The 57,671-nt window shown below is 48.1% G+C and carries 57 protein-coding genes and 1 other RNA gene (1 of these 58 running past the window's edge); 32 read left to right on the forward strand and 26 right to left on the reverse strand.

All coding sequences use genetic code 11. The annotated features are described in order from the left end of the window. Nucleotides 1–57 precede the first annotated feature (57 nt). Complete coding sequence (locus CWB99_RS06715; protein WP_138550219.1) at nucleotides 58–1,140, reverse strand: hypothetical protein; 1,083 nt, start codon at nucleotides 1,138–1,140, stop codon at nucleotides 58–60. A 64-nt stretch (nucleotides 1,141–1,204) separates the two neighbouring features. Then, a complete protein-coding gene (gene uvrA / locus CWB99_RS06720) occupies nucleotides 1,205–4,024 on the reverse strand; it encodes an excinuclease ABC subunit UvrA (RefSeq protein ID WP_138550218.1) in 2,820 nt (939 codons plus the stop codon). 124 nt (nucleotides 4,025–4,148) lie between these two features. Between uvrA and CWB99_RS06725 the strand changes: the two genes are divergently transcribed. From CWB99_RS06725 to ssb, 3 genes are all read left to right on the forward strand, one after another. Continuing rightward, complete coding sequence (locus CWB99_RS06725) at nucleotides 4,149–4,901, forward strand: substrate-binding periplasmic protein (RefSeq protein ID WP_138550217.1); 753 nt, start codon at nucleotides 4,149–4,151, stop codon at nucleotides 4,899–4,901. 97 nt (nucleotides 4,902–4,998) lie between these two features. Continuing rightward, nucleotides 4,999–6,366 (forward strand): MFS transporter, encoded by a 1,368-nt coding sequence (locus CWB99_RS06730; RefSeq protein ID WP_138550216.1) that lies wholly within the window; start codon nucleotides 4,999–5,001, stop codon nucleotides 6,364–6,366. A gap of 27 nt (nucleotides 6,367–6,393) precedes the next feature. Next, a complete protein-coding gene (gene ssb, locus CWB99_RS06735) occupies nucleotides 6,394–7,089 on the forward strand; it encodes a single-stranded DNA-binding protein (protein ID WP_138550215.1) in 696 nt (231 codons plus the stop codon). Nucleotides 7,090–7,269: 180 nt separating this feature from the next. Here ssb and CWB99_RS06740 read toward each other — a convergent pair whose 3' ends face one another. From CWB99_RS06740 to CWB99_RS06750, 3 genes are read right to left on the reverse strand one after another with little or no spacing between them, the layout of a single operon-like run. Beyond that, a complete protein-coding gene (locus CWB99_RS06740) occupies nucleotides 7,270–8,547 on the reverse strand; it encodes a serine hydrolase domain-containing protein (protein ID WP_249331758.1) in 1,278 nt (425 codons plus the stop codon). Continuing rightward, a complete protein-coding gene (locus CWB99_RS06745) occupies nucleotides 8,531–9,313 on the reverse strand; it encodes a permease prefix domain 2-containing transporter (protein WP_138550214.1) in 783 nt (260 codons plus the stop codon). The genes CWB99_RS06740 and CWB99_RS06745 overlap by 17 nt, the downstream gene beginning before the upstream one ends. Continuing rightward, nucleotides 9,268–9,612 (reverse strand): PadR family transcriptional regulator, encoded by a 345-nt coding sequence (locus tag CWB99_RS06750; RefSeq protein WP_138550213.1) that lies wholly within the window; start codon nucleotides 9,610–9,612, stop codon nucleotides 9,268–9,270. Before CWB99_RS06750 ends, CWB99_RS06745 begins: the two co-directional genes overlap by 46 nt. Nucleotides 9,613–9,951: 339 nt before the next feature. On the opposite strand from CWB99_RS06750, the gene CWB99_RS06755 reads away from it, so the two are divergent. Next, nucleotides 9,952–11,595: an EAL domain-containing protein gene (locus CWB99_RS06755; protein ID WP_138550212.1), complete on the forward strand. Its 1,644-nt coding sequence runs from the start codon at nucleotides 9,952–9,954 to the stop codon at nucleotides 11,593–11,595. Nucleotides 11,596–11,623: 28 nt separating this feature from the next. On the opposite strand, the gene CWB99_RS06760 is transcribed toward CWB99_RS06755, so the two are convergent. Continuing rightward, complete coding sequence (locus tag CWB99_RS06760) at nucleotides 11,624–12,526, reverse strand: 1-aminocyclopropane-1-carboxylate deaminase/D-cysteine desulfhydrase (protein ID WP_138550211.1); 903 nt, start codon at nucleotides 12,524–12,526, stop codon at nucleotides 11,624–11,626. 211 nt (nucleotides 12,527–12,737) lie between these two features. On the opposite strand from CWB99_RS06760, the gene CWB99_RS06765 reads away from it, so the two are divergent. From CWB99_RS06765 to tldD, 9 genes are all read left to right on the forward strand, one after another. Further along, a complete protein-coding gene (locus CWB99_RS06765) occupies nucleotides 12,738–14,762 on the forward strand; it encodes an SUMF1/EgtB/PvdO family nonheme iron enzyme (protein ID WP_138550210.1) in 2,025 nt (674 codons plus the stop codon). 139 nt (nucleotides 14,763–14,901) lie between these two features. Continuing rightward, the gene (locus tag CWB99_RS06770) at nucleotides 14,902–15,945 is read left to right on the forward strand and encodes a rod shape-determining protein (protein ID WP_054014269.1); all 1,044 of its coding nucleotides are present in this window, start codon (nucleotides 14,902–14,904) and stop codon (nucleotides 15,943–15,945) included. Beyond that, complete coding sequence (mreC, locus tag CWB99_RS06775; protein ID WP_138550209.1) at nucleotides 15,945–16,778, forward strand: rod shape-determining protein MreC; 834 nt, start codon at nucleotides 15,945–15,947, stop codon at nucleotides 16,776–16,778. The genes CWB99_RS06770 and mreC overlap by 1 nt, the downstream gene beginning before the upstream one ends. A gap of 2 nt (nucleotides 16,779–16,780) precedes the next feature. Beyond that, a complete protein-coding gene (gene mreD / locus CWB99_RS06780; RefSeq protein WP_138550208.1) occupies nucleotides 16,781–17,257 on the forward strand; it encodes a rod shape-determining protein MreD in 477 nt (158 codons plus the stop codon). Continuing rightward, complete coding sequence (locus CWB99_RS06785) at nucleotides 17,257–17,835, forward strand: Maf family protein (protein ID WP_138550207.1); 579 nt, start codon at nucleotides 17,257–17,259, stop codon at nucleotides 17,833–17,835. Before mreD ends, CWB99_RS06785 begins: the two co-directional genes overlap by 1 nt. Then, complete coding sequence (rng, locus tag CWB99_RS06790) at nucleotides 17,828–19,300, forward strand: ribonuclease G (RefSeq protein WP_138550206.1); 1,473 nt, start codon at nucleotides 17,828–17,830, stop codon at nucleotides 19,298–19,300. Before CWB99_RS06785 ends, rng begins: the two co-directional genes overlap by 8 nt. Before the next feature lie 4 nt (nucleotides 19,301–19,304). Then, nucleotides 19,305–23,264, forward strand: a complete 3,960-nt coding sequence (locus tag CWB99_RS06795; protein ID WP_138550205.1) for a YhdP family protein — start codon at nucleotides 19,305–19,307, stop codon at nucleotides 23,262–23,264. Beyond that, on the forward strand, nucleotides 23,261–24,085 hold the full coding sequence (locus tag CWB99_RS06800; RefSeq protein WP_138550204.1) for a carbon-nitrogen hydrolase family protein: 825 nt from the start codon (nucleotides 23,261–23,263) through the stop codon (nucleotides 24,083–24,085). Before CWB99_RS06795 ends, CWB99_RS06800 begins: the two co-directional genes overlap by 4 nt. Further along, nucleotides 24,078–25,532, forward strand: a complete 1,455-nt coding sequence (gene tldD, locus CWB99_RS06805) for a metalloprotease TldD (RefSeq protein WP_138550203.1) — start codon at nucleotides 24,078–24,080, stop codon at nucleotides 25,530–25,532. Before CWB99_RS06800 ends, tldD begins: the two co-directional genes overlap by 8 nt. Before the next feature lie 59 nt (nucleotides 25,533–25,591). Here tldD and yjgA read toward each other — a convergent pair whose 3' ends face one another. Further along, a complete protein-coding gene (gene yjgA, locus CWB99_RS06810) occupies nucleotides 25,592–26,113 on the reverse strand; it encodes a ribosome biogenesis factor YjgA (RefSeq protein WP_138550202.1) in 522 nt (173 codons plus the stop codon). A gap of 193 nt (nucleotides 26,114–26,306) precedes the next feature. On the opposite strand from yjgA, the gene pmbA reads away from it, so the two are divergent. Next, complete coding sequence (gene pmbA / locus CWB99_RS06815) at nucleotides 26,307–27,653, forward strand: metalloprotease PmbA (protein ID WP_138550201.1); 1,347 nt, start codon at nucleotides 26,307–26,309, stop codon at nucleotides 27,651–27,653. 24 nt (nucleotides 27,654–27,677) lie between these two features. On the opposite strand, the gene mgtE is transcribed toward pmbA, so the two are convergent. From mgtE to CWB99_RS06875, 12 genes are all read right to left on the reverse strand, one after another. Next, nucleotides 27,678–29,036 (reverse strand): magnesium transporter, encoded by a 1,359-nt coding sequence (gene mgtE / locus CWB99_RS06820; protein ID WP_138546508.1) that lies wholly within the window; start codon nucleotides 29,034–29,036, stop codon nucleotides 27,678–27,680. Between the two features lie 181 nt (nucleotides 29,037–29,217). Continuing rightward, nucleotides 29,218–29,496 (reverse strand): HPr family phosphocarrier protein, encoded by a 279-nt coding sequence (locus CWB99_RS06825; RefSeq protein ID WP_138550200.1) that lies wholly within the window; start codon nucleotides 29,494–29,496, stop codon nucleotides 29,218–29,220. Beyond that, nucleotides 29,493–30,338 (reverse strand): RNase adapter RapZ, encoded by an 846-nt coding sequence (rapZ, locus tag CWB99_RS06830; protein ID WP_138546510.1) that lies wholly within the window; start codon nucleotides 30,336–30,338, stop codon nucleotides 29,493–29,495. Before rapZ ends, CWB99_RS06825 begins: the two co-directional genes overlap by 4 nt. A 12-nt stretch (nucleotides 30,339–30,350) precedes the next feature. After that, nucleotides 30,351–30,806, reverse strand: a complete 456-nt coding sequence (locus tag CWB99_RS06835; RefSeq protein WP_138546511.1) for a PTS sugar transporter subunit IIA — start codon at nucleotides 30,804–30,806, stop codon at nucleotides 30,351–30,353. A gap of 2 nt (nucleotides 30,807–30,808) precedes the next feature. Then, on the reverse strand, nucleotides 30,809–31,096 hold the full coding sequence (gene hpf / locus CWB99_RS06840; RefSeq protein WP_010386630.1) for a ribosome hibernation promoting factor: 288 nt from the start codon (nucleotides 31,094–31,096) through the stop codon (nucleotides 30,809–30,811). A 25-nt stretch (nucleotides 31,097–31,121) separates the two neighbouring features. Further along, nucleotides 31,122–32,630, reverse strand: a complete 1,509-nt coding sequence (locus tag CWB99_RS06845) for an RNA polymerase factor sigma-54 (protein WP_138550199.1) — start codon at nucleotides 32,628–32,630, stop codon at nucleotides 31,122–31,124. Between the two features lie 44 nt (nucleotides 32,631–32,674). After that, a complete protein-coding gene (lptB, locus tag CWB99_RS06850) occupies nucleotides 32,675–33,400 on the reverse strand; it encodes an LPS export ABC transporter ATP-binding protein (RefSeq protein WP_138546513.1) in 726 nt (241 codons plus the stop codon). Then, complete coding sequence (gene lptA, locus CWB99_RS06855) at nucleotides 33,397–33,936, reverse strand: lipopolysaccharide transport periplasmic protein LptA (RefSeq protein ID WP_138550198.1); 540 nt, start codon at nucleotides 33,934–33,936, stop codon at nucleotides 33,397–33,399. Before lptA ends, lptB begins: the two co-directional genes overlap by 4 nt. After that, entirely contained in the window at nucleotides 33,926–34,480 is a 555-nt protein-coding gene (lptC, locus tag CWB99_RS06860; RefSeq protein WP_138550197.1) for an LPS export ABC transporter periplasmic protein LptC, read from the reverse strand. The genes lptA and lptC overlap by 11 nt, the downstream gene beginning before the upstream one ends. Further along, a complete protein-coding gene (kdsC, locus tag CWB99_RS06865; protein ID WP_138550196.1) occupies nucleotides 34,477–35,028 on the reverse strand; it encodes a 3-deoxy-manno-octulosonate-8-phosphatase KdsC in 552 nt (183 codons plus the stop codon). Before kdsC ends, lptC begins: the two co-directional genes overlap by 4 nt. Beyond that, nucleotides 35,029–36,000, reverse strand: a complete 972-nt coding sequence (locus tag CWB99_RS06870; RefSeq protein WP_138550195.1) for a KpsF/GutQ family sugar-phosphate isomerase — start codon at nucleotides 35,998–36,000, stop codon at nucleotides 35,029–35,031. Between the two features lie 9 nt (nucleotides 36,001–36,009). Beyond that, complete coding sequence (locus CWB99_RS06875; RefSeq protein WP_138550194.1) at nucleotides 36,010–36,969, reverse strand: calcium/sodium antiporter; 960 nt, start codon at nucleotides 36,967–36,969, stop codon at nucleotides 36,010–36,012. Nucleotides 36,970–37,197: 228 nt separating this feature from the next. Between CWB99_RS06875 and CWB99_RS06880 the strand changes: the two genes are divergently transcribed. The 7 genes from CWB99_RS06880 to murA are packed head-to-tail and all read left to right on the forward strand — an operon-like array spanning nucleotide 37,198 to nucleotide 41,856. Next, nucleotides 37,198–38,004 (forward strand): ATP-binding cassette domain-containing protein, encoded by an 807-nt coding sequence (locus tag CWB99_RS06880; protein WP_138550193.1) that lies wholly within the window; start codon nucleotides 37,198–37,200, stop codon nucleotides 38,002–38,004. Beyond that, entirely contained in the window at nucleotides 38,004–38,780 is a 777-nt protein-coding gene (gene mlaE / locus CWB99_RS06885) for a lipid asymmetry maintenance ABC transporter permease subunit MlaE (RefSeq protein WP_138550192.1), read from the forward strand. The genes CWB99_RS06880 and mlaE overlap by 1 nt, the downstream gene beginning before the upstream one ends. A 14-nt stretch (nucleotides 38,781–38,794) precedes the next feature. Further along, nucleotides 38,795–39,340, forward strand: a complete 546-nt coding sequence (gene mlaD, locus CWB99_RS06890; RefSeq protein WP_138550191.1) for an outer membrane lipid asymmetry maintenance protein MlaD — start codon at nucleotides 38,795–38,797, stop codon at nucleotides 39,338–39,340. 5 nt (nucleotides 39,341–39,345) lie between these two features. Next, complete coding sequence (locus CWB99_RS06895; protein ID WP_138550190.1) at nucleotides 39,346–40,029, forward strand: MlaC/ttg2D family ABC transporter substrate-binding protein; 684 nt, start codon at nucleotides 39,346–39,348, stop codon at nucleotides 40,027–40,029. Beyond that, nucleotides 40,022–40,315: an STAS domain-containing protein gene (locus CWB99_RS06900; RefSeq protein WP_138550189.1), complete on the forward strand. Its 294-nt coding sequence runs from the start codon at nucleotides 40,022–40,024 to the stop codon at nucleotides 40,313–40,315. The genes CWB99_RS06895 and CWB99_RS06900 overlap by 8 nt, the downstream gene beginning before the upstream one ends. Nucleotides 40,316–40,320: 5 nt before the next feature. After that, nucleotides 40,321–40,578 carry a BolA family protein gene (locus CWB99_RS06905; protein ID WP_138550188.1) on the forward strand — a complete coding sequence of 86 codons (258 nt, stop codon included), beginning with the start codon at nucleotides 40,321–40,323 and terminating at the stop codon, nucleotides 40,576–40,578. Between the two features lie 12 nt (nucleotides 40,579–40,590). Then, nucleotides 40,591–41,856, forward strand: a complete 1,266-nt coding sequence (murA, locus tag CWB99_RS06910; RefSeq protein ID WP_138550187.1) for a UDP-N-acetylglucosamine 1-carboxyvinyltransferase — start codon at nucleotides 40,591–40,593, stop codon at nucleotides 41,854–41,856. A 65-nt stretch (nucleotides 41,857–41,921) separates the two neighbouring features. Here the strand turns inward: murA and CWB99_RS06915 are convergent, their stop codons facing one another. From CWB99_RS06915 to CWB99_RS06925, 3 genes are all read right to left on the reverse strand, one after another. Next, entirely contained in the window at nucleotides 41,922–43,004 is a 1,083-nt protein-coding gene (locus tag CWB99_RS06915; RefSeq protein ID WP_138550186.1) for a trypsin-like peptidase domain-containing protein, read from the reverse strand. A 161-nt stretch (nucleotides 43,005–43,165) separates the two neighbouring features. Further along, entirely contained in the window at nucleotides 43,166–44,518 is a 1,353-nt protein-coding gene (locus CWB99_RS06920) for a DegQ family serine endoprotease (protein ID WP_138546524.1), read from the reverse strand. Between the two features lie 110 nt (nucleotides 44,519–44,628). After that, nucleotides 44,629–45,081: a YhcB family protein gene (locus tag CWB99_RS06925; protein WP_138550185.1), complete on the reverse strand. Its 453-nt coding sequence runs from the start codon at nucleotides 45,079–45,081 to the stop codon at nucleotides 44,629–44,631. A gap of 143 nt (nucleotides 45,082–45,224) precedes the next feature. On the opposite strand from CWB99_RS06925, the gene zapE reads away from it, so the two are divergent. The 8 genes from zapE (at nucleotide 45,225) to CWB99_RS06965 (ending at nucleotide 51,733) form a co-directional block, all read left to right on the forward strand. Further along, nucleotides 45,225–46,319, forward strand: coding sequence for a cell division protein ZapE (gene zapE, locus CWB99_RS06930; RefSeq protein ID WP_138550222.1), 1,095 nt, complete (start codon nucleotides 45,225–45,227; stop codon nucleotides 46,317–46,319). 259 nt (nucleotides 46,320–46,578) lie between these two features. Further along, nucleotides 46,579–47,007, forward strand: a complete 429-nt coding sequence (gene rplM, locus CWB99_RS06935) for a 50S ribosomal protein L13 (RefSeq protein WP_010386604.1) — start codon at nucleotides 46,579–46,581, stop codon at nucleotides 47,005–47,007. A gap of 12 nt (nucleotides 47,008–47,019) precedes the next feature. After that, entirely contained in the window at nucleotides 47,020–47,409 is a 390-nt protein-coding gene (rpsI, locus tag CWB99_RS06940) for a 30S ribosomal protein S9 (RefSeq protein ID WP_010386602.1), read from the forward strand. 504 nt (nucleotides 47,410–47,913) lie between these two features. Beyond that, complete coding sequence (petA, locus tag CWB99_RS06945; RefSeq protein WP_138550184.1) at nucleotides 47,914–48,504, forward strand: ubiquinol-cytochrome c reductase iron-sulfur subunit; 591 nt, start codon at nucleotides 47,914–47,916, stop codon at nucleotides 48,502–48,504. Further along, a complete protein-coding gene (locus CWB99_RS06950) occupies nucleotides 48,504–49,796 on the forward strand; it encodes a cytochrome b (RefSeq protein ID WP_138546526.1) in 1,293 nt (430 codons plus the stop codon). The genes petA and CWB99_RS06950 overlap by 1 nt, the downstream gene beginning before the upstream one ends. Next, nucleotides 49,793–50,530 (forward strand): cytochrome c1, encoded by a 738-nt coding sequence (locus CWB99_RS06955; protein WP_138550183.1) that lies wholly within the window; start codon nucleotides 49,793–49,795, stop codon nucleotides 50,528–50,530. Before CWB99_RS06950 ends, CWB99_RS06955 begins: the two co-directional genes overlap by 4 nt. 127 nt (nucleotides 50,531–50,657) lie before the next feature. Then, complete coding sequence (gene sspA, locus CWB99_RS06960; RefSeq protein ID WP_010386598.1) at nucleotides 50,658–51,284, forward strand: stringent starvation protein SspA; 627 nt, start codon at nucleotides 50,658–50,660, stop codon at nucleotides 51,282–51,284. Beyond that, nucleotides 51,284–51,733, forward strand: a complete 450-nt coding sequence (locus CWB99_RS06965; RefSeq protein WP_138550182.1) for a ClpXP protease specificity-enhancing factor — start codon at nucleotides 51,284–51,286, stop codon at nucleotides 51,731–51,733. The genes sspA and CWB99_RS06965 overlap by 1 nt, the downstream gene beginning before the upstream one ends. Before the next feature lie 49 nt (nucleotides 51,734–51,782). On the opposite strand, the gene dolP is transcribed toward CWB99_RS06965, so the two are convergent. From dolP to CWB99_RS06985, 4 genes are read right to left on the reverse strand one after another with little or no spacing between them, the layout of a single operon-like run. Further along, nucleotides 51,783–52,349, reverse strand: a complete 567-nt coding sequence (dolP, locus tag CWB99_RS06970) for a division/outer membrane stress-associated lipid-binding lipoprotein (RefSeq protein WP_138550181.1) — start codon at nucleotides 52,347–52,349, stop codon at nucleotides 51,783–51,785. Between the two features lie 3 nt (nucleotides 52,350–52,352). After that, nucleotides 52,353–52,937 carry an SIS domain-containing protein gene (locus CWB99_RS06975; RefSeq protein ID WP_138550180.1) on the reverse strand — a complete coding sequence of 195 codons (585 nt, stop codon included), beginning with the start codon at nucleotides 52,935–52,937 and terminating at the stop codon, nucleotides 52,353–52,355. 1 nt (nucleotide 52,938) lies between these two features. Further along, complete coding sequence (locus CWB99_RS06980) at nucleotides 52,939–53,304, reverse strand: YraN family protein (RefSeq protein ID WP_138550179.1); 366 nt, start codon at nucleotides 53,302–53,304, stop codon at nucleotides 52,939–52,941. A gap of 3 nt (nucleotides 53,305–53,307) precedes the next feature. Next, nucleotides 53,308–55,200 (reverse strand): penicillin-binding protein activator, encoded by a 1,893-nt coding sequence (locus CWB99_RS06985; RefSeq protein WP_138550178.1) that lies wholly within the window; start codon nucleotides 55,198–55,200, stop codon nucleotides 53,308–53,310. 63 nt (nucleotides 55,201–55,263) lie between these two features. Between CWB99_RS06985 and rsmI the strand changes: the two genes are divergently transcribed. From rsmI to CWB99_RS07000, 3 genes are all read left to right on the forward strand, one after another. Continuing rightward, nucleotides 55,264–56,127 carry a 16S rRNA (cytidine(1402)-2'-O)-methyltransferase gene (rsmI, locus tag CWB99_RS06990; RefSeq protein ID WP_138550177.1) on the forward strand — a complete coding sequence of 288 codons (864 nt, stop codon included), beginning with the start codon at nucleotides 55,264–55,266 and terminating at the stop codon, nucleotides 56,125–56,127. Between the two features lie 50 nt (nucleotides 56,128–56,177). After that, nucleotides 56,178–56,548, forward strand: an RNA gene (gene rnpB, locus CWB99_RS06995) — RNase P RNA component class A. Nucleotides 56,549–56,839: 291 nt separating this feature from the next. Continuing rightward, nucleotides 56,840–57,671, forward strand: partial view of a LamG-like jellyroll fold domain-containing protein gene (locus CWB99_RS07000; protein WP_171045283.1) — the beginning only. It continues 6,341 nt past the right edge of the window; 832 of the gene's 7,173 nt are visible here — the first part of the coding sequence; it begins with the start codon at nucleotides 56,840–56,842; its stop codon lies off the right edge, out of view.

A 57,671-nucleotide genomic window follows, 5' to 3' on the forward strand; every position in this document is an offset into this window, starting at 1 on the left:
AGACATTGATGTCCAATAGCTGCAGAGGTGCTGGGGTTCACCACCAATTCATGTCAGCTACCGACTGTCTGGCGTTGCCCGAAACTGGTGTCCAATGGCTGCGGAGATGCAGGGTTTCACCACAAATTCGTAACGGGTAGGCTCACCTTCAATCTTAGTGATCTCCAGCAGCTCATAGTCGTTTAACTCGATAATACGGGTGCCTGGTGTTATTTCACATCTTGAGCGACTATCCGATTCATATTCATAGATAAAATATGTCAGCACATTTTGCAGATGGCGTTCATATTTATCGGCATTTTTTTCGAACGCTGACAACTGTATCTGAAGTTCTTGTAGCTCAGCCTGTTTTTCTGCGAGTTCGGCCTGGGCTACGTCATCCACTGCAGAGCCTGCTACGGCATCAATCGTGGTTCGTTCAGCCCCGTTCTCGGAGCCTTCTTGCATGGCAATGTTGACCTGAATTGACTGGCCAGTAAAGCCTTCAACAATATGCCGTAAAAAGCTGTTCACACCACGTGACATGCCGGTAGAGGAAATAAAAACGGCCATCTGGTAGAGCAAAAACAGTCCGAAGAAAAAGCGCACCAGTCCGGTGGTAACCGGGTATTGGTAGTCGGGGCTGTGCCACCACTTATGCAAACCAAAGGGTCTTAACAACATGAGCACAAACAAATAAATTGGCTGAATGAGCTGTAACAGGATCAGCAGCAGGATGCTGGTAGTGACAAACCAGGTTGGTACCGACAGCAACATGCTAAAATTATGCGAATAGGGCAGGTGATCGGCATTTACCCCGGTAATGTCATTGACCATACCAGCTGCCTGGGCCAGCGCATAGTTGGCAATAAACGCGTAGAACAATAAGATCACGGCTTTGCCAGGCAGGCTTTCCCAAAGATGAATAAACCTGGGCCAGAATTCTTTGGTCATGGCGATTAATGCTAATATAGAAGCGGCCATGTACAGTGAGTTGTCTTCAGGCAGTTCGTTGAAAATTGCAATCAGGCACAGCGTAGTTGCTGAAAAGTAGCAGCGTTGCGCTACATTAAGTGCGTGCCAGAATACTAACCATCTTTTTTGGATTTTGATAAGCGGACTTAATGCGGGTTGTAGCGCGTTTGGGAGAGCCAGTTTCATTATTATTGTTCCAATCCCTGACGAGTAAACAGAATGGGGGAGCAGCTCCCCCTTGCTCAGTCCGTTATAACATAGGCTTAAGGTATCGACCAGTGTGAGAGGCAGAGCACTGCGCTACGTCTTCCGGCGTTCCGGCAGTCAGGATTTGACCACCGCCAGCGCCACCTTCGGGGCCCAGATCGACGATCCAGTCCGCGGTCTTAATGACATCCAGGTTATGCTCAATGACCACCACAGTATTACCATGATCACGCAGACGGTGCAGCACCACAAGCAGTTGTTGAATATCATGGAAGTGTAGGCCTGTGGTGGGCTCATCCAGAATATACAGGGTTTTACCTGTGTCTCGCTTAGATAACTCACGGGCCAATTTAACCCGCTGCGCTTCACCTCCAGACAAGGTGGTTGCAGCCTGCCCGAGTCGAATATACGACAGGCCCACGTCCATCAGGGTCTGCAGTTTGCGTTTAATGGCCGGGATCTTATCAAAAAACTCGCGGGCATCTTCTACGGTCATTTCCAATACTTCATGAATATTTTTGCCTTTGTACAGGACTTCTAACGTTTCACGGTTGTACCGTTTTCCAGTACAGACGTCACAAGGAACATACACGTCGGGCAGGAAGTGCATTTCAACCTTGATCACACCATCGCCCTGACAGGCTTCACAACGGCCACCTTTCACGTTAAAGCTGAAACGACCAACTTTGTAGCCCCTGGAACGTGCTTCCTGCGTACCAGCGAATAACTCTCGGATCGCGGTAAAGATCCCGGTATAGGTTGCCGGGTTTGAACGTGGGGTCCTTCCTATTGGGCTTTGATCTATGTCGATCACTTTGTCAAAGTGTTCCAGGCCCTCAATCGACTGATAAGGTGATGGTTCAGCGACCGTGGCACCATTCAGCTCTCTGTGGGCTAGCTTGAACAATGTGTCGTTGATGAGTGTGGATTTGCCTGATCCTGATACACCTGTGACACACGTCATCAGGCCAAACGGGATTTTCAGGTTGACGTCCTTAAGGTTATTCCCACTTGCGCCATTGAGTGTCAGCCATTGGTCGCCGGGCTGGTGGCGTTGTGCAGGGACGGCAATGGCTTGCTTGCCACTGAGGTATTGGCCTGTCAGCGACTCAGAGTTGGCCATAATGTCCTCGCGACTACCTTCCGCAACCACATAGCCACCATGGACACCAGCTCCCGGGCCGATATCGATAATATGATCCGCAGAGCGGATGGCGTCTTCATCATGTTCAACAACAATTACGGTGTTACCCAGATCGCGCAGATGCGTCAGTGTGCTGAGCAGGCGATCATTGTCTCTTTGGTGCAGACCGATAGATGGCTCGTCCAGCACGTACATGACCCCAACCAGACCGGCACCAATCTGGCTGGCTAATCGGATCCTTTGCGCTTCACCACCGGAAAGGGTATCGGCACTGCGCTCCAGTGACAAATAGTTCAGGCCGACATTGATTAAAAAGGACAGGCGATCACGGATCTCTTTAAGCACCTTTTCTGCGATCTTGGCCTTCTGGCCACTGAGCGTTAAATCACCAAAAAAGTCACACGCTTCACCAATGCTCATAGTGGTAACTGCTGGCAAATTAGTGGCACCAATGAATACGTGGCGCGCTTCTTCTCTCAACCTGGAACCATCACATTTTGGACATGCCTGGCTGGTCTGATATTTAGCCAGTTCTTCGCGGACTGAAGCCGATTCGGTTTCCCGGTAGCGGCGATTCATATTGTTCAACACGCCCTCGAACTCATGATTCCGGGTGATCAAATCACCTCTGTCGTTACGATAATTGAAGGCAATTTTGGTTCGTCCTGAGCCTTCAAGTACCACTTTTTGCGCGTCTTGTGGTAAATCCTGAAACGGCACTTCCAGGTCAAAGTCATAATGTTCGGCCACTGAACTGAGCATCTGGTAATAGTAGAAACTCCGTTTATCCCATCCCTTAATGGCCCCGCCGGACAGGCTGAGCTCTGGATTTTGTACAACCCTGCTGGGGTCAAAAAACTGTCTTACGCCAAGGCCGTCACAGCTCTGACATGCCCCGGCCGGGTTGTTGAACGAGAACAGCCGAGGCTCAAGCTCGGTCATGGCATAGCCACACGTTGGGCAGGCAAAATTGGCTGAAAATATCAGCTCTTCCTCGAGACTGTCATCCATCGCGGCCACCACAGCGATGCCATCGGCCAGTTCCAGCGCGGTTTCAAAAGATTCCGCGAGCCTTTGCTCCAGGCCTTCCTTTACCTTAAACCGGTCAACCACCACTTCAATGGTATGCTTTTTATGTAATTCTAGCGTTGGTGGATCGGATAAGTCGCACACCTCACCATCAATACGAGCGCGGATAAAGCCCTGGCTGGCAAGTTGCTCCAGGAGCTTAACGTGCTCCCCTTTGCGGTTTTTCACCACTGGGGCAAGCAGCATCAGCTTGCTGCCTTCGGGGTGGGCCAGCACCGTATCCACCATCTGGCTGATGGTTTGGGCTTTGAGGGGCAGATCATGCGTCGGGCATCGTGGCTCACCAACACGGGCAAACAATAAGCGCAAATAATCATAAATTTCAGTGATGGTCCCGACCGTTGAGCGCGGATTATGAGAAGTCGACTTCTGTTCAATGGAAATCGCTGGCGAGAGTCCTTCGATGTGATCAACGTCAGGTTTTTCCATCAACGACAGGAACTGTCTGGCATACGCCGAGAGCGATTCGACATAACGGCGCTGTCCTTCTGCGTATAAGGTGTCGAATGCCAGCGATGATTTACCCGACCCAGAAAGACCGGTGATCACAATGAGCTTGTCGCGCGGTATTGTCAGAGAGATGTCTTTGAGGTTGTGCGTGCGTGCGCCTCTAACTTCTATTTTATCCATGGTGGCCTTATTTGCTGTACAAACTTACAGTGTTTTTATCAGACTCCAAGGGTACCCTATCCTGTCTGTAAAATTAAGCTATCTTGACTAAACTTACGAGAAACCTTAAAACCGGGGATCACATTTGTACTGGTTTGCTCTTATATGTACGCTGTTTACACCACTTGCGGCAGGGTGCGAGCTGGTTGTCCGGTTTGAGAATTATGCTGCGCAATCGCGTTTAGACAGCACACTCAAGTGGCATGGTCTGGATGTGGACTTTGCCAGGGCTCTGCTGGAAGAGGCTGGTTGTGGCTATCAGTTTATTAATGTGCCCTGGGGACGGGCACTGAAAATGCTGGCGGAAGGCAAGCTTGATATGGTGCTTAGTGTCACCCGTACACCTGAGCGGGAGCAGTTTGCCTATTTTATTGGCCCGCAAAGAATGGAAACCATTGTGTTTGCCATGAGCCGCTCACGCCCGTTTACAGTAAATACACTGAGCGATTTATTTGCTTTACCTGTGCCTGTCGCCATTCAGAAAGGCGCATTTTATGGCCGTGTGTTCAATGAGTTATTGTTGCGAGAGCAGGCTAAAGTAGAGTCGCAGCGCTTTATTTATGTGGCGGATAACCAGCGTAAGCTGAGTTTGCTAAAACATGGACGAATTGCCGGGTTTTTGGAGGAGAAATTTAATGTTTTGTATCAATCGCAACACAACCCTGATTTCGCTCAAATTACTGTGGGCCCGCTGGTGGTGAACCGGGAGCCGGTTTATTACTCTGTGAGTAAGCAGTCTGTGTCGGCGAAGGAGTTGCAGCAATTGCAGGCTGCGTTTGAGCGACTGCAACACTCAGGCCGTTTAAAGCAGATCCTTGCCAAGTATGGATTAGACTAAACACCGGTTTTTCTCACTAAAATCCGATCTGGTCGTCAACACTTGATTACTTTTTTGCTAGACTAGCGCCTGTTTTTGTCTTAGCCAAATAAGTGTCATGTCGAAACAATCACTTAACTCTCTTGAAAAACGTGCTGCTATTTCACTGGCCAGTGTCTTTGCTTTTCGGATGCTCGGGCTGTTTATGCTCATGCCCGTGTTGGCCATTTACGGTCAGTCACTTACTGACGTGTCGCCATTGTGGATTGGTCTGGCAATCGGTGCTTACGGACTGACACAGGCGTTACTGCAAATTCCCATGGGGTGGTTGTCTGATAAATTTGGCCGCAAACCGATTATTGTTGCCGGCTTGATTATGTTTGCTGTTGGCTCTGTGATAGCGGCACTGGCTGACTCAATTTACTGGGTGACAGTAGGGCGAGCTCTGCAGGGCATGGGCGCCATAGCAAGTGCTTTGCTGGCGCTGGCTTCTGATCTAAGCCGAGATGAACAGCGGCCCAAAGTCATGGCCGTTATTGGTATGTGTATCGGGATGAGCTTTGCTGTGGCTATGTTGCTTGGGCCTATGGTTGCAGCTGCATTTGGCATTGCGGGGATTTTCTGGCTGACTGCGGCATTGGCCGTGCTGGGGATCGGGATAGTCATGTTTATCGTGCCGAGTGCAGTAAATCGGGCGCCCAAAGGAGACACGGTAGCCAGCATGGCAGACATTCGCCAGTTGGTACGTCATCCGCAGCTGGTAAGACTGGATCTTGGGGTGTTGCTGCTACACTTAACCTTGACGACGTTATTTGTCGCACTGCCGGGTCAGCTCATTGCTGATGGCCTGGCTGCACAGGATCATTGGCAACTGTATATCCCCGTTTTATTGCTTGCGTTCGTGTTGATGGCGCCGCTGATGATAGTCGCCATTCGTAAGCAAAAAGAGAAACAGGTATTTCTGGCGTCGATAGCCTTGCTGGTACTGAGTACGCTGGCTTTAATCCCAGCGGCAAATTCACTGGTAGGGATTGCGATAGCGATGACAGTGTATTTTATTGCGTTTAACTTTCTGGAGGCAACGATGCCTGCTTTGGTTTCACGCATTGCCCCGGCGACCCAAAAAGGTTCGGCAATGGGGGTGTTTTCCTCGTCACAGTTTTTTGGTGCATTTGCAGGTGGCGTGATGGGGGGTTATCTGGCACAGCAGTTTAATGCTCAAACTGTGTTTGCTGCGGCTGCTGCAATTGGGGTAATATGGCTATTTATTGCGTGGCGTATGCAAATCCCGGTACGAAGTAAAACACTCAGTTTTGTAACTGACGTGGACGAGCCTGAGCGAGCCGATGCTTTGGCCGATCAGCTGGTCGCGTTACCTGGGGTCATCGAAGCGACCGTTGTCAGTGAAGAAAATCGTACCTACTTGAAAGTAAACGATAAAGAATTTGATTTAAACCAAGCAAAGCAAGCCCTGGGCTTGCGCTAGCTTGCAATAGTGTGAGGAGAGGGTGCCATGGCACGCGGTGTAAACAAAGTTATTTTGGTTGGTAATTTAGGCCAAGATCCTGAAGTACGTTATATGCCTAACGGAAACGGCGTAGCGAACATCAGTATTGCAACGACCGACAGTTGGAAAGATAAAAACACAGGTCAGATGCAAGAGCGCACTGAATGGCACCGTGTAGTGCTATTCGGTAAGCTGGCAGAAGTAGCGGGCGAATATTTGCGCAAGGGTTCACAAGTCTATATCGAAGGTCGTCTGCAGACTCGTAAGTGGACAGATCAAGGTGGACAGGAACGCTATACCACTGAGATCGTTGTAGACATGGGTGGCCAGATGCAAATGTTGGGCGGCCGTGGTGAACAAGGTGGCGGTCAGTACCAGGGCGGTCAGCAGGGTGGTCAAAACTATGGCCAGTCTAACCAGTCTAACTATGGTAACCAGGGTGGCCAGTCTCAGTATGGACAACAGCAGCAGGGCGGTTTTGCACCTCAGCAAGCGCAACAGCCTCAGCAGAACCAACAACAAGGCGGTGGCTTTGGTGGGGGTCAGTCTATGGGTCAGCAACCACAGCATAACGCGCCTGCACAAGGTGGCTTTGCACCTCAGCAAGGCAATGCAGGTGGTAACACCGGTGGCAATGCAAGTGGCAGCGCCAGCAACCCAATGGAACCGCCTATCGACTTTGATGACGATATTCCGTTCTAATCAAAGACAAATATATTAGTGTTGGAAAATACTCTGAAAAGCCGCTGTTGAGCGGCTTTTTTAGTTTATTGGAAAATGAGCTGTAAGATTAGTACGGATAGGTGTGCACTTTGATTTGAAGGTGTCTGAAGAACTTCAACAGCCCCAACTTCTCCGTGAAATGCTCAGCCATCGGCGATGCTAATTGATAAATGCAGGTAAAATACGCTCAGCTACGATTTGCTGTGTTGCGTGGTCAACGTGATGCGCCGTTATGGCAATAATTAAGTCTAATTCTTCTATCAAAATGATGTATATTCCTCCCCCACCTTGGGCAGAGACACTCGCATATTTCTTATCTTTGTACTGAAGATCTGAACTCCACCAGTAATAGCCATATCCCTGATTAGAAACGTCTTTGCCATCACCGAAAATTTCTTCATCTCCTGTGGTGATAAGTTTACTTGTGGATCTGGTCATAAAATCACGGTTAATTATTTGCTTGTCTTTCCATTTGCCCTTGTTTGCCGCGAGTATGCCCATTTTGATCATGTCCCTCGATGTTAAACTCGATCTCCATATCGACTCAGGTAAGCCGCTCGGCGCAGTTTTCCAATGAAAATTTGTGATGTTTAATTGACCCAGTAACTCTGTCTCAATGAATGTTTCAATATTGCCGGGTATCACTGCCTCAAGGACCTGCATAATAAGCTGAGGGCCAATATCGTAATAAAAACTTTGCGACTCAGGTGTTATGGGGGCACTGTTTTCGAAAAGAAATTGAATTTCTTTTTGCCCTTTGACTAATGGAGGGTTCTCCATCATAGACTTACGGGTTGCATCGCTGATCCGAAGACCGGTTGTCATGGTTAAGGCCTGGTGTAAGGTAATCTGCTTTGCGCCATCAACAAACTTAGACGCGTCCAGCTTGTTCAGAAAGCCTGCCACGGGCTTACCCAAATCATCCATGCTGAGGTAACCCAATTGAATGGCACGACCAAGCAACATGCCTGTATAAGCTTTAGTAACGGATGATTGGGGGTGGGATAAATCTACGCGGCCTCTGAGGTAATATGACTCAAACAACAGCTTGCCCTTGTGGTGAATTAAAAGGCTGTCAAAATTACCGTGCTGTTTTTTGGCAAGCTCATCAGCCAGTGCAAGGATATTGGCTTTTTTACCACCATCAACGCCCAACTCACCAACCGCTAAGCCATCGCTTCTTGGAGCTGGCTTAACATCAATGAAAGCTTGTGGTAGTACAGAGATATCCCAAAACTCACGATTTATTTCAGGTTGCCTCCAGTGTCGTATTATTGCTTCCTCATCGCTGGCCGTTGGTGCCATTGTATTTACTGGCGTTAAAGATACTTCATTACCCATGCTGGCAAAGCTACAGACAATAAAAGGCAATAGCAGTTTGTATTTTACGCGAGCCATAACGTCTCCATATAGTTCTATTTTATTGTTGAAATTCAAAGTGTTCCGTTTTTAACTGCTGTAATTTGCGATGGATAATGTAGCTTACAGGTGGTAGCTGATATAGCAGGCAAAGAATACCGGTCGCAACAATGGGCCCTATTTGCTTTGCTTCAAAGCTATGATGTTCGATATGCATGATGCTCCATAAGTAAGGAATGAAAGCAAGTGAATAACCAGATATAGCGAGTTCAAATAGGGAGGCTTGTTGTTGTTTATATAAACAGATCATCATTGCGATACTGAAGAATGAGATGAGCAAAGACTCGAAATGTATAAACATGCCCCATTCAGCCAGCGCTAAAATGTCCCAGAAATTGTGCCAAAAATGTGCACTAAAGAGCGCCGTATGAATTTTTCCCTGTAGCAGTTCATCCCAAAACGTTTCAGAAATAAAGGCAGGGTCGTTCAATATGGACAGCAACACAATTAGACCCGCAGTCACAACGAACATGATAAGTGGTAAGTAAAAATTCAATCGCCCCAATACATCTACAGAAGCCAATTTCTTCTGTAGATAAATCATGCTCGTTTCAAGAGTTTGCTGCCAGTACCATTGATTAGCATGTTTAATACTTTGTTTCGCTCGTAAGTTAAACTCTTCTTCGAGGTCGCCCAGAATGCTTTCTACCAGTCGATGAGGGAGCAATACAGAGAGGACTCTATTTGCCAATGCTGGCGGTTTGATATCTGGTTTTTTGTCAGAGTAGAGGCTCATTGCTACACCTTTTGAAATAAAGAATGGCGAATAGATAGCCCTTGCCATAATGTATCCATAGCTTGCCTGGCACGCTTAAGTGCACTATGGCCTTGCGCAGTCACTTTGAAATAGCGTTTTGCTCGCCCACCTCGCTGAGCCGTGGCTTCACCTAGCCGTGATTCCACCATACCTTTACGCTCCAATCGCTCTAGTGTTGAATAAAGTGCGCCAATGGCGACATTGCGATTCACTTGCTCTGCCAATAGTTGCCTAATCGCTGCACCATACGCTTCATTTTCGAGATGAAGTAACGCAAGCATGGTCATTTGTTCGAATTCACCTAAGAATTTATCTTTTTCAGACATAACAGGAGGCCTTTAAAAGTAATTTTTCTTATTTTTACTACAAAATAGTAATTTGCTGCAAGAGATTATTACTACAATGTAGTTTTATTTTGGGTCTTATGAGAGCTGAAGCGATGACTTAGGTTTGTGTAAAGGACTAAGAGAGTGCACGAATAGGATATGTGAGAATTAGCAGGCTGGAGTAAGGCTTTGCAGCGCTGGTTGAGGGATAAAATCGCCATCACGAGACCCTTGGTCTGACCGCGCTCATTCGCCTGAACAGGAATCTACGCTGGCAACTTGAGTTTTAGTTTGTCTTGAACAAAACTTGATACAGGGTTAATTGGCTTGTGTAGTAGCATGCGTCGACTAGTTAAAGCAGACAAAGAGGTATTTACCGGGTGGGGAGTGCGCGCGGTGATTGGGATTGTCTGGTTGTTGGTTAACGGCGCGTTGTGGCAGTTTACACAGGCACAGATAGAGCAACAGGCAGGACAGTTGCAAAGCCATCTGACGCAGTTAGACTCAGCCGGTTCGGCACAACAGATTGGCGAGGTTGCCACTTTAACCCGTCACTACGGTTTTATTAGCGAAGATCAGACCCTGCCCGTTTGGCGCTGGGTGACTGATAGTGTCAGGTTCCAGTTTGCTGATCAAACCCAGGCCCTGTCACCCGCACCGATACTAGAAGACTGCTTACCCGTCGTCTTGTTCATGAATTTATTGGTTCTGGGAGCGGGGTACCTGCTCTCCAGATGGATGGGAGGTCTCTCCCGCTCTGAGTTGTCAGCGTCTCAGGCCCGCGCCATTACCTCTGAATTAACCGAGGTGCCGAAACTGAAAGCACACGCCGTGGAAGAAAGCCGCAAAGTATTTGTTTTTGCGATGGTAAAATGGCGGCTGGCCTTGCCTGACGATTTAGACCCACAAAGCCACTTTAGCGTTACACTGGCGCGGTGTTTTTCAAAGTACGAGCGGTGCTCTTGCAAATACTTGTCTTCGGGCGCTTTGGTCATGACGCTGGCACCGGTTGACAAAGTGGACGTAGACGCCCTGGCCCGGCGGATCCACGAAGTAGTTTACCAGGCTCTGCTGTCGTTTCGCCCTGATCTGTCACGCAGTACGGTGAAATGTGGCGTGTGTTTTTATGCCAAAGGGGCTGATCAGGCAATGGTTTATCAGGTTGTCCGTTCAGCGCTGAGCATAGCGCAGAGCAATGTCTGGCAGCACGTCCATATTATGCCACTGAATCATACTTTGAGTACCAGTCTGCGTCGTGCAGAAAGTGAGATCATTGATGATATAAAAGCAGGGCGCTTTATGTTGTTCTTTCAGCCTTTATTTGGCTTTGCCCAACAAGACGTGATCCAAAGTGAAGCACTGCTGCGTGTACGTCATCGTTCATTAGGCCTCATGTCTGCCGGGCAATTTATTCATAAAATTCACCAGGCAGATCATTTGATGGTGCTGGATAAAACTATGGTTCGTCACGCGTTAAATGCGTTGTCTAAGGAGCCTAAGGGTTTTTCTGTTAGCCTGAATTTACATGTACTTAACTGGAGCAATAGGGATTTTGTTGGTTGGTTGAGTGACCAAGTGACTGCATCGGGGCGGGCAACGGATATTGCGTTCGAGCTTACCCTGCAGGACTTCTATCAACATGAGGCATATTGTGCGAAGGAGTGTACTCGCCTGTCTGAGTTGGGGTGCCGATTTGTTTTGGATCATGTCAATGCACCAGTGAAAATTGAATCACTGCAGGAGTTTGGCAAGATATCGGCACTCAAACTGGCTTTTGAGTTGATCCATGAAGTGCATCATTCAGCCAAGCGGCGTAGTGTCGTTCGTCAGATTGTGGCGCAGGCTAAATCGCTCGGGATACCTGTTTACGCAGTTGGTGTAGAAACCAAAGAGGAATTTGAGTGTATCACCAGCCTGGGGGTTGATGGCGCTCAGGGCTATTATTTCAGCGCGCCACTGTTACAACTGGAACAGAGCCTGTAATGAACACCACAGGTGAAAGGCTGCCAGATCAAATAAGTCCGCGATAGCGTAAACCATCTAAGCCTTGTAATCCGCCACTGTGGATAGCAATGATCCGACTGCCATGTGAAAAGTACCCTTGTTCTATCAATTGCCACAGGGCAAACATCAATTTACCTGTGTATATGGGCTCCAGGGGCAGTGCATGCTCCCGACGCATACGAAGGCAAAATTGCCACAATGGTGCTGAAAACTTGCCATACCCTCCATCATGATGGTCACACAGCAGCTGCCAGTTGGCACGTGTAGCCGCTTGCGGATTTAACCTTAATACTTCATCGTGCAGGTATTGTGCTCCTTTTAACACTGCTACCCCCAATAACTGGCGCTCAGGTGCCAGCCCATCCAGCATGCCAGCCAGTGTACCGCCGCTGCCCACAGCGCAACATACGTAATCGCTGTCGGGCAGGCTCTGTGCCAGTTCTTTACAGCCGGCAAGGGCAAACTGGTTACTACCGCCTTCGGGGATAACAAAGGCGTCGGGAAACTGCTGTGCTATTTGTGCCAGATAATCAGGCTCGTTGCGCTGTCTATACTCTTTGCGAGAAACCGCATGTAAGACCATCCCACAGGCACGGGCCAAACGAATCGTAGGGTTATTTAAGTCCAGTTCAGGACCCCGGATCACGGCATGTCCCTGGATTTTGAATTGTTTGCAGGCCATTGCGGTTGCATACAGATGATTTGAAAAGGGACCGGAAAAGGTGATCAGCGAGCGTTTGTTTTCCAGTGCCATTGCCTTGAGGTTATATTTGAGCTTACGCCATTTGTTGCCCTGGATAGTCGGGTGAAGTAGATCGTCACGCTTGATCTGTAGCGAAACGCCTGCGGTGTCTAGTTCAGGTGCCCGGATCTGTTGTAACGGAGACTCAGGAAAATCAAGCTTGTCCATCTCAGGTTCAGTCTGTGTTCTTTATTGTCGGATAGCCGTTATTATTTCATGAAAATCTTAGTAGAACACTGGTAAGGAAGTGGCTAATAGTTGTAAACTCAGATATTAATTGTGCTAGGCTTGTGTTTTACTTCTTAAGTACATAGCATTAAGCGCTAAATTATAAAAAATAACAAAGACCAAACAACTGCCGCTGTTGGGAATGGAATTTATGCAAATTGCTCCTTTATCTCTTTTTGTCTCTGCGACCCTTTTATCTTTAAGTGTGTCGGCGCAAGATACTGCAACTGTGACTGCCATTGAATCTGAGCGTACTGAAAAGCAAGCTGAACTAGATAACTATACTCAAGTACTCGATAAGCACTTGAGTGAAGAAACTCGCTTGCAGGCACAGCTCGACCTGTTGCGACAGCGTTCTGCGGAGCTGGATAAAGAAAAAAACCAGGCCCTTGATGCAATGAATGATATTTATCGGCGCTTGATCGATGATCCTTCTTTGGATATTACAGCGGCACAGAGCAGATATCAGCAGGCAGTTGCAGAGCATAAACAGAACAAAGAAGACATTGTAATGCAGTTGGCGGCGATTGCATCACACCGTAAAGATATTGAGCAAATCCGTGTTACCAAACACACCTTAGTTAACACCATCGCCAGTTTGAATGACCAGCTCAGTACTGCACGAATAGAACGTCTGCGTAATGAATTCAGTCGTGAAGGCACGTTAGAAGTCGACCACACAATCAATTGTAAGCGCACCGAAACACTGGCAGCGTGTGAACAACGAGGCCAGCAATTAGGCTTGCAAAAAGCGACCAAGCATTTTATTGATCAAATTTTTGCGAACCTGACTGAGCAACGAGTTGTTGAACCTAAGCGTCACTTGGCTGGTGCCCAGGTACAGGTTGTCAGTAGTCATGTGGTTGGCAGCGCGTTCAGTGGTCAGGGCAATTACAGCGTTAATCTGAGTGTGACCATGCGTGGCGATGTCAATAACAGTCGCTTGTGTAGCTTACTTAACCTGGATAATCGTTACTGTAGTGAATACGGCTCGCCACTGGCGGTGGGTTATCAGGCCAGCTATCCGACCACATTCAGTGATGAGCAGCTGACATTTTCAAATGACTTATCGCAAAGTAAGCCGGTGGTCAGCGTGGCCAGAATGCCAGTGTCCCCCGATATCAGCTCGGAGATAGCACCTCAGCCACCAAAGAATCGTGAGGTCGAATTGACTTTGCGCTCCAATGTATATGACGATGAAGTATTTATTAATGGTGTCAGTTATGGCTCGACTAAGCTGGTGGTGAATCTGCCAGCCGGTATGCATGACATCGAAGTACGTAAACTGGGATATGAGCCTTACAAGGCCAGCCTTAATTTGCGACGAGCCCGGACTTTAAACGCCCGGCTGGTAAAAAAGCCTGAGTCGATTGCTGCACCGACACTAAAAAGCGAGCAACCTCAGCCAGCACAACAAGCCGCGGTATCACAACCCGTTAAAGTGGTGAATCCAGACAGGATCATTAACGAAACGGTGATCATTCCTGCTGGTAGCTTTAAAATGGGCGATCTGACAGGTAATGGCCTGGCCAATGAACGCCCTGTTGTAGAGAAGGTGCTAAGTCATTCATATGTGATGCAAAGCAAAGAAGTCACTGTGTCTGAATTCCGCCGCTTTATCGATAGTTCTCAGTATGTTACTGAGGCAGAGAAGGGCAAGGGCTGTGCACATTACAAAAATGGTGAGCCTGTCTGGGAAATAGACTACAACTGGCGAACGCCTGGGTATCAGCAGGCTGATGATTTCCCGGTTGTCTGTGTATCTTATGAAGATGCTAAAGCCTATGCGAATTGGCTGTCTGGCGATCAGGGCATGCAGTACCGTTTACCTAATGAAGTTGAATGGGAGTATGCAGCTCGGGGTGACACAACTTCTGAGTATCCCTGGGGTAATGAAATCGGCCGAAACCAGGCAAACTGCGGCTGGTGTGGCAGTGAATGGTCAAATAAAAGCCCAGCACCCGTAGGTCAGTTTGCAGCAAACGCCTATGGACTGTACGACACGGTAGGCAACGTCTGGGAGTGGACGCAGAAGCGTGCGTCGCAAGATGATGTGACGGTACGTGGCGGTGCCTGGAACTTTGCACCCAGCCTTGCTCGGGTATCAACGCGCTTGGCACTGGCCCCTGATTTTCGGGCCAATTATATCGGATTTAGATTAGTAAGAGAGCGTTAAGACAGTTTAAGCACGCCAGTGAGGCGGCGTTATTCATGCCTGAGCGACTGTGTCTTTGACACACAGAGAAATATTTCAACGCAGTGGCGTAAGTCATTGTATGGTTTGCAAAAAGAATTCTTAAAGGTTACCCAGCCTCATGTTTAAAAAACTACGTGGACTATTTTCAAACGACCTGTCGATCGACCTAGGTACGGCAAATACCCTGATTTACGTGAAAGAAGAAGGGATCGTGTTGAACGAGCCTTCTGTTGTTGCGATCCGCCAGGAACGTGCGGGTGGACCAAAGAGCGTTGCTTCAGTGGGCACTGCCGCAAAGCAAATGCTGGGCCGTACGCCAGGTAATATCAAAGCCATTCGGCCCATGAAAGACGGTGTGATCGCCGACTTCTATGTGACGGAAAAGATGCTGCAGCACTTCATTAAGCAGGTGCACAACAATAACTTTATGCGGCCTAGCCCTCGTGTGCTGATCTGTGTCCCTTGTGGTGCAACACAGGTTGAGAAGCGCGCCATTCGCGAGTCTGCTATGGGCGCGGGCGCCAGAGAGGTTTATCTCATCGAAGAGCCGATGGCAGCAGCAATTGGCGCCGGTCTGCCTGTTTCAGAAGCAACTGGCTCAATGGTCGTCGATATCGGTGGGGGAACCACGGAAGTGGCAATTATCTCACTGAACGGTGTGGTCTATTCGTCGTCTGTTCGCATTGGTGGTGACAAGTTTGACGAAGCCATCATCAACTATGTGCGCCGTAACTTTGGCAGCCTGATTGGTGAGGCCACTGCTGAGCATATTAAGCACGAAATTGGCTCAGCCTTCAAGAGTGAAACTCCGGTTGAAATTGAGGTCCGTGGTCGTAACCTGGCTGAAGGGGTACCACGCTCGTTTACGCTAAACTCTCATGAAATTTTAGAAGCCTTACAAGAGCCGTTGATGGGAATTGTGAGTGCGGTAATGGTTGCACTGGAGCAGTCTCCGCCTGAGCTGGCGTCGGATATCTCAGCGCATGGCATGGTGCTGACTGGTGGTGGCGCATTACTGAAGGACCTGGATCGTCTGCTTATGGAAGAAACCGGGATCCCGGTGGTGGTGGCAGAAGATCCTCTGACCTGTGTTGCCCGTGGTGGTGGTAAAGCCCTTGAGATGATAGATATGCACGGTGGTGACGTATTTAGTTACGACTGATGAATCTGCTTTTCGGACGTACCATTTCTTTACAACTGCGACTTACGGTCGCAGTTGTGCTTAGCGTACTACTGATCCTGGGAGATCGCTATACCTCGGGCGGTACCTTAGTGCGAACCAGCCTCAATACACTGGTAAGCCCGCTGCTCTATGTGGCGAATGTTCCCTATGAAGTTTTTAGCCTGGGTGCCAAAAGTCTGGATACCCGAGACAGGTTATTCCAGGAAAACGAAGCTCTGCGTAAAAAACAGCTATTACAAAGCGAACAGCTTCAGCAGTATCAATTTCTGCTACGAGAAAACCAGCAACTGCGTGCTTTACTCGGTGCATCCTCCCGACAGCAAAGGGAGCGCTTGATTGCAGAAGTTTTATCGGTACGCTCGAGTCGCTATAGTCATCAGGTGGTGGTCAATCGTGGTGCCATTGATGGTGTGCTCGAAGGTCAGCCAGTGATTGATGAAATGGGGATTGTTGGTCAGCTTACTCAGGTTGGTAGTACCACATCCCGCGTATTACTCATGACAGACACGACCCATGCTACGCCTGTACGCATCCTTCGCAATGATGTGCGTACTGTGGTGGAAGGCACAGGCAAAATCAATCTGGTTCAATTGCAGCATGTACCGCACAGCCTTGATATTCGTTTGGGAGATATCCTGGTGACTTCCGGATTGGGTGGCACGTTTCCAGAGGGGTATCCAGTTGCGGTGGTGACTGAGATAGATCGTGACGAGGGACTTCCTTTTTCCAAAGTCTATGCCGAGCCGGTCGCACAGCTGGATCGTATTCGTTTGCTCGTGATCTTGGGTAGAATAGCCAAAGAGGGGCAGTGAATATGAACCGAAGTTATGCTCTGGTAGCACTGAGCCTGTTTATTGCATTAATTATGGCACTGATGCCGCTGCCCATATCCTTTGAACCATTTAGGCCTGACTGGGTCTTACTGGTGTTAATGTACTGGTCTATTGCCTTACCGCATCGTGTCAACATTGGCTGGGCATGGTGTACCGGGTTAGTTATGGATCTGGCAACGGGCTCTCCGTTGGGTGTGAATTCACTGACCTATTCTATTTGTGTGTATATCACGACCAGTAATTTTCAAAAGATTAGGAACTTTTCAATCTGGCAGCAGGCCGTGCTTATTGGCTTGTTTTTAGCTTTGTATCACCTGTTGCAGTTTTGGCTGAATCACTTCCTGTTAGACATTTATTTCAACCCAAGATACTTATGGCCAGCCTTAATTGGCATGTTGTGCTGGCCTTGGGTTTTTCTGCTGTTACGCAAGTATCGCAGGCATTTTAGGATCCGTTAATGACACCAACACTCTATCTGGCGTCAGCATCGCCACGCAGGCGTGAGTTGTTGACCCAACTTGGCTATTCTTTCTCGCAATTTTCTGTCGATGCAGACGAAAGCCAGTTACCCGGCGAGACGCCGCTGGTTTATGTCGAGCGCCTGGCACGCTTGAAGGCCACCAGTGGCATTTCTATGGGTTATCAGGATGCACCGGTACTGGGTAGCGATACCATTGTTGTGCTCGGACAACAGGCGCTGGGTAAGCCCAAAGATAAAAATGACTTTATGGTCATGATGCAGGCGTTGTCTGGTAAAACGCATCAAGTTATGACAGCGATTGCCGTTGCCGGTACAGAGCGTATCCTAAGCCGAACTGTGATAACAGATGTTACATTTAAACCCTTGAGTGAACAGGAAATTGAGCAATACTGGCAAAGTGGAGAGCCGCAAGACAAAGCCGGAGGTTATGGCATTCAAGGGTTAGGTGGGCGTTTTGTTACTCAGTTATCAGGTAGCTATTTCGCGGTTGTCGGCTTACCTTTATACGAGACGGATGAACTGATTAAAGCATTTATGGCGGGTGTAGATGAGTAGTGAGTTATTAATCAATGTGACTCCCAGCGAAAGCCGGGTTGCACTCATTGAAAATGGTGTGTTACAAGAGGTACAAGTAGAGCGGGTTGGTAATCTCGGTATTGTAGGCAATATTTATCTGGGTAAAATCAGCCGAGTTCTGCCTGGGATGCAGGCCGCTTTTGTTGACATTGGCCTTGAGAAAGCCGCTTTTTTACATGCCTCTGATATCGTTAACAGTGCCTCAATTGAAGAAGGGGTCGACGATCAGCCAATTAAGAAAGTGCAGGATATTCGTGAACTGGTAAAACAGGGTCAGTTTATTATGGTCCAGGTGGTGAAAGACCCGATCGGCACTAAAGGTGCGCGCCTGACCACAGACATTACCATTCCGTCACGTTACCTGGTATTTATGCCAGATGCGACTCATGTGGGAGTCAGTCAGCGCATCGAAACGGAAGAAGAACGCAGCCGGCTGAAAAAAATTGTTGCTCAGTATAATGATGAAAATGGCGGCTTTATAGTCCGCACCGCGGCGGAAGGGGCGGCAGAAGCCGAGCTGCAGCATGATGCCGAGTTTCTCAAGAAGCTTTGGCAAAAAATCATCAAGCGCCGTGGAAAAACCAGCAAAGCCAGTATTCTCCATGAGGATCTGACACTCGCATTTCGCACGCTCAGGGATTATGTTGGTGAAGACATGGAGCGTATCCGTGTTGACTCTAAACTGACCTACCAGCAGCTAAAAGACTTTACCGAAGAGTTCGTTCCTCAGTTGTCACAAACGCTCGAGTACTACCCAGGCGAGCGTCCGATCTTTGACTTATTTGATGTTGAGATAGAAATTCAAAAAGCACTGCACCGTAAGGTCGAGTTGAAATCGGGTGGGTATCTGATCTTTGATCAAACTGAGGCCATGACTACGGTTGATGTGAATACCGGTGCGTTCGTTGGTCATCGCAATCTCGAAGAGACCATTTTTAATACTAATGTTGAAGCGACTTCAGCCATTGCCAGACAGCTCAGGCTGCGTAACCTGGGTGGCATCATCATTATTGACTTCATCGATATGATCTCGGATGAGCACAAGCGCCGGGTTTTGCATTCACTGGAAACGGCACTGGCAAAAGATCGGGCCAAGGCCAACATCAATGGTTTATCTGCGCTGGGGTTGGTTGAAATGACTCGAAAGCGTACGCGAGAAAGCCTTGAGCACATTCTGTGTGACGTATGCCCGGCCTGCTCAGGTCGCGGTTCACTCAAGACAGTTGAAACCGTTTGCTACGAAATTTTACGCGAAATTGTGCGTGTAAACCGTGCCTACGACGCTGATAAGTTTATGGTCTATGCATCACCTGCGGTCAGCGAAGCATTGGTTAATGACGAATATCACAATCTGGCAGAGCTGGAGTTGTTTATCGGTAAGCAAGTCAATATTCAGACTGAGAGCCTGTACAGCCAGGAGCAGTTTGATGTCGTCATGATGTAGTAGCATGATGCAATTAAAGACGGTTTGCTTTTTTTGTGTGCGAAAAATGTGGCAGGTGTTTGCTGTCACATTGGTACTGCTTGCCGTCTTGGTATCGGTGGTCAAATATAGTCTGCCTTATGCCAATGAGTACAAAAATGACATTGAGTCGCTACTCTACCAGCAACTCGGGGTCGAATTAAATATTGGAAGTATCAGTGCCAGCTGGCAGGGTAACGGGCCAGCGTTGGTATTGCGTGATGTCAGTTTTGAAGACAATCTACGCTCCCCTATTTCTTTACATATTGCACAAACCAGCCTGCAGCTCAATTTGGTTGAGTCTGTTCGACAATGGCGACTGGTGTCTAGCTATTTCGTGCTGGATGGGTTTGATGCCACACTAGATATCGATGCGATGACTACCGGCATGGAAGGGAACAGCGGGGAATTCGAGCAACAGGCGCTGATTGAAGAGCTGTTTCTGGGTGATACAGGACACTTTGCTGTGCAGAATAGCCAGGTGACCTTATTGCTTGCTGACGACACTTCGCACACTTTATTGGTACCGGATCTGATCTGGCAAAATAGTGCGGACATGCATCATGGAGAGGGGCAAATCTCGGTGCCCGGACTTTCTAAGGGTCAACTCAATGCGCGCTTTCGCTTTCATGGTCAGCAGCTGAATGCCATGGCGGGCGATATTTTTATCGACGCACAGCAGGTTGAGATAATAAGTTGGCTGCAGGCCTACCTTGATCCTCAGTATAGTGACGTCAACTCCAGTGTTAATTTGCAGCTTTGGGCACAACTCGAGCATGGTCAACTCAAAGATGTGTTGGTGGATTGGTTACCCAGTCATATTAGCTGGCAACAGGAGCAGGTCGACAAGCAGCTGGCAGTGCAGGGAGGGTCCCTCTACTTGCAACCAGCGCAAAGTGGTTGGACACTGCATAGCTCTGAGTTACAGTTGTCACGGGATAAGCAAAACCTTACACCGATGAGCATTCAGGGGCAATTTAGCGAGCATGCGCATACCCTTTGGATGCAGCAACTGGACCTTGCTTATGTCGCTCAGCTGGTGTCTCTGACGCATTTTGACTGGGCAAAGCAAGTAAAAACACTCTCTCCTGTTGGTCAGGTCGCGGCGGCCAGACTGTCATTTGAAGACGATAAACCTATGTCTATGTGGTTGGCCTTGCAGGATATCGGCTGGCTGCAAAATGGCGGGATCCCAGGCTTTTCCGGATTAAATGCTGAGCTGACATTGATGCCCGATCGTGGCGTGGTCACTGTGAGTGCTCAGAATCAAAAAATGCAGGTGGAAGAGCAGTTTATCGCTCCATTGGCAGTCAATGAACTCAATGGCGATATTCACTTTTACCTTGACGAGGCGCAGCAATGGCATGTTTTATCGGATAACTTGTGGCTCAGTAATGACGATTTGAGTGTGGCCCTGGAAATGCACTTGCGTTTGCTTGATGAGCCAGAGCTTGATCTCTATGCCGATGTGTTTGGTGGTGACGCCAGCGTCGCGGGACGATATTTTCCGCTACAACTGATGAATGAAAACCTTGTTGAGTATTTGAATACCGGTATCCAGGGAGGGCGACTGAAACATACTCAGGTGTTGTTGTCGGGGCCGTTAAATCAATTTCCCTATCGTGGTCATCAGGGCCGTTTTGAAGTGTTAGCACATATTGGTCAGGCTCAATTTGCTTTTGCACCAGAGTGGGCTGCTTTGCAGGATGGCGATGTGACCTTGCATTTTGCAGATGAACGGATGGATATCACTGTCAATCGAGGCGTATTATTAAACCAGGAATTGGACACTGGGGTGGTCGTCAGCCTGGCTGATCTGGAACAGACAGATCTGCTGACGGTGAATATTGCCCATATCACAGAGGCCAGCACATTAGCCGCATTTTTTAGCGCAACACCCATAGCTGATCCTCTCACTGATATTCTTCAGGTTGCTCAAGTCCAGGGGGAGGTAACGGGCAATGTTGACCTGTTAATCGATTTAGCCTCGCTTGATGTCAATGTCTTGGGGTCCGTCGAATTTAATGATAATACGCTCTATCTGCAGCAGCCGGGTATGGTGCTCGACAAGCTCAGTGGTACGCTTAATTTCATTGATGACAACATTGAGCTGGAGAATACGCGTGCATTGTGGCGCGGTATGCCTTTGCTATTTAGTTTATCCGGACAGGGCGATAGTAATCGTTACCGTTTGGGAATAGAGACCAGGCTGAATGCGGACAGTGACAAGCTGATGCCGCTGACACAAGGTCTGATGGACGGCTTTGTTGATGGACAGGCGTTGCTGGCTGGGCGTGTGATGCTTGATTTCACAGAACAAGGGTTCAGTTACGATGCAAACTTCACATCGGACTTGCAGGGCGTGGCGGTGGATTTACCCATGCCGGTTGGCAAGCAGCTCAATGAGCGCATGCGATTCCATGCACAGGTACGTGGCGATGATATTTCGAACTTAATCAGCGTGGCGTTAGGGGAGCAACTCTACTTTGACGGCATTCTGGACAACCACAGTGGTCTGATTGAACGTGCACAGCTGGTTTTAGCTAACGATAACAGTGCGTTGAGTAAACCCGGCTTTAACATCGCGATTACTCAGCCTCAGCTGTCTCTGGCACCCTGGCTGCCATTTATTGAACGCATTATTACCCAGGTTGAGCAACCGTCAACTGAAGCGGGGATCTTACCCGCCTTTGGTGAGTTACGTGCCCAGATTGCGCAGCTGAATGCACTTGAACTCGCAGTCAGTGACTTCGAGCTAAGTTTAACTCCCGATGCCCAGGGATTACAGGCCAGATTGAATGGCAAGGAATTGCGAGCGCAAGTACAGATCCCAGACAGTTATCCAGCACAGCCAATTCAGATCCAGGCGGATTACTTACGATTGAACCCCATTGCTATTGAAGAAAGCACCGCCACAGCAGAAGAAGCGCTGCTGGAGGAGGATACTAAAGAGTCACATCAGTGGTTAGCAAGTATTCCCGCCATTGAATTTAACTGTGATGATTGCAGAATTACTCAGTATCAGCTCGATAAGGTCAACCTGGTACTCGCTGGCAATGGGGAAGAATTGCTGATAGAGCAGCTGAGTGTCGACAAGGGTGACCACCTGCTAACGGGCAGGGGTGGTTGGCGCGATGGCAAAACCTACTTTAACGGCACGCTGGCCAGTGACGATTTTGGTCAGCTTATGGAAGAGTTTGATATCACCTCTAGCGTTCAGGATTCCAGTGCGGATATTGAGTTTGCATTGAGCTGGGCTGACCCTCCCTATGAATTTGATGTTGCTAGTTTGGATGGAGAAGTTAAATGGCAACTGGGTGAGGGGCATCTGACGGAGATAAGTGACCAGGGGACAAGAGTTTTTTCTTTACTCAGTTTGGATTCATTGGTGCGTAAGCTGAAACTGGACTTTCGTGACGTGTTTGCAAAAGGGTTTTTCTACAACCGAATTAGTGGCACTTTTCAGCTTAACAAAGGGGTCGTCTACACTGAAGATACCCAGTTGGACGGAGTACCTGCTGATCTGTCTGCGAAAGGCTATGCCGATCTAAATAGCCAGGCCATTGATTATGAGCTGTCTGTGGCACCTCAGGTCACGTCGAGCTTACCTGTTATTGTTGGCTGGATGGTTAACCCTGTGACTGGCCTTGCCGCATTAGCGATAGACAAGGTGATCCACTCTGCGCGAGTGATCTCGGAGATCAAGTTCAAAGTGACCGGCACTATGAGCGAACCTGTGGTCACGGAGCTGGACCGTAAGAGCCGGGAAGTTGAATTGCCTAAACCACCGAGTACTGAGCCTGATAACCCCGAGGTGCCAGTGCAGCCCCAACTGGAAGGGGAGCCAGCCGAGCAATCTGGCAAGCAGAGCATACCGCAAGCCAGTTCAGACGCGACAGATACCACGGCAGCTGAACCTGTCACGATTAAAGAGGAAAAGCCATGAGTATCAGTCATATCTATACAGTGCAGATGTGCTCAGGGACACACCCAGCACACAACTTGCAACAGCTGCGCAAGCTACTTGAGGCACAGACCTTTGAGCTGCCTGCTCTGGTATGCTTGCCTGAATCATGGCTGGCGTTTTGTGAAACGCCACAACAGACATTGGTACAAGCTGAGGAAAGTCACTACTGGATCGGACAAATTCAACAGCTCTGTCGGGACTTCGGTATTTGGTTAGCGGCGGGTACCATCGCCATTAAAGATGGTGCGGGTCGCTATTATGCGGCCAGCTTGTTGCTTAACAATGAAGGGACGGAAGTTGCACGCTATAATAAGATCCATCTGTTTGATGCAGATGTTGCAGACAATGCGGGGCAGTATCGGGAATCAACTTTGACCCGTGCCGGCGAAGACGTGGTCACTGTGGCCAGTCCTTTTGGTCGCCTGGGATTGAGTGTCTGCTACGACGTGCGTTTTCCAGGCCTTTATCAAATGATGCGTGAACAAGGGGCTGAGATAATACTGGTACCCAGTGCATTCACAACGGTAACCGGAGAGGCGCACTGGCAGACTTTGTTACGGGCGCGGGCAATAGAAACACAATGTTATGTAGTGGCTGCGGCTCAAGCCGGGAAGCACGAGAATGGTCGGCAAACCTATGGCCATAGTCTGATTGTGTCTCCCTGGGGCACTTGTCTGGCAGAAGCGTCAACTCAAGTGGGCATTATTCACGCACAAGTTGACTTGGCAGCATTGCACGCCATTCGACAGAAAATGCCGGTAGCGGCACATAACCGATTTAAGAGCGATTTTTATGAGTAATTTTGGTAGCGAGCACGTTGAACAACATTTACTGACTGACAGTGACTTAACTCGGGAGCAGCTACAGCATACGCTGGCATATATTCATCAGCATAAGGTGGATTATGCCGACCTGTATTTTCAGTCCAGCTATCATGAAACCTGGGTACTGGAAGATGGTTCCGTCAAAGAGGGTAGCTACAATATAGAACGCGGTGTTGGGGTGCGTGCTGTTAGTGGTGAAAAAACCGGTTTTAGTTACTCAGATGCCATTAACATCGAAGCATTAAATCAGGCAGCAATGGCGGCCAGAAGCATTGCGCAACAGGGCGAAGAAAAGCAGGTGCAGGTGTTCAGTGATGTTAAAGCCGCGACCCAGTTTGCGGCAACTCAGCCGTTGCTGAGTATGAGTGATTCTGAAAAAGTTGCATTGTTACGCGAAGTAGAAGCCGCCATCCGCGAATTGGCTCCGGAGGCAGAGCAGGTGGTTAGTTCAATGTCTGCTGTATACGAGGAAGTGTTGGTTGCCGCCAGTGATGGCACTTTTGCAACCGATATACGCCCTTTGGTTCGTTTAAATTGCTCTGTATTGCTGGCTAAAAATGGTCGCCGAGAACGGGGCAGTGCGGGGGGCGGTGCGCGTCTGGACTATAACTATTTCCGCGAGCTGGTTGATGGTAAACCTCGTTGGCAACAGTATGTCACTAAGGCCGTTCACCAGGCTCGGGTTAATCTGGAGGCGATTGACGCACCAGCGGGCACTATGCCTGTGATACTGGGGGCTGGTTGGCCTGGTGTGTTACTGCATGAAGCCGTTGGTCATGGCCTTGAAGGCGACTTTAACCGCAAAGGAGCTTCCGCATTTAGCGGCCGTGTCGGCGAGCAAGTCGCATCCAGCCTTTGTACTGTGGTAGACGATGGTACGATGAATGACCGTCGAGGCTCATTGAACATTGATGATGAAGGGACGCCAGCAGGCTATAACGTCCTGATCGAAAAGGGCGTATTGAAAGGCTATATGCAGGATAAGCTCAATGCCAGATTGATGGGAGTGACGCCGACAGGCAATGCCAGACGGGAGTCTTACGCGCACTTGCCAATGCCAAGAATGACCAATACCTATATGCTGCCTGGTGAACATAGCCAGAGTGAGATTATTGCGTCGGTCAAGAAGGGGATCTTCGCCCCTAATTTTGGTGGTGGTCAGGTGGACATTACGTCCGGCAAGTTTGTATTCTCTGCGTCTGAGGCGTATCTAATCGAAGATGGTAAAGTGACACAGCCCATTAAAGGAGCAACGCTGATCGGCAATGGTCCGGACGTCATGCAAAAAATTTCTATGCTAGGTAATGATCTGGCGTTAGATACGGGTGTCGGTGTTTGTGGTAAAAGTGGCCAGAGTGTGCCTGTTGGAGTGGGTCAGCCCAGTCTGAAAATTGACGAACTCACCGTCGGTGGTACCGCCTAAGAAAATAACCCGCAGTAGAACAATTTGTGTGACACTGCGGGAACCTGCAGCCATTATAGTTATGGCAATATCAACTCTTTAAGCAACTGAAACAGCTCTTTATAGCCTTTCCCCGGTTTTTCGGCCTGTTGCTCTTTCTTTGCCTGACGTACCAACTGTCTCAGCTTCTGACGTTCCAGTGTTGGGTGTTCATCAAGCAGAGCGTTGATCTTGTCGTCACCTTTGGCGATCAGCTCATCTCTGAGTTTTTCGACCTGATTGAGTAATACATCGGCCTGGTTGTTTCTGTTCAATATCAGATCCAGACTTTGTTGTAATTCATCTACATTGCTGGTGGTACGCAATTGTTTGGCGATGAAGTTCAAGTGACGGCGGTAAGCGTCATGCTTACCACGCAGCTTATCGGCCAGATCCATGGCAGCAACCAGCTCTGGGTTGAGCGGGATCTTTTCTCTTTGTTTCTTACCTAACTGCGCGATATCAACACCTAGCTGGTGGTACTGCTGTGCATCGCGCTTTAGTTCGCTTTTCGAGACATAAATGATCTCTTCTTCTGGCTCTGGAGTCGGGTTTTTGGCCATGGTGTTGCACTTACTTAAGTTATCAATGAACAGATTATACCAGAAGTAAGAAAAGCAGTAACGTTTGCAATAGCACCTGTATATGGTGCGTGCATAATGAACGCAGGGTAACCAGAATCTTTGCGCGAGTCACAGCGTAATGGCGCGGGCTGTGTTAGGATTAAGGAAGAACTATGATTTGTGGAAGAAAAACATGAGCCAGCAGCAAGATCCCATTTGGACGCAGATTGATGAAGTGAAACAGGCAGTGTCCGATGTCCTTGACTACGCAAAGCAACTGGGCGCGACGTCCGCTGAGGCGTCAATGAGTCGGACGTCGGGTTTATCCGTCAGCACCCGTATGGGTGAAGTTGAAACGATTGAATTTAATCAAGATGGCGGACTGGGGCTGAGTGTGTATGTGGGTCAGCACAAAGGCTCGGCATCGACTGCCGATCTGGGTCCCAACGCTTTGCGTTCCGTGGTGGAAAAAGCAGTCGAAATTGCTAAGTTTACCTCTGACGATCCTTGCAATGGTGTGGCTGAAGCGGATCTCATGCCAACACAAGTGCCTGATTTGGATCTGTTTCACCCCTGGGATCTGACTCCTGAAGAAGGTATAAAGCGATGTCTGGAAGCCGAGCAGGCCGCATTAAATTTTGACCCACGTATTGTTAATTCAGATGGTGCCAGTGTGGCCAGCCATCAGGGGTTGCGTGTCTATGGCAATAGCCATGGGTTTTTGGCTGGTTTTCCGCGTACCCGGCATACTCTAAGTACCATGGTGATTGGTGAAGAAAATGGCGTTATGCAACGCGACAACGCCTACTCTATTTCGCGTTTGCATACACAACTGCGTGATGCCACTGCCGTGGGGGTGGAAGCGGCGGAGTCTACACTGGCCAAGTTAAATAGCCGTAAGCTGGATACCATGCGGGTGCCTGTGGTATTTCGTGCGGACATTGCAAATAGCCTGTTTGGCCATTTGGTATCGGCAATTGGCGGTGGTGCCTTGTATCGCAAGTCGAGCTTTTTGCTGGATAGCCTGGGGACTGAAGTCTTTGATCCCTGTGTGTCTATCAAGGAGCAGCCGCACATGTTACAAGCTTTAGCGTCTAGTCCGTTTGATGCCGAAGGTGTCAGAACAACAACGCGTGATATCATCAGTGATGGGGTGCTGGAAACGTACCTGTTGCCCAGCTATGCCGCCAGACGTTTAGGTATGCGCAGCACCGGTCATGCCGGGGGGATCCACAACTGGCTGGTACAAGCAACGGAGCCGGATCTGGCTGCTTTACTACGCACCATGGGACGCGGCTTGTTAGTGACAGAACTGATGGGGCAAGGGGTGAACACAGTCACAGGCGACTACTCGCGCGGTGCTGCTGGTTTTTGGGTAGAAAATGGTGAGATCCAATATCCGGTCAGTGAGATCACCATTGCCGGTAACCTTAAAGAGATGTTTAAGTCTGTCAAAGCCATTGGCGGAGACATTGAGACTCGAGGTGCAGTTCAAACTGGCTCAGTGCTTATTGAAAGCATGCAAATTGCAGGTCAGTAACATTGATACCTGAGATCTGGCTGCTTACACCAGCAGCCAGGTTGCGGTGCCCAGGAAGGCGAAAATGCCTACAATGTCGGTCACCGTCGTTAATACCACACTACCTGCTAAAGCTGGATCTATGTTCATCCTTTTCAGGATCAAAGGGATGCTGGCACCGGCAATACCTGCGGCGACCAGGTTCATAAACATTGCAAAAGCGATCACACCACCTAGTACAAAATCCCATTGCCACAGTGCAATCACACCTGCAATGAGCAGTGACCAGAGCAATCCATTCAAGGCGCCAATGGCAAGCTCTTTTCCAAGTAGAAAGCGTTGGTTAGTCGCATTCACATGGCCAAGTGCAATACCCCGAATAACCAGAGTCAGTGTCTGACTACCTGCAACCCCACCCATACTTGGCACTATGCCATTTAAGACAGCCAGGATCGGTAAAATATCTAAGGTGCCTTCAAAAAAGCTGGCAACAAAAGCGGCCATCAGTGCTGTAAGCAGGTTAATCCCTAACCAGATGGAGCGGCGCCGGCTACTTTTCCACACTGGTGCAAAGGTATCTTCCTCGTCATCAAGACCAGCCATACTCATCAGGCTGTGCTCTGCATCTTCACGAATGACATCAACGATGTCATCGATGGTGATACGGCCCAGTAGATGTGCGTTATCGTCGACTACCGGGGCTGAGATCCAGTTGTGACGCTCAAACAACTGAGCGACATCGCTTTCATCCATGGAAATGGGAATGGTCTCTCGCTCATCATTCATAAGCTCCTTGACGAGCTTATCAGGCTGGCTGGTGAGTAACATGCTGATAGAAAGAGAACCCAAAAAGCAATTGTCTTTGTCAACGACGTACAGATCATCCGTACCAGCAGGCAGGTCACCTTTAAGACGCAAGTAACGCAATACAACGTCCAAAGACACATCCGGGCGAATGGTCACCGTATCTGTGTTCATCAGGGCGCCGGCGGAGTGCTCTACATAAGACAGCGCCTGCGTCGCGCGGGCTCTGTCTTGTGAGTCCATAGCACCGATAACATCCTGATAAACAGGGTCTGGCAGGCTTCTCAGAACCTCACCGAGATCGTCATCGTCCATGTCCTCGGTTGCCGCAGCGATGAGCTCAGGTTCCATCTTGGCGATGATGCTGAGTCGTACGTCTTCTGACAGCTCTTCTAATACGTCACCCTGAATATCCGGGTCAACCAATTGCCAAAGCAGGGTTCTGACTTTATGCGGAGAAGACTCAAGGAGTAATGCGGTATCGCAGGGCGGAATTTCTGCTAATGTGCGCCTGACTTGAACAAACTGACCACTGTTGAGGGCATTGGTAACTTGCTGTAATAGCTCCAGTGTGTAGTCTTGTTCAAAAACTTCAGGCATAGGCGTCCCAGATCGGATAGTCGACAATTAAGCTTGTCATGAGTGTATTGCGCACAGATTATAGGCGTATGATAATTATAGCTGTTTTAATATCAATTAGTATAACTAAAAAAGCAGTATAAAGTGATGCAAATAGTCTTGCTCAGGCACAAGTGGTGTCTGCATGAGGCGGGGGAGTGAGCTACTCGGATTCGTTAAATTTATCGTCTATCAGATTGCCTATTGCACTTAGAGCTTGTTCCGCATCAGGCCCTTCACATACGACTTTGACTTCCTTGCCCTGGCTGCTTTCCAGCAACAGCAGTGCCAATACGCTGTCTCCTTCTGCCTCTTTGTCCCCCTGAAAGAGCATGATGTTGGCATCGAATTGAGCAGAAAGTTCAGCTAAAACACTGGCTGCACGGGCGTGCAGGCCCAATTTATTTTGGATTAAAAAGGTGTCTTCAAAGCGTTGTGTCATTTTTCTTGTTCGCGGTGATGTATTTTCACGTTGCTATGTGTTCGGGCAAAGCGCTCACCTAACGTTTGAGCCAGATAAACAGAGCGGTGCTGACCGCCAGTACAACCAATCGAAATTGTCAGGTAACTGCGATTGTTACGCTCAAGGTGTGGTAGCCAGGTTTGTACAAAGGTTTGTATTTGCCAGGTGAACTTTTGCACCAGACTGTGACTCGCTAAATAGTCAATAACAGGCTTATCTAGCCCAGTCAACGGCTTAAGTTCTGGTTCCCAGTGAGGGTTAGGGAGAAAGCGGGCATCAAAAACATAATCAGCTTCTTTTGGTATGCCATGCTTAAAACCAAATGACTCGAACGTAATAATTAATTGCTTGTCTTTTTTACCCAGTATCTTCTCACGGATCTGCTCCGCGAGCTGGTGAATGCTCATGTCCGTTGTATCTATTGTGATATTAGCGCGACGGATCAATGGGTCCAGCAGTTCTTTTTCTTTTTTGATCGCTTTGTCCAGCGAAAGATCGGCCAATGACAGTGGGTGCAGACGGCGTGTTTCGGAGAAGCGGCGGATCAGGATTTGATCTTCACTATCCAGGTAAAAAATATTGGGTTCCGCAAACCCCGGTAAATACTCCAGAATATCGTCGAGTTCTTGCTGGTCTTTTGGCAGGTTACGCACATCGATACTGACTGCAATCTTGTCGTAGCTATCGGACACACTGCGCACCAACGCGGGCAGAAGGTTAACAGGGATATTATCGGCGCAGTAGTAACCAAGGTCTTCCAGTACACGCAATGCGACCGATTTTCCCGAGCCAGAACGACCACTGACAATAATTAGCTGCACAAAAACTCTCCGTTAGTTGTCAAACTCTTCAATTATCGAGAATAACTCCTGATCATCGTGAGCTTGTCTGATACGTTTACAAAACACCTTGTTTTTAAGTTTATCAGCGATTGTTGCCAAGGTCTGCAAATGTTGTTGATTTTCTCCTTCAGGCACGATGAGTGCCACAAAAATGTCGACGGGTTGATTGTCGATGGCGTCAAAAGCAATGCCTTGTTGATTAACAAGGAGCATAGCGACGACTTTATCGATCCCCGGAAGGCGGCCGTGGGGTAATGCAATCCCTTTGCCGATACCTGTACTGCCAAGCTTTTCTCTACTGAGTAGTGAATCCAGAATATCATGGGCATTACTGTCAGGCAGCTGGCTATGTGCCAACTCACTGATGTATTCTAAGATACGTTTTTTGCTATTAAAAAGGACCGCAGCTTTGCTGCAGTCCTGTGAAATCAATGAGCTTAGTTTCATGATTAGTGTCGAGTTAGCTTCTCTTTGTGCTTGATCACCTGACGATCAAGCTTATCGATGAGTCCGTCTATTGCGGCATACATATCCCGGTGTTCGGTCGAGGCGAAAATCTCCCCTCCGTTCACGTGTAATGTGGCTTCTGCTTTTTGGATGAGCTTTTCGACATCTAGGATGACATGCACATTGTTGATGTGATCAAAGTGCCTTTCTAGCTTCGCAAACTTGTTTGTTACATAGTCTCTTAACGAATCGGTGATTTCTACATGTCGACCAGTTAAATTTAGTTGCATAAGCATTTTCCTTCTGTAGTTACGTCTAAATCAGGCTTTTACGCTGATTCGACGGTGGGATAGCCAAAGACTCTCGGTATTTGGCAATTGTACGTCTAGCCACTTTGATCCCTTGATCTGCTAATACATCCGCAATTTTGCTGTCACTTAATGGCTTAGCTGTATTTTCCGCGGCAATTAGCTTTTTGATCAATGCTCTGATTGCAGTCGAAGAGCATTCTCCTCCGTTTTCAGTGCTGACATGGCTTGAGAAGAAATACTTCAACTCATAAATACCGCGCGGCGTGTGCATATACTTTTGCGTTGTTACACGTGAAATCGTGGACTCATGCATGTCGACCATTTCGGCCACATCATTGAGTACCATCGGCTTCATTGCCTCGGGGCCATGTTCAAAGAATGCCTGTTGTTGTTGCACAATGCAATTGGTAACTTTCAATAAAGTTTCATTGCGGCTTTCCAGGCTTTTAATAAACCATTTTGCCTCTTGCAAGTGTGAGCGGATAAACTGGCTATCAGTGCTCGACTTGACTGAGCGGGACATAGCAGCATAGTGATCGTTTACTCTGATCTTCGGCATAGAGTCCGGGTTGAGTTCAACAACCCAGCGACCTTTCACCTTTTTCACCGAGACATCTGGTATCACATAGTCCGCTTCTTCTTGCACTATGCTAGCGGCTGGCTTGGGGTTAAGACTGTGGATCAGGGTCATGACTTCTTTAAGTTCAGCTTCTTTGAGCTTAGTCTTTTTCATCAAAGTTCGGTAGTCACGGCTCGCGAGTAAATCGATATGTTCCGTCAGAATCTCTTTGGTTTGAGTTAGCCAGGGGGTAGCTGAGTCAAACTGATTGAGCTGGATACACAAACACTCCTGCAAGCTGCGCGCTGCAATACCAACGGGATCAAATAATTGAACACGTTTCAGTACGGCTTCGACTTCATCCAACTCGATCTGTTCGTCGTCATTGTCCTGATTCATGCTCTCAACAATGTCTTCGCAGCTGATGGTCAATAAACCAGCATCGTCAACGGCTTCGACGATTGCCAGAGCGATGGCTCTGTCGGTTGGGCTAAAGGGGGTGAGTTCCAGTTGCCACATCATGTATTCTTGCAACGTCTCAGTGGTTTTGCCCTGATAGATGGTTTCATCTTCTGGCATTGGACCAGAGCTGCTGGCCGGGGCGGCACTGATGTACTCATCCCAGGTGACGTCCATTGCCAGATCGTCACTGACTGTGTCTTTGTTTAATGCAGCGTCGCTGTCTTGTTCATAATCACTGACAGCCGAGTCCTCAAAGCTGTCATTATCATTGGTCGCGTGTTGTTCTAACTCAGTATCCGATTTGGACTGTGTTTCATTATCGTGTGATTCAGACTCACCTTCTTCCACTTCCAACAAAGGGTTGCTATCAAGCGCTTCTTGGATTTCTTGTTGGAGATCTAGCGTACTCAACTGTAACAGGCGAATAGCCTGTTGCAGCTGTGGTGTCATTGTCAGTTGCTGCCCCATGCGCAGCTGTAGCGATTGCCTCATGTATCTCTAACAATCCTTTTTGTTATTTACTTCTAATCTTATAACTATAGCCTGAATTGCTCACCTAGGTAGACATCCCGCACGGTTTGATCGGCCAGAACATGCTCCGGGGTGCCTGCTGCTATCAGTTCACCATGTGACACTATATAAGCTTTCTCACAGACGTCCAGCGTTTCACGTACATTGTGGTCTGTGATCAACACGCCGATACCGCGGTTTTTTAGGTGTTCAATAATTTTCTTTATATCTAACACTGAAATGGGATCAACACCAGCGAAAGGCTCATCCAATAAGATAAATTTTGGATCTGCCGCAAGCGCGCGTGCAATTTCTACCCGACGTCGTTCACCGCCCGACAATGCCATGCCCTGACTGTCACGGATATGCTGAATATTAAACTCATCTAATAACTCATTGAGAATAACTTCTCTTTGCTCTTTATTAAGTGCCTTACGAGTTTCCAGAATCGCCATCAGATTTTGATAGACAGTTAGCTTGCGGAAAATCGAGGACTCTTGTGGCAAATACCCTATGCCCAGACGTGCCCGACTGTGCATAGGGAGCAAAGTGATATCTTGATCATCGATATGAATGCTGCCCTTGTCACTAGGGACCAGGCCTACGATCATATAGAAAGTCGTGGTTTTACCCGCGCCATTGGGGCCAAGTAGGCCAACAATGCTGCCAGCTTCAACACTCAATTCGACGTTTTTGACAACCTGTCTGCCCTTATAGCTCTTGGCCAGAGCAGTTGCTGTTAACTTACTCACGGATTACCCTTCTTTTGTGAATTCTTACTGTTCTCTTTTTCAGGTAAAAGAATGGTTCTAACACGATTTTTCTCTTGATCACCCCGTTGCGCGCTGATCAGCTTTTTCTCCATATCATAGACTATGGTTTGTGCACTGATTTTCTGGCCTGCCTGGCTTATTTCGGCACCGCCCTTGATGGTCAACATACGGTTTGCCACATCATAACGCACTTCTTTGGCGGTTGCTTTCAGCAGCGAACCATCTGCCTGGCGCTCTTGAAACACCGCGGGGCTGCCTGTGGCAACCAATAGTTGTTTATTTTTACCCAGCTCTTCTCTGCGGTGGACCTCGAGGCGATCTGCCAAAATTGTACGGTCACCATGGATGATCTCAACGTTTTCTTCGAATACGCCAATATTGGTTTGTAATTGTGCCAGCTGAGTACCCGAGCTGATAATGACCTGGTCGGTTAGCGTATCTTCTGCGTAAGCACTAGGTTGAAATGCACTTAAGGTACACAGCAGGATCAGGGTGTAGGTAAATTTATTGTTCATAATAAATCGTTTTAGTGTGGTTGATGAGTTCAATGATTTCGGTATTGAGATCGGCAACCAACCCCTTGCCCGAAATGGTTAAGTTGGGCCCGGTTATTTCAACTGGGTGCTCAGAGCGCATATGTTTTTCGCTAATATCGACTTGCACATGGTCTGCATTGATGTGCTTTATCATCGCATTGTCGGTCAGGTTTGTTGCTTGTACCTGGCCTTCTAGTATCAGCGTGTTATTACCATATAAAGTGGCTTCATTGGCTTTCAGCTGCCAGTTTTGCTGATCGTTGTGAAGCGTAAAGATAGGTGCAGTAAAGTGGCTGAAGCCAAGCTCTTGATAAAGCTCCATTCTGTCAGCGGTGATTTGGTAGCTAAGCTGGCCATTTTCGGCATAATTGGTCTGCTTAAGATCGAGAGCGACATAGTCAGGCTTAGCTAACACTTCTTCTGATTTTGGTGCTGTTTGTCCTGATTGGGTTAAATAGGGATACCACAGCCAGAGCATGGTCAGGCTGAATACAAAAAGCAATAGAACGCGGACCACGGTCATATACTGCTGCCTTCATATCCTAAAGGTTTATTCTGGCACAGTAACAGCAAATCGGTCAGTTCACGCACCGCACCATAGCCGCCTGGCAACAGAGTGGTATAGTCTGCCTGGCGGATCACCATTGGATGTGCATCATTGACTGCTACAGACAGGCCGACCTTAAGCATCACGGGTAAATCTGGGGCGTCATCGCCAATATACGCAACTTCATGGTCAGCAAGTTGCAGCTTATCTTTGAGCTCAGCATAACCTCGCAACTTATCCTCCATCCCCTGATAGATATGTTTAACATTGAGGCTAGTCATACGTTGCTTAACTATTTGTGAATGGCGGCCAGTGATCACTGCGACTTCAACGCCAGCATTGATCAGTGCTTTGACTCCAAAGCCATCCTTAGTATTGAAGGCTTTAAGCTCTTCGCCCTGGTTACCCAGATAAATACGGCCATCGGAAAATACCCCATCGATATCGCAGATCAGGAGTTTAATTGCCTGTGCTTTACGGACAACGGCGTCGTCAATGGGTTGATATAGGTCGGAAAACAGCATTTATAATACTCCAGCTCGTAGTAAATCTTGCATATTTAACGCGCCGATTGGGCAACCTTGCTCATCAACTACAATGAGACCATTGATGCGCTTTTTTTCCATAATATGTAGTGCTTCCGCGGCCAACATATCCTGTTTCACTGTGGTGCAGTGTTTTGTCATCACAGACTCGATCACCGTGTTATGTAAATCAAGTCGCTGTTCAATAATACGGCGTAAGTCTCCATCCGTGAACAAGCCTCTAAGCTGACCTTGATCATCGACAATGGTTGTCATACCCAAGCCTTTGCCTGACATTTCAAACAAGGCGTCAGTGATAGTACAGCCTTGCGTTACAATAGGCACTGCTTTACCAGTGTGCATTACATCCGCGAGTGTTAGCAACAGGCGTTTTCCCAGGCTGCCACCAGGATGAGATAAGGCAAAATCGTCTGCTGTAAAGCCCCGGGCTTCCAGTAACGCCACAGCCAGCGCATCTCCCATGACCAGCGTTGCTGTGGTACTGGCTGTCGGTGCCAGCCCTAAAGGACAGGCTTCTTTTGATACTTTAATACACAGGTGGATATCTGCCAGCTTTGCCATATTCGACTCGGGATTACCCGTCATACTGATGATTTGTGCGCCAATGCGTTTAATCACCGGCACGATAGCCAATACTTCGTGGGTTTCACCTGAGTTTGAGATCAGCAGAACCACGTCATCGGCGGTGATCATGCCCAAATCGCCATGGCTTGCTTCACCCGGGTGCACAAAAAAAGCCGGTGTACCTGTGCTTGCGAGTGTTGCTGCTATTTTATTTCCAATATGACCTGACTTGCCCATCCCAACGACAATGATGCGACCACGGCACTGCAACATGAGTTCACAGGCAGCCGCAAACTGAGTGTCAATATACTGGGTAATTTCTTCAATAGCCTGCTGTTCTATCTCTAGTACTTGTTTGGCAGAGCCAATAAAATTGTGGGTGCTCACGCTGCTTCCTTAAATAATGAAGTACATATAACCGCAAAACGCGCCCAGGAGCAGTCCGCCTTCAACACGATTGATCTGGCGACGACCTTTCAGGCTCACACTCATCAGCACCAGCGCAGCGGTTGCGCCCAGCATGACATACATGTCCCGGCTGGCGATGTTACTGTCCAGTGTTGCTGGGTTGAGGATCCCAGCGATAGACAAAACCGCCAGAATATTAAAGATATTCGAACCGATAATATTGCCCAGCACCAAATCGTCTTCGTTTTTCAGCACACCCGCCACACAAGCTGCGAGTTCAGGTAAGCTGGTTCCGATAGCGATGATTGTCAGGCCGATGAGCAGATCACTCATGCCAAAATACTTTGCAATGTCTACCGCTGAATCGACCAGGTAATCTGCACTAACAGGCAGCAGGACCATACCGACGATCAGCCAGAATATGGCCTTGCTCATAGGAACGTCACTTGGGACTTCGTCGCAGGCTTCCGAAATCAGCGGATCGTCCTGATCGGTTTTACCGGTTTTAGAAATGTAGATAAGACCGCCGATAAACACCATGAAACCAATCAGCAACAGCCAGCCTTCGAGTGCGCTAAAATGATTATCGCTGATGATCAACCAGGCAGCCAGCGACACAACAACCAGCAGCGGCATTTCGCGTTTTAAAATGCCAGAGCCGACGCCAAGCGGGCGCAATAGCGCGGTGATGCCAAGTACCATCAAAATATTAGCAATGTTTGAGCCTACAGCATTGCCAACGGCGGTGTCTGTTTTGTCAACCAGCGCTGCTTGCGCGGCGACCATCATTTCAGGTGCTGAGGAGCCCATTGCAACGATAGTCAAACCCACAATTAACGTTGGTACCCCAAGGTTTTTAGCCAGTGCCGCTGCGCCATACACGAAGCGATCGGCACTCCAAACCAGGGCAATGAATCCAAGAATGAGTATGACAAACGATAAAACCATGAAGTCTAAGCCAAGTTACTAAATTCAATGGCGCTGATAGTATCAAATAGCTTATCAAAAGTATAAATAAAGTCATCGGCGTTGGGTCATGAAAACGTATATATTGATGTCAATTTCCCACAAAAATTGTGGCGAATGAATTACAAAATTTTACCATTAAGGGTTTTCCATCTCGCAGCAAAACAACGTATTATTCCATAATTGAAAAAGTATGATGTGGAGAGCGACTTGACGCAGTCAATAGTTGAAGTCAGGGATTTGACCTTTTCTCGTGGTGAAAGGACAATCTACAAAAATATGAGTTTCTCCGTTCCCAAAGGGAAAATTACGGCCATCATGGGACCCAGTGGTATTGGTAAAACCACCATGTTGCGGCTGATCGGAGGCCAGCTCAAGCCGGATAGCGGCGAGATTCTCTTCTCTGGTGACAGTATTCCTTCTATGTCCCGCCAGGCGTTGTATCAGGCACGTAAGCGAATGAGCATGTTGTTTCAAAGCGGGGCCTTATTCACGGATATGTCGGTTTTTGACAATATTGCTTTCCCGTTGCGAGAGCATACCAAACTGAGTGAAGAATTAATTCGCTTAGTGGTATTGATGAAGCTCCAGGCGGTTGGCTTGCGTGGAGCCCGTGATCTTATGCCATCGGAGTTGTCGGGTGGGATGGCGCGCCGTGCAGCGCTGGCCAGAGCCATTGCGCTTGACCCAGAACTGATCATGTACGATGAGCCGTTTGCAGGACAAGACCCCATTTCTATGGGCGTTTTGGTTCGCCTGATTAAATCATTGAATGAAGTATTGGGACTATCCTCTTTGATCGTAACGCACGATGTAACCGAGGTGTTGAGTATTGCCGACCATGTCGTGATCATTGCCGAGCAAGGTGTTATCGGCAGTGGCACGCCCGAACAGATGCGGGCCCATGAATCACCCCTGGTACAACAATTCTTGCAAGGCCATTCTGATGGGCCTGTGCCATTCCACTTTGATGCAGCCCCTTATGAGGATGAGTTACTTGCAGGAGGAAGTCGTTAATGGATTTTTTGCAGCAGTTAGGCCATAAGACACTAAGTCGATTTGCCTCACTAGGCCGGGCGACCAGAATGCTCATAGGGGCACTGTGTAGTATGCCCAATATCAGAAAAGGCGGGCCCTTGCTGGTTCGTCAGCTGTATATGGTTGGTCATCAGTCGTTACTTATTATTATGGTATCGGGCCTGTTTATCGGCATGGTACTGGCCTTACAAGGGTATACAGTACTGGTTGATTACGGGGCTGAAGACAGTCTGGGTCCGCTTGTTGCGCTAAGTTTATTGCGAGAGCTCGGGCCTGTGGTGACAGCGTTACTGTTTGCTGGGCGAGCGGGCAGTGCATTGACTGCGGAAATTGGCCTGATGAAAGCGACTGAACAATTATCCAGTCTTGAAATGATGGCAATCGATCCATTGAAACGGGTGATTTCTCCGCGTTTCTGGGCTGGCTTTATTAGCATGCCGTTGCTCGCTTTAATTTTCTCTGCTATCGCCATACTTGGTGCGCACCTAGTTGGCGTTGATTGGTTGGGTGTTGATTCAGGCAGCTTCTGGTCCATTATGCAATCTCAGGTTTCGTTTGAGCAGGATATTGTCAATGGTTTGATTAAAAGTTTTGTATTTGCGCTCATCGTGACCTGGATTGCGCTATACAAAGGGTATGACTGTATCCCAACATCCGAGGGGATCAGTAAAGCCACCACAGAAACGGTGGTTCATTCTTCTCTTGCTGTTCTGGGCTTCGACTTTGTTCTGACAGCAGTGATGTTTTCAAGTTAAGGGTTTGTAGAAACATGAATACACGGAAAATAGAAATACTTGTCGGCCTGTTCGTTGCCTTGGGTGTGGCCGCCTTTGTTATGCTAGCACTCAAAGTTGCGAATGCAGGGATCAGCGGCAATAGTGAAACCTACACACTGCAGGCTAAATTTGACAACATCGGATCACTCAAAACACGCGCACCCATCAAAGTAGGTGGGGTGGTGATTGGTCGTGTTGATGGGATTAGTATCCATCCACAAGAGTTTGTACCTGTCGTGAGCATGAGCATTGACAGACATTACGAGTGCCAGTTCTCAGATACTACGTCGGTATCCATTCTCACCTCAGGGATATTAGGCGAGCAATATCTGGGTATTTCCCCGGTGATTGCCTCTAAATCCGCCAAACAGACCTGTCTGGGCGAAGAAGTCGTGAACAATGATGAGCTCGACCTGGGTGAGTTATTTGGTGTTGAAAGCGCCGCACTTAAAGATGGTGACATGATCACCGACACTAAGTCTGCATTAGTTCTGGAAGAACTGATCGGCCAATTCCTGTTCAATCAAAGTAGTGAGTAATGACCATGATGACGAAAGTTTTGGGATTCATCGCAAGTGTTGTTCTGATGGTAATTGCCAGTTCCGTGTCTGCCAGTGAGGTAGATATGACTAACCCTTATGCTATGGTGCAACAGGTTGCAGATAACACGTTTAAGCGTGTGACCAAAGATCAGGCTAAAATTGAGCAGAGCAAAGAGCACCTTCGGGTGATCGTAGAAGAAGAACTGTTACCGTATATTGATTACAAATATGCCGCCTATCGGGTATTGGGCAGTCATATTCAGAAAGTCCGCAATATTGAAGATAAAGAAGAGAAGCGTCAGGCGATAGAACATATCCGTACTTTTATTGAGGTGTTTAAGACTTATCTGGTTGCGACCTATGCCGGTGTTTTCACTCAATACACAGATCAGAAAGTCGAATTTGAACCCGCTCGTGATGCGGAAGATGATAAAATTGCCATTGTGAAAACTAAGATCGTGGAAGCCGGGAAGCCGGATATTAAAATCGACTTTAAAGTACGTCGCGATAGCAATGGGCAGTGGCGTGCCTTTGATATGATGGCAGAAGGGATCAGTTTACTGGATGCCAAGCAATCTGAGCTGCACGGTATTTTACGTCAGCAAGGCATTGAGCATGTGATTGAGTTACTGGACAAGAAAAGCAAACTGCCGGTGCAGTTTCGAGGTGATGACGGCAATGCCTAATTTGCAATTTACCAAACCCGCCGCTGACATAGTGGCGGTCGCCGGGGAATTGACCCGAGATAGCCTCACAAATGAATCGCTTCTTAACCAGTTGCTAGAAAATGCGCAGTCAGTCCTGTATTTTGACCTTTCTGAGGTATCCAGGGTTGACACCGCGGGCTTAGCTTGGTTAATTCACTCTTTAGGCAAATTAAAGCAGCAAGACGTACGTCTTGAGTTAAAAAATGTACCTGATCAGCTACAGAACCTAATGGCATTAGGTCAGGTCAGCAACCTATTTGAGTGAGTCCAATGGAAACAAACCAAGTCGAAGCTTTACTACAAGAAGCGCTGGAACTTGACGAAGTCAAAGTTAAATCAGAAGGCAGCCATTACGAAGTGATTGCGGTTGGCAGCTGTTTTGAAGAGCTGCGTCGGGTTAAGCGCGAGCAAATGGTCTATGCCCCCCTGATGGAAGTGATCAAAGACGGTACCATCCACGCCGTTAGCATCAAAGCTTTTACGCCCACTGAGTGGCAACGCGAGCGCAAATTTATCTTACCTCAATAATCTGGAGCCACAATGGATCAGTTTGTTATCCAAGGTGGCACCACTTTAAACGGTGAAGTCACTATTTCCGGGGCTAAAAACGCAGCCCTGCCAATTCTGTTTGCGGCACTTCTCGCCGATGGAAAAAGCACATTCAGTAATGTACCAAGACTCAGAGATATAGGGACTACAGAAGCCTTACTACGCACCTTAGGTGCTGAGGTCAACTGGCGTGGTCAGTTGTTAGAAATTGATGGCGCCAAGGTCGATAAGGTACTGGCACCGTATGAGCTGGTTAAGCAGATGCGCGCATCGGTACTGGCGCTGGGCCCTTTACTTGCCCGCTTTGGTAAAGCACAAGTATCGTTACCCGGAGGCTGTGCCATCGGTGCGCGACCAGTGGATTTACATATTGCCGGGCTGGAAAAAATGGGTGCGGCCATTCGTGTTGAAAATGGTTATATCAATGCAGATATTGCACAGGGTAAACGATTGCATGGCGCAGAAATCTTCATGGAAACGGTCTCGGTGGGTGCAACTGAAAACCTGTTGATGGCTGCGACACTGGCAGAAGGCAAAACGGTGCTGGAAAACGCTGCACGCGAGCCCGAAATCGTCAATCTGGCAGAATGTCTGGTTGCCATGGGAGCCAAGATATCCGGCGCTGGCTCAAGTCGCATCGAGGTAGAGGGGGTGGAAGCCCTGCGTGGTTGTGAACACAAGATACTCCCGGACCGAATTGAGACCGGCACCTTTTTAGTTGCTGCTGCGATGAGTGGCGGAGAGGTTTTGTGTAAAAACACCGATTATCATAGCCTTGAGCCCGTACTGGATAAATTACGTGATGCCAATGCCCTCGTTGAGGTGGCCGAAGATAGCATTTTTGTCAGCATGCAAGGCCGCACGCTGCAAGGGGTGAACATTAAAACCATGCCACACCCAGGCTTTCCAACCGATATGCAAGCGCAGTTTACGGCATTGAATGTGGTTGCCAATGGCAGCGCGACTATTACTGAGACGATTTTCGAAAATCGTTTTATGCACGTCCCAGAGTTGCAGCGTATGGGGGCCAATATTCGTCTTGAAGGCAACACAGCCTACTGTGGTGAAACTGAGTTCTTGTCTGGTGCCCAGGTGATGGCAACTGACTTACGGGCATCTGCCAGCCTGATCTTAACTGGTATTGTTGCCAGTGGTGAGACGGTAGTTGATCGCATTTACCATGTTGATCGGGGTTATCAGCGTATTGAGGACAAGCTCAGTAAGCTGGGCGCGAAGATCAAGCGCCGCCACAATTAAAAAATGACAACGAATAAAAAAGCGAGCAGAGCTCGCTTTTTTATTGCTTCAAGTTCATTGCCGGGTCAGTAAATCGGCGTTTCCAGCTCAGCCACTTCCACCATAAAGGTCAGGTGGCGATCGCCCCGGTAGACTTCAAATTCCAGTTGGGTTCCCGGTGCGGTGTTGCCAATCTTACGCAAAGTTTGTTGTGGATTCTTAACAGGTTCACCGGCTACTTTGGTGACAATGTCATTTTCCTTCATGCCAGCTTGCCAGGCCGGACCCAGTGGGTCGAGGTCACTGATCCGTAAACCGACTATGGTGGTGTAAACATTGGTCACTTCCTGCCCGGTATTGTCGACCGGAGTGCCTCGAAAACCCAGATAGCCACGGATCACTCGGCCATCTTTGATCAGCTTGGCCATCACGTCTTTGGCCAGAGAGTAGGGCACGGCAAACGAAATGCCCTGAATATCAATATTGTATCGGGCTCTGAATTGGGCCGATGTAATCCCCACCAGATCGCCATTGGAGTTAACCAGTGCGCCGCCTGAGTTACCCATGTTCACCGCTGCATCCATTTGCAGCAGGCTGTTGTATTGACTGTCGGTCAGCGTCTGCTTGCCGGTGGCACTAATGATACCCTGAGTGATGGTTTGTCCCAGGTTCAACGGATTGCCGATGGCCAGCACCACATCACCCACCTGTGGGTTAAAGGTATCGTCAACCGGGATCACAGGGAGGTGCTCGGCCTTGATTTTTAACAGGGCCAGATCGGTGATGGTGTCATATCCCACCAACTGTACTTCGTTAAATAAACGGCCATCCGGCAGCAACACAATGATCTGGTCAGCATTATTCACGACATGATAGTTAGTCAGGATATAGCCTTCACGGCTCATGATCACACCGGAGCCCAGCTCCTGAACCGTGTTTTGTCGTTTAAATCTTGGTTGATTGCTAAAGCTTTCTGAAAAGATCGAAACCACAGCCGGAGCCGCGCGATTAACGCCAGACGCAAAGCTCATATGCTGAGCGGTGTAATGGCTTTTCAGTTCGAGGCGCAGGGCATTCTGACGCAATTCGGGCGTGAACCAGATAATAATCAACGCCAGACCTAAACCAATAAAGACTGGCGGAATAATGAGCTTGAGTAATTTAAACACGGTTATTTTTGTCTAGTTATCGGTGTAAAGGGTAATGATGGCATAATTGACATCAATCTGCATTAATGTGTTACATCAATGATGTGGTTAGATATAAAAACACAGCGACCATGGCCGCTGTGTTTTTGCTTGCTCAAATTAAATCAAATGCGTGGTGTGGGTTACTGAATGAGGTAGAACACCGAGTCGCGACCACGTTTAATACCCAGTACAATATTGCCCTGAATATCGTCGATCAGGCGTTTCATATCACGAACCGATGCGACACGCTGACGGTTAACCTGCATAATCACATCGCCTTCCTGAAGCCCGACTCTGGCAGCCGGAGAGCGTTCTTCTACGGACACTACCACAATTCCCTGATTGCCATTACGCTCACCGCTCTCCAGTACGGCACCTTGCAGGCTGGGGTGAATGCGGTCTGCCTCTGCACGTTGCTCACTTGCGCCTTTCAATTCAACATTGAGCGTGCGAGTATCACCGTCTCGGTACACTTCGATTCTGACCTTTTTCCCTTCGCCAAGGGTTGCAATCTTACCGCGCAGTTCTTCGAAGCTCTCAATTTTATCGCCATTGAGCGCAACGATGACATCGTTGGCTTTAATGCCGGCTTCATCTGCCGCTGAATCTTTGACGACCTCCTGTACAAAGGCACCTTGCTTGACGTCGAATCCCTGGGCCTTTGCCAGGCCTGCATCAAGTGTTCGGCCCCGGATCCCCAGTGAGCCACGACGCACCTGACCATATTCAATGATCTGATCAACCAGGTTTTTCATCATGTTAGAAGGGATAGCAAAGCCGATACCGACATTTCCGCCAGAGGCACCCAGTATGGCAGTGTTGATCCCGATTAGCTCGCCACGGAGGTTAACCAGTGCACCACCAGAGTTCCCCTGGTTGATGGCGGCATCGGTCTGGATAAAATCTTCATACCCTTCGATATTCAGTCCACTGCGGCCGAGGGCACTGACGATGCCTGAGGTCACAGTGTGGCTCAGGCCAAATGGGTTACCAATGGCAACGGAGAAGTCGCCGACTCTAAGCTTGTCTGAGTCAGCCAGCTTCACGGCGGTGAGATCTTCCCCTTCAATCTGTAACAGGGCGATATCCGACTCTTTATCAGTACCGACCAGTTCAGCTTTGAATTCTCGGCCATCCTTAAGTGTTACGATAATATTGTCGGCTTCGTCGATGACGTGATTATTGGTCACGACATAGCCTTCGTCTGCATCAATGATAACGCCAGAGCCTAAGCCGCTGAAGGGACGCTTTTGAGAGCGAGGGGCGGGGTTACCAAAAAAGAAATCAAATGGATCAACGCGTCGGCGTACTTCTTTTGCACCCGATACCTGAATACTGACCACCCCGGGCGTGACCTTTTCTAACATCGGGGCCAGTGTCGGCAGCTGCTGGCCATCGACGGCAACAGGCAGGCGTGCATGACTGGTTTCGGGTAATAAGAATAAGCTTGAAGAAAGTAGCGCTGCGGTAAGTAATGATAATTTCAGTTTCATAGTCGTGGAATTCTCCTGGAAACAGCGTTAGTCCGTTGGGGGATGCGCAAAACGCACCACCCATTATTCAATTGCTATTTCTACAGACTATGGGGTCAAAAAAAAGTTCATCAAGAGGCTTTTAATTGCTCATTTTGTGACCCTTCTCCTTTGAACAGGCCGCTTTCTCCTTCGACATAATCACTCGGTGGAGCGTCATGAGTTTGTTCACTGGCACGGCGTTTCTCGTCTCGCATATGTAGTGAAGCGTGTAACTGCTCGGTGGTTTCTTTAGAGAAAAACGGCTCATTTGGCAGCGTTTTCTCTTGGCTAAGGAGTTCTTTTCCTTGCTCAAAGTGGCGATTGAGCAGGCTGTAATTTTCTTCCAGTTTGGCCATCAGCTTTTTGCTGTCTGCCAGGTGGTCAGTGACATCCTGACGATACTGCTCTAATGCATGTTGTGCTTCTTGCGCTTTTTGTTCCAGTTCATCATGCTTGAAGCGTTTTTTAGTGAGTTGCGTGCCGGCAAAAAATGCGGCCAGTGCGACTATTACAAGGATCCCGAACCAGGCGATTGTCGTCATAAAGTACTCCTGTTAATGATGCGGAAGGTGCCGCACCGAATGCAAAAAAATAATCGACTTCGATAGCTTAAATATACGCTGAGTTTCGATGCGTGTTAATATAGCGGGCAAATAAAACTGCTCTTCGACACTAAAAAAAGATGATGACGCCCTGGGAAAAGTACCAACAAGACTTACAGCGTGATGATTTTCACTATGATAGCGCACAGGAAAATGCCGTCCGGCACTTGCAAAGACTTTATGACGATCTGGCCAATCAGGTACCGGTCAAAAAAAGCCTGTTAGGCAGCCTGTTTGGTCTGAAAAAGACACAACAGCCTAAAGTCAAAGGGTTATATTTCTGGGGTGGGGTAGGTCGCGGTAAAACTTATCTGGTAGATACGTTTTATGAAGCTCTGCCAACTGAACGAAAAATGCGGGTGCATTTCCACCGTTTTATGCACCGAGTTCATGATGAACTGAAAAAGCTTAAAGAAGTGAAAAACCCGCTTGAAGTGGTGGCGGATATTTTTAAGTCTGAAACGGACATTATCTGCTTTGATGAGTTCTTTGTGCAGGACATTACCGACGCCATGTTGCTGGGCGGTTTGATGGAAGCCTTATTTGAACGCGGCATAGTGCTGGTTGCAACGTCCAATATCATCCCTGATGAGTTGTATCGTAATGGCTTGCAACGTGCACGCTTTTTACCTGCAATCGCGCTGGTGAATGAAAATACCGACGTGGTCAACGTGGACTCGGGGATAGACTATCGCTTACGAACCCTGGAGCAGGCCGAAATCTTTCACAGCCCCTTGGGCAAAGAAGCCGACGACAACCTGTTTGAGTACTTTGATAAGCTGTCACCTGAGCCGGGCAAGCTAAATGAACCAATCGAGATTGAAGGGCGCCTGATCCAGACCCGTAAAGTGTCTGACTGCATTGTCATGTTCGACTTTAGTGCCTTGTGCGAAACCGCACGTTCTCAGGTCGACTACATGGAGATCAGTCGTCTGTACAACACCGTTATCTTATCGGATGTAAAACAGATGGGTCAGAACAACGATGACGCGGCAAGGCGTTTTATTGCTTTGGTCGATGAATTCTATGAGCGTAACGTGACTTTGATTATTTCCGCAGAGGCACCGATCACTGAACTGTATACCGACGGCACGCTGAACTTTGAGTTTAAGCGGTGTATCAGTCGCTTGCAGGAAATGCAGTCGCTGGAATACCTCGCCCGGGAGCACCTGGCATAACGCCTGAACTATTCCGTTTCACACACATTTCAGAGAATGGCATGTTTTTTGTGGAAAAAACAGCCATCCCCTAGCATCGTGGCAAAACCCTTGCTATAATCCGCGGCCTGCCACGTTGCGTTACTATTGCCCTCGTCGGCTTAGCCACTGACTTGAGCGGCAAAAAAGTCTTAAACTCGAAGGGGTTAAAGCACCAAAAAGTAGAGCGGTAGTCATTCGGACTACCTGTGGTTTTAACTGAAAACTTTGGATTTTTATAATGAAAACGTTTGTTGCTAAACCAGAAACTGTAAAACGTGACTGGTACGTAGTTGACGCTGAAGGTAAAACTTTAGGTCGCATTGCTACTGAAATCGCTTCTCGCCTACGCGGTAAGCATAAAGCTGAGTACACTCCACATGTTGACACTGGTGATTACATCATCGTTATCAACGCTGAGAAAGTTACTGTAACTGGTAACAAAGCTCAGGACAAAATGTACTATGCACACTCTGGTTACCCAGGTGGCCTTAAATCTGTAAACTTCGAAAAACTTCAAGCTAAAAAGCCTGAAATGATCATCGAAAAAGCAGTTAAAGGCATGTTACCTCGCGGTCCTCTGGGTCGTGAAATGTTCCGTAAACTGAAAGTTTACGCTGGTAACGAGCATAACCACGCGGCTCAACAGCCTCAGGTTCTAGACATTTAAGGAGCACTACTCATGGCAAATCAATACTACGGTACAGGTCGTCGTAAAAGTTCAAGTGCTCGCGTATTCCTACGCCCAGGCACTGGCAACATCGTAATTAATCAGCGTTCTATCGAAGAGTACTTCGGTCGTGAAACTTCTCGCATGGTTGTTCGTCAGCCTCTAGAGCTAGTTGAAATGACAGAAAAGTTTGACCTATACATCACTGTTGCAGGTGGTGGTTCAACTGGTCAAGCTGGTGCTATCCGTCACGGTATCACTCGTGCACTTATGGAGTTTGACGAGTCACTACGTCCTTCTCTACGTAAAGCTGGCTTTGTTACTCGCGACGCTCGTCAAGTTGAGCGTAAGAAAGTTGGTCTTAAGAAAGCACGTAAGAAGACTCAGTTCTCAAAACGTTAATTTATTACGTTTCAGAATTGCAAAAACCCAGCCTCGTGCTGGGTTTTTTGTTTTTAGCAGTCATAAATCTGCGCGAATTTTGCTGTTCCTTTTTCTTCTCAATGCTGCGTTTAACCCTTCGGCCAGGTTTATGGTCAAAAAAGTTCAATAATTATAATAATTAGTCGAGTTCGGACGATATCTCAGCGCATTTTTTTGCTACAATTGCGGGGCAAGTAATGAGTCGCGAAAACACTGGTTAAATTTTGATAGCTCACCAGTAGAGCTTGATCTTAGTCAGTGAAAGGTCGCGTATGACGTTTTACCATAGTAAATCGGCTTCATGCTCGAAGTAACCAATCCCCTAATATTCGTGGGTTTATTCGGGCATGGTGCTGGAATAACCTTGTTTTAATCAAGGGATTTATTTATGATCGCGTCTATTTTGTAGTTTCTTAAAATTAACCTGCTGTAACTGATGTTCTCAATATAGCAAGTGTTGAGAATCATAGTGGAGATAAGTGGATGAGCAATGCGCCTGTAGACAACAGCCGACGTCGCTTCTTAACTATCGCTACCTCTGTCGTAGGTGGCGTTGGTGCGGTTGGAGCTGCTGTTCCTTTTATTGCGTCTTGGAATCCGAGTGAGCGAGCTAAATCTGCAGGTGCGCCTGTAGAAGTAGATATCAGCAAGCTTGAGCCTGGACAATTGATTCGTGTTGAGTGGCGAGGCAAACCTGTATGGGTTGTTTATCGTACGCCTGCGATGTTGGATGAAATGAAAAAACACGAAGCTAATCTTCGTGATCCTAACTCAGAAGAGCCACAACAGCTCGACTCTGCCAAAAACTCTCACCGGTCTAAGCGTCCTGAGATTTTTGTCGCAGTCGGTATTTGTACTCACTTAGGTTGTTCTCCGTCATTCCTCAATGGTGGTTTTGGTGAAAAGGTTGAAGGTACTGAACATGGTTTCTTCTGTCCTTGTCACGGTTCTAAGTTCGATATGGCCGGCCGGGTATTCCAGGCTGTACCAGCTCCGTTGAACCTGGAGATCCCGCCTTATACCTTTATTGACGACACTACCATTTTGGTAGGTGAAGAAGAAGGGGTTGCATAATGACTGCGAAGGTTGATAAACCAGGCGCAATCGGCGCTGTGATGAACTGGATTGACGATCGTATTCCTATGACACGTGTCTGGAATATGCATATCGCACAATACCCAGCACCTAAAAACTTTAACTTCTGGTACCTGTTTGGCTCGCTTGCCATTCTGGTATTGGTTAACCAGATCCTGACCGGTATCTGGCTGACAATGAACTATGTTCCTTCAGGCGAAGGTGCATTTGCTTCAATTGAATACATCATGCGTGATGTAGAGTACGGTTGGTTACTTCGTTATTTGCATTCGACCGGTGCGTCGGCATTCTTTATTGTGGTTTATTTGCACATGTTCCGTGGCATGATCTATGGCTCCTATCAGAAGCCGCGTGAACTGCTGTGGGTATTCGGTATGCTGATCTTCCTTGCACTGATGGCTGAAGCTTTCATGGGTTACCTACTGCCTTGGGGTCAGATGTCATTCTGGGGTGCACAGGTAATCATTTCACTGTTTGGTGCAATCCCTGTCATTGGTGATGACCTGACACTGTGGATCCGTGGTGACTACGTAATCTCAGGTGCTACTCTGAACCGCTTCTTTGCATTGCACGTAATCGCATTGCCACTGGTACTGGTAATTCTGGTATTCCTGCACATTGTTGCGCTACACGAAGTGGGTTCAAACAACCCTGACGGTATCGACATAAAGCGTAAAAAAGGCACGGTTGCTGAAGAAGACAAACCTAAATTTAAATTCCACGAGTACTACACGAGTAAGAAAGACATCGTTGATGCGATCCCTTTCCACCCATATTACACCGTTAAAGATATTCTGGGTGTGGCTGGCTTCCTAATCCTGTTCTGTTGGGTCGTGTTCTTTATGCCTGAAATGAACGGTTTCTTCTTAGAAGCGCCTAACTTTGAAGCGGCTAACCCGCTGAAAACACCAGAGCATATTTTCCCAGTTTGGTACTTCACGCCTTTCTACGCCATCCTGCGCGCAATCCCTGACAAGTTGATGGGGGTTATTGCGATGGGTGTGTCTATCGTGATGCTGGCACTGCTGCCTTGGTTAGACCGTGGTAAGGTTCGTTCAATCCGCTACCGTAGTGGTATCCACAAGCTGAACATTGCTCAGTTCGTTGTTACCTTCTTCATTCTGGGTTGGGCTGGTGCAACACCACAAACTGTGACGTCAACAATCTTGTCACAGATTTGTACGGTAACCTACTTCATGTTCTTCGTATTGCTGTTTGTGTACTCGAAGAATGAAAATACTAAGCCATTGCCAACGAGGTTGACGAAATGATGAAAAAGCTACTGATTGGTTTATTCGCATTGCTGCCTACCTTTGCAATGGCAGCCGGTCCATCGGTTCCTTTAATGGAAGCGAACCATGACCTGACTGATAATGCGTCTTTGCAACGCGGTGCTAAGTTGTTCATGAACTACTGCCTGGGTTGTCACCAGATGCAATATCAGCGTTATGAGCGTACGTTCCGCGATATCGGTATCCCGGTTGAGATTGGTAAAGAGACGCTGATTTTTGATGATTCAAAAGTGGGTGGCCACATTCTTAACGCGATGGACACTGATGACGCAGCAAAATGGTTTGGTGCTGCGCCACCAGATCTGACTTTGGTTGCACGTGTACGTGGTGCTGACTGGGTATATACTTACCTGAAGTCGTTCTACGTTGACGAAAGCCGTCCGTTTGGTGTAAATAACTCAGTGTTCCCGCTGGTTGGTATGCCACACGTTCTGCAGGAGTTGCAAGGTGTGCCTACTGCAGAATTTGAAGAAGTAGAAGAGCACGGCGTAAAAGTGCAGAAAGTGAAAAACATCACAACAGATGGCTCAGGTGAGCTAAGCGCGGATGAATATGATCAGGCGGTTCGTGACCTGACTAACTTCCTGGCTTATGTTGGTGAGCCTTCACGCCTTCAATCAGAAGCTCTGGGTATTAAAGTACTTGGCTTCCTGGTTATCTTCTTCATTTTGGCATTCCTGCTGAAGAAAGAATACTGGAGAGATGTCCATTAATCTGGACACTTACCAGCAATTGATGCAATAGGGGCTTAAGCCCCTATTGCTGTTTTTATCGATTTTATTACATAAAATTGGTATTAAAGTGATGTTATTACTTTGTCATTAATTTATGGAGGTAGGCATGGCCGTTGCTGCCAATAAGCGCCCTGTTATGACTCTTTTCTCCGGTGCAAACTGTATGTACAGCCATCAGGTTCGTATCGTATTGGCCGAGAAAGGGGTAAGTGTCGATATTCATCTGGCCGAAAAGGACAACTTGCCAGAGGCACTACATGAGATTAACCCTTATGGTACAGTTCCCACTCTGATCGACAGAGAGTTAGGTCTGTATCAGGCAAATATCATAATGGAATACTTAGATGAGCGTTTCCCTCATCCTCCATTAATGCCTGTCTACCCTGTTATGCGTGGTCGCAGTCGTCTGATGATGCACCGTATTGAAACTGACTGGTACAGCCTGGCGGAAAAAATTGCGCAAGGTGGTGCTGATGCTGAGCAAGCACGTAAAGAGCTGACAGAAGCGTTACTTGCGATTGCGCCTATCTTTAGTGAAGCGCCTTACTTCATGAGTGAAGAGTTCAGCCTGGTTGATTGTTACCTGGCTCCACTGTTGTGGCGTTTACCACAGCTTGGCATTGACCTGTCAGGTGCAGGTGCAAAAGAGCTGAAAGAGTATATGTTGCGTTTATTTGAACGTGATTCATTCCAGGCTTCATTGACCGAAGCTGAGCGAGAGATCCGCAGCTAATGACTTCAAATCGCCCCTACCTATTACGTGCTTTCTATGACTGGATTGTAGATAACCAGTGTACACCGCATATTGTGGTCGATGCTGAGTATCCAGCGGTCGAGGTGCCACGTCAGTTTGTTCAGCAGGGGCAGATTGTGCTGAATGTGAGTCCTTCAGCAGCTGCTAACTTCTTAATGGACAATGACGCACTGAGCTTCAATGCGCGTTTCTCTGGTCAGCCAATGCAGGTATATGTACCGATTGGTGCAGTACTGGCCATCTATGCGCGTGAAAATGGTGAAGGTACGATCTTCTCCGAGCCGGATCTACCGCAAGATGACGAGGCGACAGAAGAACATGCTCAGACTCAAGAAGTGATGACTGAGGAGCCTGTTGAAGCCCCTTCAACAGATAAAGAAACGTCTGAAAAGACGAAAAAGCCCTCGCATCTGAGAGTGATAAAGTAGCCGTCAAACAACAAAAAAACCTGCCGTCTGGCAGGTTTTTTTATGTCTATTATAAGATTTCGAAGGCTTTAACGACTTTAAGCACGCCATGGACATTGCGCGCAATTTCAACAGCGCGATCCGCTTCATCCTGATTGACCAGGCCCATCAGAAAGACTTCGCTGTTTTCAGTCACCACCTTAATATTGCCACCATCGATATGATCGTCTGCAATCAATTTGGTTTTAACTTTGGTGGTCAGCCAGCTGTCGTTAGTTTGTGTGGTGATACCGATATTGCTACCTATACGCAGCTGGTTGTATATGCGTTTAATGCCCTGAATACTCTGCAGGGTATTGTGCGCCTGCTGCTTCATTTCTGTGGTACTCACCTGGCCTACCATCAGCACATGGCCGTTGACACTCACCAGGCTGATATTGGCATGGTTTGCCAGCGCAGGAATGCGCTTTAGCGCCAGCGTTCCTTTAATTTCGATATTGTTATCATCGATTTGTGAACCCAGTGTTCGTCTGTCATTGGCTGAAGTCACGGCACCAGCCGTTCCCGCGACTACTGCGGCGGCACAGCCCTGGATCAGTAGTACGGAGCAAAGTATCAGTGCAGGTCGTTTTAACATCTTTTATGCGTCCTGTGGAAAGAGAATATTGTCGATTAACTGGCTCAGGCAGTGTACGGTAAACAGATGGGTTTCAAGAATGCGGCTTGCCCGCTTGCTGGGTACGCGTATTTCTACATCATTTGGCCCCAGCAGACCAGTCAGCTCTCCGCCATCATCCCCAATCAAGGCGATGACATTCAGGTCATTCGTCAAAGCGGCTTCCACGGCGCTGATCACACTTTTCTCGTGCCCATCGATGGCAACCACAAAAAGCAGATCATTTTGATTGGAAATAGCACGAACCTGACGCGCAAAATAATCATAGCCCTGGCTTTCTTCAGTGTTGCTGAGGTTAATCTGGGTCTGGCTCAGCGTCAGTGCTGGCAGGCAAGGTCGTTCAGTTTCAAAGTAATTGACCAGCAGGTTACTAAAGTGATCGGCAATCATGTGGCAGCTTGGCACACCACAACAGATCAGTTTATTGCCGTTGATCAGGCACTGTGCAATGGCATAAGCCGTTGACTCTAATACTTCAGGCAGCGCTTCACCTGCGGCAATTTGTGCCTGAATGCTTTCGGTAAAGATCTCTTTTATTGATTCTTGCATACTAAGTAATATTTCTAATCCATTGGATATCTGGGTTCTTATCGCCTTGAATTGCTACAAAGTCTATTCGTAAAGGGACATTGTGCAACGCAGATTGTTGCAGGTAATTATATATACTGCGACGTAATTTTTGTAACTTACTTTGACTCAAAGCCTGCAGCGCACCACCAAAACCACCACCTCGGCGAAATTTTACCTCAACAAAGACCCAGGTATCACCGTCTTTCATGATAAGGTCGATTTCGCCATATCGGCAGAGATAATTGCGAGTTATGCTCTTAAGACCTTGCTTATGTAAGAAAGTTTCAGCAACCCTTTCATAGTGTTGGCCTTTTTCTCGGCTGTGATTAAATAGGTTGCCAAACATAACTTATTGCTGCGCCTGGTAGTCGTCATACAGCTGTTTCATAAACAGCGGGGTTGGAGCCCTCTGATCCAGACTGACCAGCCTGATTTGTTTCTTGTGATATTGCGCCCAGCTCAATTGACGGCTGATCCGGTTTGCCTCTTTGATAGTGAGTGCACCAGTCAGGCCATCAAACTCTTTACCGGGGATTTTGCTCAGCTGTTTAACTTCCGGGATCAAATTGAACGCATCATAGGCCATGGCGAACAGACGCTGTTCAATGTCGGATTGCTCAGGCCACAACTGGGTGTGTTGCTCGCGCAAGCTTTGCGACTTAACCGCGCCTGGTAACATCCAGGGGACCTCAGTGAAGAATAGCCCATCGAGATCCCCCTTATCTGTCTTGTCTATCTGTTTGCTGTAGCTACGTGAACTGGCATACAGCGGAATACGATCGGCAAAGGTGCTGACATTTACGTCCAGGTAAGGTTTTAGCAAACGGGTTTCGATGGCATCACCCAGAATGTAAATGGCATCTATATCACGGCGTGAGCGCGTTTCACTTTCCAGTTCGCGCCTGAACATACGTTTGATGGTCGCTATCCGTTGCTTTGAGCTGTCAACTTCAAGCAGCTGGCGAACTACTTGTGCCATGTTTTCACTGTCTGAGTACAACCCGACTTCAGGCTGAGTTTCACTGTATCTTTGCCATTGTGTCTCGAAATGATTGATCAAGCGTTTACCAGAGGCCGTATCGGGTGCCAGCAGCATAGGTTTTTGATAGCCCTTGGCCAAAAAGTGCACCATCGCTTGTTCTACTTCGTGCTCGGGATCCAATGCAAAGTAATAATGGTTGGGGTTGTCTGGCTGTGTTGCAGCATCAAGCGTATTAAGGAACAGGGCCGGTGTTGTAGTCAAATAGGTACTGGCGGTGAGCTTCTCAACATTACTTTTCAGTAACGGGCCAATCACGAAGTCGGCCTGGCTCTGCTGCAGTTCCCTGTCTATTTGTGCTACATCCAGCGTTTCATCAATAAAGAAGATCTCTTCGACCCGGTTATTGTCCATGGCAGCTAAAAATCCATTTTTCAGGGCTCTGCCTAGTCGTTCACTGCTCCCCGAGGTGGGTAACAAAACCGCTAATCGAGTCACTTCGTAAGGAGCCAGGTCCAGTGTGGCTTTCACTTTCGTCGGAATAATTTCACTACCCGGATGATTGGTATAGCGACGTTGCCAGTTATTCAGTGCCTGATGAAGCTGCACCGTCGACCCCAGATAGATTTGATGATATTTGGCCAGTTTAACCCAGCCCTGTTGTACGACCGTTCCGCGATCAAATCGCTCTAACGCGTATGAAGACAGCTGTTGTAGTGCCTGCCAGATATCCTGATTCAGCCCGGCAATGTTTAACTGATGTTTGTTTGCCAGATCCGCACTGTTGAAGTAATGCACCAGGGCTTTTTTGGGAAGCTGTTGAGCGGCATACACACTACCCATCAGATACTGATGCCAGGCCTGATGCTCTGGCAGTTTTAATTTGCTTTCTAAGGTTTGCAGTAGAGCCAGCGCACTGCTGTATTTTTGCTGTTGCTGTCGGGCCAATGCGGTATAAAGCTTGTTTTGTACATGGTCAACACTGGCCTTGCTTTCGAGTTCACTGCAGGCCTGTTCCAGAATGGGCCAGTTTTGCTCGTCAATGGCGGCCTGTCTTGCCAGATACAGCAACTGAATTTTACTTGCGCCTTGTTTACGATTCGCTTTATCAAACAAGCCCTGCGCATCCAGTTGTTCGGCTGGTGCGGTGGTGGTTGTCGCTAATGTCTGTTTGTCTTGTGTTGATGCTGTTTTAGGGGTTGTGCCGCAGGCCGATAACCCCGACAATACCGCAATCACTAGACTTATATTTTTCAGTCGCACTCGCAAACCTTTACTCATACCTTTTGTTTGTGGATATCTTACTGACTGACCCTGGAGAGCTCAATGACAAATGCCGAAATCTCAGACAAAATTGGCACCCTGTATATCGTTGCCACACCCATAGGCAATTTAGAAGACATCAGTGAACGTGCGCTGAAGGTGCTGGCAGACGTCGACTTAGTGGCTGCCGAGGACACGCGGCACACAGGTAAATTATTGAGCCACTTCAGCATAAAAGCAAAAACCTTTGCGCTGCACGACCACAACGAAAAACAAAAGGCGCAGCAGATCCTGACTTGGCTGGAGCAGGGCATGGACATCGCGCTGGTATCTGATGCCGGCACGCCGCTGATCAGCGACCCAGGCTATGCGGTGGTGAACTTATGTCGTGAAGCGGGTGCTCAGGTCACGCCTGTGCCTGGTGCCTGTGCCGCAATTGCCGCGGTAAGCTGCTCAGGGTTACCAACCGACCGCTTTCAGTTTATCGGTTTTACGCCTGCTAAAAGCCAGGCTCGCCAGAGCTTCTTTAAAGAGGCGCATGAGTCCGGTATCACCAGCATTATGTACGAAAGCACCCACCGCATCATGGCGAGCCTGGCTGACTTGCAAACGGCATTGGGTGAGCAACAGCAAGTGGTGTTCGCCAAAGAGCTCACCAAAACCTATGAAACCTTTTTCAGCGGGCCTGTGTGTGAGCTGATCGCCTTTCTTGAAAACGAACCTGAGCGTCAGCGGGGTGAGCTGGTGCTGATGCTGCCGGGCAAAACCCAGGTGAGCAGCGAAATGACGCCTGAAGCCAAACAGCTGATCGGCTTGCTGGAAGGGGAAATGCCGCTGAAAAAAGCCTGTGGTATTGCCGCCGAGTACTTCGGATTGAAGAAAAACGCCCTGTATAAAGCCATTATTGCCGAGCGTGAAGGGGAATAAACGCAAATTAATGCTGCGTTTTACGCTAAAGGTGCGTATAATCGCCCGCCTGAGTCAGCCGGATAATCGCTGCCTGTGACGAAAATGATCAGGGGGAGGAAAGTCCGGGCTCCATTGGGCAGGGTGCCAGCTAACGGCTGGGGGGCGTGAGCCTACGACAAGTGCAGCAGAGAGAAGACCGCCTAAGTTCTTCGGAACCGGTAAGGGTGAAAGGGTGCGGTAAGAGCGCACCGGGCCACTGGTAACAGTTGGTTGCAAGGTAAACTCCACCCGGAGCAAGACCAAATAGGGTTCCTTATGGTGTGGCCCGCATCGGAACCGGGTAGGTTGCTCGAGCTTGGGAGCGATCCCAAGCCTAGACGAATGATTATCGATCTCCCTCGGGAGAGAACAGAACCCGGCTTACAGGCTGACTCACCCTTTTTACATTAGCAAACGCTTGTGCTTGCAAGCGTTTGCTAACCTGCTTTTAAAATCTCTCGGTATTTCCACGCCTTCGCTACACAAAACGTTATATGACAAATGTACTTGTATATATCTCATTGTTCTATAGTAGTTAATTTGGGTTTTCTTAGACATGCTCAGGGCGCAAAGAGCTAATGAGAAATGTCTACACTTCCTCATTGTATCCATATTTAAATCTCATTTTTGTGAGATAAATTCATATCTTAAGCTGTATTTGCCGACTAGATAGAGGGGTATGAATACTATAATGCGGAACAAACTGTACCTGGCATTGCTGACTGTAGGGACTAGTTTCCCTAATTTTGCTCAGACAACTCTGGCCCCATTGACAATAAAAGTTGATGAAAATACTAAAACGAACACAACCATTGGTACTGTTCGTTTTCTTGATGGCGTATCAGATAAAACGGTGCGTTTAGAGGTTGGAACAACAGAAATCAAAAACTGGGTCACAAACGGTGAAGCGTTTGAGCCCATCTCATTTTCATCGGCCTTTACCCAAGCGCCTATTGTTTTTGGCCAGATCCAGTCTAACAGTGACTATACGGTAGAGTATGAAGTAAATACCTACTCTTATAATGGTGTAGAGGATAAAAACCACAGCGACCTGTTAATGCGTCATCGTTTAAACAATGTGACGGCCTCAGGTTTTGAAGCGATCCTTGAGTCACAGTTAGACAAAAAAGGCACTAGTGTTATTCAAAATTTCACTAATACAGGTGCAGGTGAAAAATTAGGTTGGATCGCATTTGCTGAACCTGTTTCAGCGTTTTGGAATGACAAACCAATTGACGTGTCAAGCACAGGCACAACGGTGACACATAATACTCATGGTCATGCGTTTAGCGTACCAATGACAGACACTCCAGTCATTCTAACTTCTTTATCTTCATACAATGGTACCTCTCAAAGTGGCGTTGCAATTGAAGAATTATCTGCAGATAAAGTCAAAGTGCATATTGATAACCTTGATGATGCGGCGCACGTGGCGGAAAACGTCAACGTATTTGCATTGCAAGGCACGGGCTTATTGGTCACAGAAGCGAGCGCCATCGTTGGTGAAACGGGCGTGATCACAG

This window comes from Pseudoalteromonas rubra (assembly GCF_005887095.1).
Taxonomy (GTDB): domain Bacteria; phylum Pseudomonadota; class Gammaproteobacteria; order Enterobacterales; family Alteromonadaceae; genus Pseudoalteromonas; species Pseudoalteromonas rubra_E.

Coding starts and splice junctions, on each gene's coding strand:
- CWB99_RS06920 (WP_138546524.1), bottom strand. CDS start 44,518: ATGAAACTGAAATTATCATTACTTACCGCAGCGCTACTTTCTTCAAGC.
- CWB99_RS06980 (WP_138550179.1), bottom strand. CDS start 53,304: ATGTTTGGCAACCTATTTAATCACAGCCGAGAAAAAGGCCAACACTAT.
- rng (WP_138550206.1), top strand. CDS start 17,828: ATGAGTAGTGAGTTATTAATCAATGTGACTCCCAGCGAAAGCCGGGTT.
- mlaE (WP_138550192.1), top strand. CDS start 38,004: ATGGATTTTTTGCAGCAGTTAGGCCATAAGACACTAAGTCGATTTGCC.
- rsmI (WP_138550177.1), top strand. CDS start 55,264: ATGACAAATGCCGAAATCTCAGACAAAATTGGCACCCTGTATATCGTT.
- CWB99_RS06925 (WP_138550185.1), bottom strand. CDS start 45,081: ATGACGACAATCGCCTGGTTCGGGATCCTTGTAATAGTCGCACTGGCC.
- rplM (WP_010386604.1), top strand. CDS start 46,579: ATGAAAACGTTTGTTGCTAAACCAGAAACTGTAAAACGTGACTGGTAC.
- CWB99_RS06750 (WP_138550213.1), bottom strand. CDS start 9,612: ATGTCTGAAAAAGATAAATTCTTAGGTGAATTCGAACAAATGACCATG.
- mreD (WP_138550208.1), top strand. CDS start 16,781: ATGAACCGAAGTTATGCTCTGGTAGCACTGAGCCTGTTTATTGCATTA.
- ssb (WP_138550215.1), top strand. CDS start 6,394: ATGGCACGCGGTGTAAACAAAGTTATTTTGGTTGGTAATTTAGGCCAA.
- mgtE (WP_138546508.1), bottom strand. CDS start 29,036: ATGCCTGAAGTTTTTGAACAAGACTACACACTGGAGCTATTACAGCAA.
- lptC (WP_138550197.1), bottom strand. CDS start 34,480: ATGACCGTGGTCCGCGTTCTATTGCTTTTTGTATTCAGCCTGACCATG.
- CWB99_RS06845 (WP_138550199.1), bottom strand. CDS start 32,630: ATGAGGCAATCGCTACAGCTGCGCATGGGGCAGCAACTGACAATGACA.
- pmbA (WP_138550201.1), top strand. CDS start 26,307: ATGAGCCAGCAGCAAGATCCCATTTGGACGCAGATTGATGAAGTGAAA.
- petA (WP_138550184.1), top strand. CDS start 47,914: ATGAGCAATGCGCCTGTAGACAACAGCCGACGTCGCTTCTTAACTATC.
- CWB99_RS06755 (WP_138550212.1), top strand. CDS start 9,952: ATGCGTCGACTAGTTAAAGCAGACAAAGAGGTATTTACCGGGTGGGGA.
- hpf (WP_010386630.1), bottom strand. CDS start 31,096: ATGCAACTAAATTTAACTGGTCGACATGTAGAAATCACCGATTCGTTA.
- zapE (WP_138550222.1), top strand. CDS start 45,225: ATGACGCCCTGGGAAAAGTACCAACAAGACTTACAGCGTGATGATTTT.
- CWB99_RS06895 (WP_138550190.1), top strand. CDS start 39,346: ATGATGACGAAAGTTTTGGGATTCATCGCAAGTGTTGTTCTGATGGTA.
- mreC (WP_138550209.1), top strand. CDS start 15,945: ATGAATCTGCTTTTCGGACGTACCATTTCTTTACAACTGCGACTTACG.
- CWB99_RS06795 (WP_138550205.1), top strand. CDS start 19,305: ATGATGCAATTAAAGACGGTTTGCTTTTTTTGTGTGCGAAAAATGTGG.
- CWB99_RS06955 (WP_138550183.1), top strand. CDS start 49,793: ATGATGAAAAAGCTACTGATTGGTTTATTCGCATTGCTGCCTACCTTT.
- dolP (WP_138550181.1), bottom strand. CDS start 52,349: ATGTTAAAACGACCTGCACTGATACTTTGCTCCGTACTACTGATCCAG.
- sspA (WP_010386598.1), top strand. CDS start 50,658: ATGGCCGTTGCTGCCAATAAGCGCCCTGTTATGACTCTTTTCTCCGGT.
- CWB99_RS06965 (WP_138550182.1), top strand. CDS start 51,284: ATGACTTCAAATCGCCCCTACCTATTACGTGCTTTCTATGACTGGATT.
- CWB99_RS06760 (WP_138550211.1), bottom strand. CDS start 12,526: ATGGACAAGCTTGATTTTCCTGAGTCTCCGTTACAACAGATCCGGGCA.
- CWB99_RS06950 (WP_138546526.1), top strand. CDS start 48,504: ATGACTGCGAAGGTTGATAAACCAGGCGCAATCGGCGCTGTGATGAAC.
- CWB99_RS06715 (WP_138550219.1), bottom strand. CDS start 1,140: ATGAAACTGGCTCTCCCAAACGCGCTACAACCCGCATTAAGTCCGCTT.
- rpsI (WP_010386602.1), top strand. CDS start 47,020: ATGGCAAATCAATACTACGGTACAGGTCGTCGTAAAAGTTCAAGTGCT.
- lptA (WP_138550198.1), bottom strand. CDS start 33,936: ATGAACAATAAATTTACCTACACCCTGATCCTGCTGTGTACCTTAAGT.
- CWB99_RS06835 (WP_138546511.1), bottom strand. CDS start 30,806: ATGAAACTAAGCTCATTGATTTCACAGGACTGCAGCAAAGCTGCGGTC.
- CWB99_RS06825 (WP_138550200.1), bottom strand. CDS start 29,496: ATGACACAACGCTTTGAAGACACCTTTTTAATCCAAAATAAATTGGGC.
- CWB99_RS06770 (WP_054014269.1), top strand. CDS start 14,902: ATGTTTAAAAAACTACGTGGACTATTTTCAAACGACCTGTCGATCGAC.
- murA (WP_138550187.1), top strand. CDS start 40,591: ATGGATCAGTTTGTTATCCAAGGTGGCACCACTTTAAACGGTGAAGTC.
- CWB99_RS06900 (WP_138550189.1), top strand. CDS start 40,022: ATGCCTAATTTGCAATTTACCAAACCCGCCGCTGACATAGTGGCGGTC.
- CWB99_RS06875 (WP_138550194.1), bottom strand. CDS start 36,969: ATGGTTTTATCGTTTGTCATACTCATTCTTGGATTCATTGCCCTGGTT.
- CWB99_RS06765 (WP_138550210.1), top strand. CDS start 12,738: ATGCAAATTGCTCCTTTATCTCTTTTTGTCTCTGCGACCCTTTTATCT.
- CWB99_RS06975 (WP_138550180.1), bottom strand. CDS start 52,937: ATGCAAGAATCAATAAAAGAGATCTTTACCGAAAGCATTCAGGCACAA.
- CWB99_RS06730 (WP_138550216.1), top strand. CDS start 4,999: ATGTCGAAACAATCACTTAACTCTCTTGAAAAACGTGCTGCTATTTCA.
- CWB99_RS06745 (WP_138550214.1), bottom strand. CDS start 9,313: ATGGCAAGGGCTATCTATTCGCCATTCTTTATTTCAAAAGGTGTAGCA.
- mlaD (WP_138550191.1), top strand. CDS start 38,795: ATGAATACACGGAAAATAGAAATACTTGTCGGCCTGTTCGTTGCCTTG.
- CWB99_RS06905 (WP_138550188.1), top strand. CDS start 40,321: ATGGAAACAAACCAAGTCGAAGCTTTACTACAAGAAGCGCTGGAACTT.
- yjgA (WP_138550202.1), bottom strand. CDS start 26,113: ATGGCCAAAAACCCGACTCCAGAGCCAGAAGAAGAGATCATTTATGTC.
- tldD (WP_138550203.1), top strand. CDS start 24,078: ATGAGTAATTTTGGTAGCGAGCACGTTGAACAACATTTACTGACTGAC.
- CWB99_RS06785 (WP_138550207.1), top strand. CDS start 17,257: ATGACACCAACACTCTATCTGGCGTCAGCATCGCCACGCAGGCGTGAG.
- kdsC (WP_138550196.1), bottom strand. CDS start 35,028: ATGCTGTTTTCCGACCTATATCAACCCATTGACGACGCCGTTGTCCGT.
- uvrA (WP_138550218.1), bottom strand. CDS start 4,024: ATGGATAAAATAGAAGTTAGAGGCGCACGCACGCACAACCTCAAAGAC.
- CWB99_RS06800 (WP_138550204.1), top strand. CDS start 23,261: ATGAGTATCAGTCATATCTATACAGTGCAGATGTGCTCAGGGACACAC.